This is a genomic window from Sphingomonas sp. GW821-FHT12D09 (genome assembly GCF_058807215.1).
In genome coordinates this window covers 662,558-720,228 of record NZ_JBXAQL010000002.1, presented here as the reverse complement: position 1 = coordinate 720,228, position 57,671 = coordinate 662,558, and the positions used below count along the sequence as shown (strand labels likewise).

The window sequence follows — 57,671 nt, the reverse complement described above, 5'->3', positions numbered from 1 at the left end:
GATCGTCATCGCGTGGTGGTCATTGCTGGCCTCGGTCGAGTTGAAGGCGAGCGTGCCGAGGCCGGAAGACTTGAAGCACAGGATCTTGGGAGTCTTGCACCCGGTCAGAGGAAGGGAGGCAAGCAGCAGCAATGACAGGGCGGCAACGCCCCGTCCCAGCCGACTCACGACGGCATGCCGCTGCGTCCTGCCCGTCCCCATACTTGCCCAAACCCCCGGGGGAAGCCCGATTTGGAACAACTTAGCTCTAAAGTCGGGGTTGGCAACGTATAAGATCGCGGATTTTCAGTTGACAGCAATGACATTAAGAAAAAGCACCGAAATGGTTTTAGTCATGCCTGGACGGTTGTCTGGCCCGGCGCAGTAAACTGAATCACCCCCGCATAGGCGCACGTCAATTTGCAGGTGTCATTGAGCGCGAGCACATTGCCGATCGTCGCCGTGGGCACACCCGGCGCCCAGGGCCCCGCCGGCACGGGCGTGCACGGCATCGGCGTAAGCGCGCCGAGCGCGGCGGCGGTGGCGGCTGCCACTGCGGGGTTTGCCAGGCTGTTGCACATGCCGAAGGGCGGGATGTTCAGCATCGGAATATTGTCGGCAATCGTCGCCGCCGGCATGTTGCCCGCAATCACGCAATTGGTCGGAAGGATATTGAGGCTGCTCGGCGCCACGCCGAAGCTGCACGTCATCATCGCGCCCGTGGTCATCAGCATCGGCATGTCGCGGCTCCGGAGCTCGCTGCAGAACGCCCATAGCTACGCCCAGCCGCAGCGTATCCGCAAGCACCGCGCGCGAAGAGGGTTCGGCACCATTTGTCGCTGCCCGAGCACGCCTCGGCCACACATACGCGATTGTACGGAATGCGGCCGCCACACCGACCCCTTACATCGGAAACGGATGGTTCCGGAGGGGATATGACCGACCGCAAGTATTTCGCCCAGCGCGCCGACGAGGAGCGTGACGCCGCACTGAAGGCGAAGGGCATGCCCAGCTTTCGCGCGCACATGGGGATGGCGCAGGAATATGAACGCCGCGCCCGCGGTTTCGACCCCCGGCACGCCGACAAGGTCGTGCTCGACTGAGGCCGCGACGCGCGGTGTCGCCGGGCAGCGATTTGGCTCCGGCGTCTCTTGACCGGGCCAGCCGATCCTAGCAGAGGCTCACACGGCCGCGGGTTCCGCGACTGTCTGGTGCGTGCCGGGTTAGCTCAGCTGGTAGAGCAGCGGTTTTGTAAACCGAAGGTCGCGGGTTCGATTCCTGCACTCGGCACCATTCACCCCATCAGACGATAGCCCACCCCAGGCTCGTTGCGGATCGCCGAGGGGACAGCCGGATCGTCCTCGATCTTGCGGCGCACCCCGCGCGCCGCCACGCGCAGATATTCGACGTCATGCTCGTGCCCCGGCCCCCAGACGGTGCGCAGCAGCTGGCTGTGCGTCACCACGCGGCCGGGATGCTTGGCCAGCTCGGCGAGGAACCCGAACTCCTTGGGCGTCAGGTGCACTTCTTCCCCAGCCTTGCGCACCAGCCGCGCGGTCAGGTCGATCTCGATCGCGCCGATCTTCACCACCGGTGCCTCGGCCTCGGCTGAGAGGCGGTGGCGCAATGCAGTGCGGATGCGGGCGAGCACCTCCTCGGTATCGAAAGGCTTGGTGACATAATCATCGGCACCCAGATCTAGCGCCGTCACCTTCTGATCGGTCGCATCGCGCGCCGACACCACCAGCACCGAGGCCCCCGCCGCCTTGAGCAGCGGGACCAGCTCCAGCCCGTCGCGATCGGGCAGCCCCAGGTCGAGCAGCACCGCCTCCGGCTTGTCGATCTGCATCGCGTTCATGGCGTCGCGGGCGTTGCCCGCCTCGACCACCCGGTAGCCCGCTCGCGCCAGCCCTGCACCGAGCAGTCTGCGGATCGCCGGCTCGTCGTCCACAACGAGGATCTTCGCCTGCTGGCTCATTCGCCCGCGCTACCTTTACGCAACAATGCCTCCGGAAAGCGTATCGTGAAGACCGCCCCGGCCGGGTCGCTGCGGTTCGCGGCCGACACGCTGAGCCCCATCGCCTCGGCAAAGCCCTTCACGATGGCGAGCCCCAGCCCGGTGCCGCCCTTGCGGTCCGAACCCTCGATCCGCGCAAACGTCTCGAATATCCGCGTCTCGTCCCCTGGCGGCAGCCCAGGCCCTTCGTCCATCACGCTCAGGGTCATGCTGCCTGGCTGGCGGCGCGCCTCGATCGTGATCGGCGAGCCCGGGTCGCCATATTTTCCGGCATTCTCGATCAGGTTAATCAGGCAGTGGTGGAAGAGCTGTGGGTCGAGCGAAGCAAAGGGCAGCTCCGGCGGCACGTCGAGCCGCACAGGATGATCTTCCAGCACGCGGCGCAGGTCATGCACTGCGGCAGCGACCGCCTCGGCCAGGTCGACCGGCTCGATCGACTGGTGCAGCGCCCCCGCCTCGATCCGCACCATGTCGAGCAGATTGGCGACGAAGCGGTTGAGCCGCCCGGCTTCGGCGCGGGCAGCGGCAAGCTGGTGCGCCTGCTCCTCCCCCACCGGCTGCATCTCGCCGAGCATGCCCAGGATAGTGGTGAGTGGCGTGCGCAGGTCATGGCTCACTGAGGAGAGCAAAGCCGCGCGCAGCCGGTCGCGTTCCTTCAACTGCGTCACCGTCGCCATCTCGCTCTCCAGCGCGATCCGCTCGAAGGCGAGCGCGGCCTGGTCGAGCAGGCTGAGCAGCAAGGGCAGCTGGTCGGAGCGCAGCGGGTTGCCCGCATCGCTGCGCGCTACGCCGAACACGCCGAGCGCGCGCCCGCCGGCGGCCAGCGGATGGAACAGCCATTCCGATGCGGTGAGCGTATCCGATCCGCGGCCCGCCGGGCTATTGTGGTCGAACGCCCATTGCGCCGCCGCCTGCTCGATCATCTCGAGCCGGTCCTCGGGCGGGAACGCCGAGCTCAGCGCCAGTTGGCCGCGCTCGGGCAGCAGGAGGACGGTGCTGACATCGAGCAGCCGCGCCACTTCCGCGCACAAGGTCTGGCCCAGTTCCTCCTGCGTGCTCATGCTGGTCAGCAGCCGCGCGAAGCCGGCAAGCGTGCTGTTCTGCGCAGCACTGCGCTGGGCCAGCCCCGCCTGCGCCCGCACACGCGCGGCGAGCTGGCTGGAGACCACCGCGACGCCCATCAGCACCAGCACGGTGATGATGTTCTGTGGGTCCTGGATCGTGAAGGTGTGGGTCGGCGGGATGAAGAAGAAGTTGTAGGCTAGCGACGAGATCAGCCCGGTCACCACGCCCGCGCGCACGCCGTAGCGCGTCGCCGCGAACATCACCGGCAGCAGGTAGAGCAGCCCGATATTGGTGATGCTGCCGAACGAGAACAGGCTCGCCCCCAGCAAGGTCACAGCCGCAACCAGCGCCAGCGAGATGGCATAGACGCCCGGCGAACCCCATTCCCCGCGCGGCCGCCGTACCGGCCCGCTCGGCGCCGGCGCTTCGAGCATCGGCAGCACATGCACGGCGATCCCGGGCGTCTCGCGCACCAGCCGATCGACCACCGATCCGTGGCGCAGCTCGAACCAGCGCGAGCGCGCCGACTTGCCGACGATCAGCTGCGTCGCGCGCGCCTCGGCTGTAAAGCGCTTGAGCCCGTCGAGCACCGATTCCCCCGGCACGCTGGCCACCTGCGCGCCCAGCTGGCTGGCGAGGTGCAGCGTCGCGGCGACCTGGGCATTCTCGGCGTCGCCGAAGCGGGCCGTGCGCGGCGTCTCGATATGGACTGCGGTCCACGGCGCGCGCAGGCCATCGGCGATGCGCTTGGCGGCACGGACCAGTTCGGCCGAGCCGGGCAGCTCGCTCACCGCCACCACCAGCCGCTCGCCCACGCCCCAGGTGCCGGCCAGCGCATGGGTGCGCAGATAGTCGAGCATCTGCGTGTCGACTGCCTGTGCCGCGCGGCGCAGCGCCAGTTCGCGCAGCGCGGTCAGGTTCGACTTGGAGAAGAAATGCCCGAGCGCACGCGTCGCTTCCTCGGGGACGTAGACCTTGCCCTCGCGCAGCCGCGCGATGAGCTCGTCGGGCGGCAGATCGACGATCTCGATATCGGCGAGCTCGAGCACGCGGTCCGGCACCGTCTCGCGCACCCGCACCTTGGTGAAACTCGCGACGACGTCGTTCAGGCTCTCGATATGCTGGATGTTGATCGTCGAATAGACGTCGATCCCCGCGGCCAGCAGTTCCTCGATATCCTGATAGCGCTTGTCGTGCCGGCTGCCGGGCGCGTTCGTATGGGCAAGCTCGTCGACCAGCACGAGCTGCGGCGCGCGGGCCAGGATCGCGTCCAGGTCCATCTCGGCGATGGTGCGGCCATGATATTCCACCGGGCGGCGCGGCACGATCTCCAGCCCCTGGACCAGCGCCTCGGTCTCGGCGCGGCCGTGCGTCTCGACCACGCCGATGACGATATCCACGCCCGCCTTGCGGTGCGCCGCCGCCTCGGTGAGCATCTCATAGGTCTTGCCCACCCCCGGCGCGGCGCCAAGGAACACCTTCAGACGGCCGATGCCCTCCTGCGCGGCGGCGCGCAGAAGGGCATCGGGATCGGGTCTCTGGTCCGCGTCGCTCACCGCGCGGCTTGTGCGCCTTGGCGGGCCTGCTTGTCGAGGTCGCGATTGAGCGCGAGCACATTGATGCGTGGCTCGCCGAGAAAGCCGAGCAATGGCTTCTCGACATGCGCCTGCACGATCGCCCGCACCTTGTCTGCGCTCAGCCCGCGCGCCTTGGCCACTCGGTCCACCTGGTAAAGAGCCGCCTCGGGGCTGATGTGAGGGTCGAGCCCCGAGGCGGAGGTGGTCACCAGATCGGCGGGAACCGAGTTTGCTGGTGGTGTGCGGGTGGCGGCGATGTCCTTGGTCACGCGATCGGACAGCGCCTGCGATGCCGGGCCGAGATTCGAGCCGGCCGAAGCGCTGGCGTCATAGCCATTGGCGCCGGCGACGGAGGGGCGGCCGTGGAAATAGCCCGGGCTGGCAAAGCCCTGGCCGAGCAGGTCGGAGCCACGGACCTGGCCGTCCTCGACGATCAGGCTGCCATTCGCCTGGTTCGGGAAGGCAAGCTGGCCGACGCCGGTGAGCGCCGCCGGATAGGCTATGCCCAGCAGCAGGGCGAACAGGACCGTCAGAACAATCGCCGGACGGAGCGCGGTGGTGAAGTCTTTCAACATCTGTCTATTCCTCAGGCGAGGTGAAGGCCGGACACGACCAGGTCGATCAGCTTGATCCCGACGAACGGCGCCAGCACCCCGCCCAGCCCATAAATCGCCAAGTTGCGGGCGAGCAGCGGCCCCGCGCCGATCGGGCGGTATTTCACACCCTTCAGCGCCAGCGGCACCAGGCAGGGGATGATCAGCGCGTTGAAGATGATCGCCGAGAGGATCGCGCTTTGCGGGCTTGCCAGCTGCATCACGTTGAGTACGCCGAGCGACGGGTAGAGCACGATGAACATCGCCGGGATGATCGCGAAATACTTGGCGATGTCGTTGGCCACCGAGAAGGTGGTCAGCGCGCCGCGCGTCATCAGCAGCTGCTTGCCCAGGCCGACGATCTCGATGAGCTTGGTCGGATCGCTGTCCAGGTCGACCATGTTGCCCGCCTCGCGCGCAGCCTGGGTGCCGGTATTCATCGCGACGCCGACGTCGGACTGGGCGAGCGCCGGCGCGTCGTTGGTGCCATCACCGCACATCGCGACCAGCTTGCCGCCCTGCTGCTCCTTGCGGATCAGCGCGAGCTTGTCCTCGGGCGTCGCCTCGGCGAGGAAATCGTCCACCCCGGCCTCGGCGGCGATCGCGGCGGCGGTAAGCGGGTTGTCGCCGGTGATCATCACCGTGCGGATGCCCATCCGGCGCAGCTCGCCGAACCGCTCGCGCACGCCGGCCTTCACCACGTCCTTCAATGCGATCACGCCGAGCAACCGGCCATCCTTGGCCACCGCCAGCGGAGTCTGTCCCTGGCGCGCAATCTCGTCGGCGATACGGCGCATGTCGGCGCCCACCGGCGTGTCGCCCACGCCTGGATGCGCGCGCACGATCGCATCGACCGCGCCCTTCTGGATCAAATTCTCACCCATGCGCACACCTGAGATGCGGGTCTGCGCAGTGAACGGGATGATCTCGGCGCCTTCGGGCAGCGCCTTGGTCGCAACCGCATACTTGCCTTGCGCCAGCGTCACCACCGAGCGGCCCTCGGGTGTCTCATCGGCCAGGCTGGCGAGCAGCGCGGCGCGCGCCAGCTCGTCCGTGCGCACTCCGCCCAGCGGACGGAAGTCGCTCGCCGCGCGGTCGCCGATCGTGATTGTGCCGGTCTTGTCGAGCAGCAGCACGTCGATGTCGCCCGCCGCCTCGACCGCGCGTCCCGACTTGGCGAGCACGTTGAAGCGCACCAGCCGGTCCATCCCCGCGATGCCGATCGCCGAGAGCAGCGCGGCAATGGTCGTCGGGATCAGCGTGATCAGCAGCGCCGCCAGGATCGCCACCGGCACCGCGCCACCGGCATAGGCCGCAAAGGCCGGAATGGTCGACACTGCGATCAGGAAGATGATCGTCAGCCCGACGAGCAGGATCGTCAGCGCGATCTCGTTCGGCGTCTTCTGGCGCTCGGCGCCTTCGACCAGCGCGATCATCCGGTCGAGGAACCCCTGGCCCGGCTCCTGCGTCACCCGCACCTTGATGCGGTCCGAGATCACCCGCGTACCCGCGGTCACCGCCGAGCGGTCGCCGCCCGCCTCGCGGATCACCGGCGCGCTTTCGCCGGTGATCGCACTTTCATTGACCGAGGCGACACCTTCGATGACTTCGCCGTCGGCCGGGATCAGGTCGCCGGTCGCGACCAGGACCACGTCGCCCTTGCGAAGCTGCGAGGCCGCCACCGTTTTCCCGTCGGGAAGCTTGGCGGTGAGCTCGGACTTGGTCGCCCGCAGCGAGGCGGCCTGGGCCCGCCCCCTGCCCTCGGCGAGCGCCTCGGCAAAGGTGCCGAACAGCACCGTGAGCCAGAGCCAGGCGATCAGCTGGACCTGGAAGCCGATCGACAGGCCGGTACCGCCGATGAACAGCAGGACCGTCAGCAGCAGCGCCACCACTGCGGTGGTGAACAGCACGGGGTTCTTCACCAGCTGGCTGGGGCTCAGCTTCTTGAACGCATCGCCGATGGCCGGGCCGATCAGGGCGGGCGTGAACATGGTTGTGGTCGTCATTTGATTGGACCTCAGAAGAGCTGGCCGTGGATCATCGCGAGATGATCGGCGATGGGACCGAGCGCGAGGCTGGGGAGGAAGGTGAGTCCGCCCAGCACCAGGATGATGCCGACGAGCAGGCCGATCCACAGCAGCCCGGTGGTCGGGAACGAGCCCGCGCTTTCGGGGTGGTGCCGCTTGGCGGCCAGGCTGCCGGCGATGGCGAGCACGGGCACGATGATGAAGAAGCGTCCCACCCACATCGCGACCCCGAGCAGCCCGTTGTAGAAGGGCGTGCCCGCGGTGAGGCCCGCGAAGGCCGAGCCGTTATTGGCCGTGGCGGAGGTGAAGGCGTAGAGGATCTCGGTGAAGCCGTGCGGCCCCTTGTTGAGCGGCCCCGCAAGGCCCGCCGGCAACACTGCGGCGAGCGCCGTGCCCCCCAGGATCATCAGCGGCAGCACTGCGATCGCCAACACCGCGAGCTTCACTTCGCGGCTCTCGATCTTCTTGCCGACATATTCGGGGGTGCGCCCCACCATCAGCCCGGCGACGAACACCGCGAGGATGGCGAACAGCAGGAAGCCGTAGATGCCTGCCCCGACGCCGCCGACCACGACTTCGCCCAGTTCCATGTTGAACAGAGGGACCAGTCCGCCGATCGCAGTGAAGCTGTCATGCATCGCATTGACCGCGCCGCACGAGGCCGCGGTGGTCACGGTGGCGAAGAGCGCGCTGGCGGCCACGCCGAAGCGGACTTCCTTGCCTTCGATGTTTGCGCCGGCCACCCCCAGATGATGCAGCACCGGGTTGCCCGCGGCTTCCTGCCAATAGGTCACGCCCGCGCCGATCAGGAACAGCGTGAGCATCGCCGCGAGGATCGCCCAGCCCTGGCGCGTGTTCCCCACGGCCTTGCCGAAGGTGTAGGTCAGGCCGACGCCGAGGACGAAGATCGAGAGCATCTGGATGAAGTTGGTCAGCGCGCTCGGATTCTCGAACGGATGCGCCGAATTGGCGTTGAAGAAGCCCCCGCCATTGGTGCCGAGCATCTTGATCGCTTCCTGCGAAGCGACCGGGCCCAGCGCGATCGACTGCTTGGCGCCCTCCAGCGTGGTCGCATCGACCAGCGCCGTGAAGGTCTGCGGCACCCCGCTTGCGATCAGATAGAGCGCGTAGACGACACAGATCGGCAGCAGGACATAGAGCGTCACCCGCGTCATGTCGGCCCAGAAATTGCCGATGCCCGAAGCCTGTTTCCGCGCGAACCCGCGGAACAGCGCGAAGGCGATGGCGATGCCTGTCGCCGCCGACAGGAAGTTATGGATCGTCAGTCCCAGCATCTGGCTGAGGTTGGAGAGCGCCGCCTCGCCCGAATACCATTGCCAGTTGGTATTGGTGGTGAAGCTGATCGCCGTGTTCATCGCGCCATCCGGCGAAAGGCCGGCGAGCCCGCGCGGGTTCATCGGCAGCACGTCCTGGAAGCGCAGCACCAGATAGGTGAACAGCAAAGTGGCGAGCTGGAAGGCCAGCATGTGCAGCGCATAGCGGCGCCAGCCCTGCTCGGCGTTCGGATCGACGCCGGCAAGCTTGTAGAAGCCGCGCTCGACTGGGCCGAGCACGGCATGGAGCGGCGTGCGCCGCCCCTCGTAAATGGCGAACAGCCACGTCCCCACCGGCTTGGCCAGCGCGACGAGGATCAGGACGAAAGCAAGGATCAGCATCCAGCCTTGGACGGTCATGGCGTTATCCGATCAGAAGCGCTCGGGCCGGACGAGCACGGCCACGAGGTAAAGGAGCAGGCCGAGCGCAGTGAGCCCGGCGAGGATGAGAGGCAGCGGCATGGATGGTCTCCTCAGGCCTGGTCGCACAGGCGGACACAGGCGAGCGTGAGCAGGAACAGTCCCGCGAGCACCCCCAGCCAGATCAGGTCGTTCATGATGGTCTTCTCCTGGTGGCGTCGTCGAAGCGGGCGTGCCGCGCTGGCACCTCGCAAAGCCGGAACAGGCTCGGGCCTTCGGCGAGCAGCGCCCAGCCGAGCGCCCAGGCGGCGACGGAAAACATGGCCTCGCCGAATTCGGCGGGGGCGACGGGATGGGGGGAAGGCCGGTTGACCGAGAGGCTCAGCGCCCACAGCGCGAGCGCGCATGCGCCCAGCAGCAGCACGCCGCCGAGCCGGAAGCCGAGCTCAATTCTCCAGCCGCATCCGCCCGTCTCCAGGCGGCGCAGGAACACCCGCATCGGGGAAACTCCTTCACATCGTCACGACGGCGATGTGGGGCGGGTGCGCGTTAAGGTTCCACGGGGAAGATCGGGCCGGGCATAAAGAAGGCGTAAAGCCGCACGGAACCCGGACACAAAACGGCCGGCGCACGGAGGCGTGACGCCGGCCAGTCCAAGGAAACGCATATTGGGGTTCAGGAAGGGAGCGGTGCCGCGTGGCACCGCCCCATCCCTCCCCCGAAAGGATCAGAAGTTCATGCGCAGGCCGGCGGTGATGATACGGCCGGTGCTGGCATAGGTCTGGCTCACCGGGTTCGCCGCATACATGGTGCGGTACTGCGGCGAGTTGGTCATGTTGCGGCCCTCGAGCGAGAGCTTGGCGAACTTGGTGAGGGCATAGGACATCGCGAAGTCGATGTTCAGCTGCTCCTCGTTATAGCCGAAGTCCGCGAACACCGGCGAGTTGCACGGGCCGCCCGCCACGGTGGTGGTGCCCACCGAACAGGTGCCACTCGCCAGCGGGAAGCGGTTCACGTAGCGCGCACGCCACGATCCCGAGACACGCGCCGAGAACTTGCTGTCCTCGTAATAGAGCGTCGCATTGAACGCGTCCGGCGAGGTGTTGAGGAACGGCCCCTCGGCATAGGTGTTCACCGCCGTGCCCGACGTCGTCGTGGTGGTGTTGAGCACCGTGCCCGTCAGATAGCTCAGGCTTGAATCGATGTGGGTGTAGTTCGCGATCACGCCGAAATGCTTCAGGAAGCCGGGCAGGAAGAAGAAGTCGCTCTGCAGATTGACTTCGACGCCCTTGATGTTGCCGCCTGGCGCATCCTGGAACTGGCGGATCGCCCAGGTGCCGCCGGCCACGGTGTAGGCGTTCAGTGCAGCGTTGGTGATCAGGCCCAGCACCTGCTGATAGACTGCCGGCTCGAACGCCGCCGAAAGCGGTGCCTCGAGCGCGACCTGCTGCGGGAAGCTGTCGATGTTCTTCTTGAACAGGTTCACCGCGATCAGGCCGTTATGCGCGAAATACTTCTCGACGCTCAGGTCGAGGTTGGTCGCGCGGAACGGGTTCAAATACGGGTTGCCCACGGTCAGCGACGGCGCCGCGCCGCTGGTGGCGAGGCTGGAGCTGAACGCAGTGGTGCCCGGCGTCAGGCTGGCCAGCTGCGGACGCGACATCACCTTCGAAGCGGCGAAGCGGACGAGCAGGTTGTCGGCAACCTCCCAGTTCGCGTTCATCGAGGGCAGCCAGTCCCAATATTCGTTCTTGGCGGTCACCGCGAGGCCGGCGACGCCATCGGCACCGCCGACATTGCCCGAACCGAACACGCGGGTGTTGGCCACGCGCAGGCCGGCATTGCCGCGGAACGGGCGGCCGAGCAGGTTCATGTTGTAATCGACCTGGAAATAGCCCGACACGTCCTGCTCGGTCACGCCACCCTTCTGGCGGCCATCGACCGAGGCACGGAAGTCACCCCATTTGTTCACGCAATTGCAGTTGATGCCGAACTGGTTGATGAACTTCTGGGTATCCGGCGCATAGTAGCTGGTCGGCGTTCCCGCAGAGACGTTCAGGCCCTGGCCGAAGCTGATGGTCCGGCCGAGATCGGTGATGTTCAGGTGCGATTCCGCCAGAGTCGGGTTGATCGCCTCGATCGACTGGGTGCGACGGCCCTGGTCGCCGACATAGGCGAATTCCTTCGCGGTGCCGCCGAACTTGATCGACATCTCGGGCAGCGCGTCGAAGGTGAAGTTGACGCGTGCCACCTTGAACTCATTGTCCACGGTGTTGGTGAAATAGCGGATCGTCGACAGGCCCTTCACCAGCGTCCAGCTGCTGGGGTTCGCCACGTCGAAGCCGGGGCTGAACACCGGCATCTTGCCGCCACCGCGATCGTCGAAGACATAATTATCCTGGTCGATCGCGTTGAATTCGGTGAGCGTGCCATAGGAACGGAACTCGGACTTGGACCAGCCGCCCGTGGCATCGGCATAGAAGTTCGGCGCGAACTCCTGGTGCACGTTCAGCGTCACCTGCTTGAAGTCGGTCCGGCCGAACTGCGTGTCGGAGAAGCTGCGCCAGTCGACATCGTCGAGCACCATGTAATCGGCCTGGCCGGCGCTGTTGACGTGCGCGGCGCGAATCTTGGTGTTCGTGCGGCCCAGCAGTTCATTGTAATAGCCGGTCTGGTTCGCCGTGGCGACATAGCCGGGCGAGGCCGGATTGTTGTAATAGTCATACGGATTGAGGTTGTTCGGGTTGAGGCTGTTGAAATAGCCGGCGATCGGGGTCTGGCCCACGCCGTTGCCCGCCTGTTCGCCATTGCAGTCGATCGTCGCGCTGGGCACGCAATTGGCATAGAGCGCGACGCGGTCGGCATAGCCATTGGCGGTGCCGATGGCGCGCAGTCCGGCGGTACCCACGCCGAGGACGCGGGCATTGGTGCCGTTGCGGTTCAGGCCGATCGGCGTGATGCCGGTGCTGTCGCTGTTCTGGTCATAGCGCGAGAAAACGCCGTCGAGCACGATCTCGGTGCCGGCGCTCGGCTTCCACTGCATGGTCGCGGTGGCGCCGATCCGCTCGTAATCCAGGAACTGGCGGCCGATCGAGGGCAGGCCGGGAATGATCGTGGTCGGCGTGATCGCCGCATAGGCTGCCGGATCCGAGCCGAAGGTCGCGCCGGTGCCCTGGTTGCTCGGGCGGGCAAAGCCGAAGACATTCGGCGTAACGCCGAGAATCTGGGAGTTGCGATAGGCATATTCGAACACGCCGATGTTGCGGCGGTAGGAGTCGATCTGCTGCTCCTGCTTCTGGTAGGCGCCCGAGACCAGGATACCGAAATTATCGGTCACATGCACCGAAGCCAGGCCGGTGAAGCGCGGGTTCCAGCTCTTGCCGTTCTCGCGATATTCGGCCTCGGCGCCCACCGCGAAGCGGTTCTTCTTATAGGAAAGCGGGCGGCCGGTGGTCAGGTCGATGATCGCGCCCAGCGAGCCTTCGTCATTCTCCGCCGCGGTCGACTTGGTCACCTTGATTCCGCCGAACAATTCCGAGGCGAAGGTGTTGAAGTCGAAGCCGCGCGAGCGGTTCGCGCCGGCGTCGGACTGGTTGCCGCCCGCGATGTTCTGCGCATCGGCGCCGTTCAGGCGCACCGACTGGAAGTCGCCGCCCAGGCCGCGCACGGTGATCGTGCGGCCCTCGCCATTGTCGCGGTCGATCGACACGCCCGGCAGGCGCTGGATCGATTCCGCCAGATTGGCGTCCGGGAAGTCGGCAATGTCCTCGGCGGTGATCGCGTCGACGATCTGGTTCGAGTTCTTCTTGATGTTGACCGAGTTGGCCAACGAAGCACGGAAACCGGTGACAACGATCGATTCACCCTCGGCCGGCGGCGTCTCCTGCGGTGCTTCCTGCGCGGTGGCCGTAGCAGGAGCATTCGCATCGGCGGTCTGCGCCCAGGCCGGCGCGGCCATCAGCAGCGCGATGCCGAGCGCGCCCAGCGCCGTGGTGCCGCGCAGCGCCGAACGGCGCACAGCCAGAGTATCAGCGGTAGAAAGCATCGATTCCTCCCCAAAGTCTTTTCATCGACAAGCACTGGTCGATGCGCCCATTGGAGCCCGGAATCAGGGTGCGACACAGCAACGCGGAGAACGACCTGAGCCGCTCCGCAAGATCCAGCCATGTCGCGACTTGCCCCCTCCCACGCCCCACATGCGAATCTTCATGTTCGTTTGGGCGCAAGCGTCTCAGTCACGCTTGTTCACCCTCTAAATCACGCGGGAACGCATTTATGTCAACCGGTGTCATTAACGGCCGTGTCACAAAAGGACGATTGCGGCATTTCGGCAACATCGGGGCAATATGGCCGTGCATCGCCTCCTGGCGGGCGCCCTACGCGTCGCGCGGCGGGGCGACGGAGGCGCGGTGGATCAGCGTGGAGGGGAAGAGCGAAGGCTCCTCCACTGCATTGCCGTCATCCCCGAAATAGTCCGCCAGCAGCTTGAGCGCGGCCGAGCGCGCCATCGAGATGATCGGCCAGTGCACCGTCGTCATCGGCGGCCAGATGTGCGAGGCGATGGCGGTATCGTCGAAGCCGATGATCGACAGGTCCTCGGGCACGCTCATGCCCCGGCGACGCGCTGCGTGGAGCGTGGCGGCGGCCATCTCGTCGTTCGAGCAGAAGATCGCGGTGGGCCTGGGCGACAGGTCGAGCAACCGGTCGGCCGCGGCGAGTCCGGTCTCGAACGTGTAGTTGCCGTCTGCGATCAGGCTGCGCGGCAGCTTGATCCCCGCCTCTTCCAGCGCGTTCTCAAAGCCTTTCCGCCGCTCGCGCGCCGAGCGGAAGCCGTGCGGCCCGGCGATCAGCCCGATGCGGCGATGTCCGAGCGAAATCAGGTGGTTGACGGCCTCGGTCACCACTTCGCTATCGTTCGAGGCGACCATGTGCTCGTTGGAATCCAGCGTCGCGGAACCCATGCGGACATAGCGGATGCCCAGCTCGCGGCAGAGTTCCGCGACCATCTCGTTCTCCGAGACCGGCGGCAGGAACATCACCCCGTAGAGCCGCTGGCGCTCGAGGAAGTTGCGGATGTCCTCGAGCATCGTCGAGCTGCCGCGGTCGATCGGGCGGACGATCAGCTCGAACTCGGTGTCGCGCATCGCCTCGAGCATGCCGGCCTGGACGTTCATCACCATCTGGGCGTTGGGATTGTCGTGGATCAGGCCGATCAGGAAGTTGCGGCGCAGCGCCAGCGCGCGCGCCTGGACATTGGGCACATAGCCCAGCTCGGCGATCACCTTCTCCACCTTGGCGCGGGTGTCGCCGTTGAGCAGCGGCGATCGGTTGATCACGCGGCTGACGGTTTTCTTCGACACGCCGGCAATGCGGGCGACGTCGTTGATCGTGGGCTTTCCGGTTCTCTCCATGCGGCGAAGGTAGCTTGTCCCAAAGGACAACGCCAGATGTCCCAAGGAGCCATCCCGCTCAGCCAATCACCGGAACCGGTCCCAGCAGTTAGGTAACCGGTATCATTGGAGAACGGACGCCTGCCCTGCGCGTTGTGCCGCGATGGCGCAACCGCTGCACACCCCTGATGGCCGCTACATCATCGTCGAGGAAACGCTCTGGCGCGCCAGTAATCCGGCGTTACCCGAGGAACAACGCCAGGCGCTGGTCGATGCGCTGATGACGGCCCGGCGTGGCGTGCATGCGGCGCGTGGCGACCCCGTCGCGCTGCGAAAGGCACGCGATGCGGTGCAGGCGGCCAAGGTCGGGCTAGGCGAACGCGGCCCGCCCTGGTGGAGCGACGGCGCCCCCGACTATAATCGCCGGCGCATCGTCAACACGCCCTATGCCAATTGGTGGCGCGCGCGCACCGAGGCGTGAAGCTCAGCTTCCCGGCTGGATGTACGGCACCCTGCCCCACAGCTCGCGTTCCCATTTGCGCGGATCGTTCACCACCCGGCTGTCCGCATCGAACACCATCGTCGCGCGGTTCGGCAGCGTATAGGGCGCCCAGGCCAGCCCGGGGGCCGCCGGCCGTCCGGTACGCGCCAGCGAGGCGAAGGCGCCCATCACCTGCCGGCTCAGCTTCTGCGCCGCCGGGCCGGTGCCGGTGAAGCTCCCCGGTGCGTCGAGCGTGCCGAAGGCAAGCGCGATGTCCATCGTGTGCGGCGCGCCGCGCTCGGGCTTGGTCGGCGACTGGAAATCGACCTGATAGACCCAGGTGGATTTCGCCCCGGCAGCCGCCCGTGCATCCGCTTCCAGCCACTGCCCCGGCCAGCTTCGCCCGGCGGTGGTCGCGCGGTAGAAGAGCTGCTCGGGCGTATCGCTGGGGAAATGCGCGCGATACTGGCCGACCACCCATTCGGGCAGCAGGTCCATGCGCAATTCCGGCGCCATGCGCGCGGCGACATTGTCCCAGGTCAGCCCCTTCACCTTCGCCGAAGCCGGGTCGATGAAGGCGCGTGTCTCGTCATGGGTATTGCCCAGGATCATCGGGATCGCGAGCGACTGCGGGTTGGCATCGGGCCAGAACGGGTGCCGGGTCAGCCACTTCATGTCGAGCACCGGCCCGAAATAGACGCCACCGCCCAGGATCGGGTCGGTCGCGTCCAGCGCATCGACCAGCTTCTCCACCGGCATGTCCAGCAGCGGCTGGAGATTGTCCTCCTTCACGCCCAGCTTAGCCAGATAGGCCTGAGTCCGCTTCGTGGCGTTGAGCGGCCCCGATGCGGTCACCTGCTGCCCGCTCATCGTCGCGGCTGAATGGAACAGGCCCTTCGCGGCCGGCATGCCCATCAGCGTCGCGATCTTGGCGCCGCCGCCCGACTGGCCGAACACGAAGACCCGCTTCGGATCGCCGCCGAACGCCGCGATATTGTCCCGCACCCATTGCAGCGCGAGGATCAGGTCGAGCTGTCCCAGATTGCCGCTGTCGGCAAAGCGCGGATCGAGCCGGGCGAGATAGAGATAGCCGAGCGCGTTCAGCCGGTGGTTGACCGTCACCACCACCACATCCTCGGCAGCCGCCAGCTTCGCGCCATCGTTGAGCGGCACGGTGACGCTGCCATTCGAATATGCGCCGCCATGGATGTAGAGCATTACCGGCTTCGTCGCCCGCGGGGTGGCGTCTTCCGGCGCCCAGATGTTGAGGAACAGGCAATCCTCGGACGCGGGCTGGTCGCCCTTCCCTTGCGGGCAGATCGGCCCGAACTTGTCCGCGCGGAAGCCGGTCACCCGCGGCGCGGGTCTTGGCGCACGGAAGCGCTCGGCCACGCCGTAGCGGATGCCCTTGAAAGACCAGACCTTCTGCGCCTCGTCGAAAGCGCCGGGACTGAACTCCCCTGCCGGGCATCGCACCAGCATTCCGCGCATGCTCTGCGCGAAGCCTGGTCGTGGCAGCATCGTCAACGCTGCCCCACCCGCCAGAACCGCACGCCTCGATACGCCACTCATTGGCTCGCCCCCGTCATGATATGTCCCGCCGCTTCCTCGATCCGGTGCAGCGCCTCGCGGGTCAGCACTGCCTGGCGTCCCGCTTCCTCGGCTTCGCTGGCCAGTCCGCCGATCCGGTCGCTGATCGTCGCGATCAGCACCGCGATCTCGCGCGAGGAGACCGCAGTCTCGTCGATCGAGGCGAGGATGCCAGATACGGTCGCCATCTGCTTTTCCATCTCGCCCGACACAGCCCGCACCCGCGCCAGCAGCTCGGTGACGATCGCGAGGATCGCGCGGTTGGTCCCGGCCATCGCCTCGCTCGCGGCCTGTGCCTCACGGATCGTCTGGGTGACGCCGCCGGTCGCCGCCGCGGCCTGGTCGGCCAGGCTGCGCACTTCCTGCGCGACGATCGCGAAGCCGCGCCCGCTCTCGCCCGCCCGCGCCGCTTCGATGCTGGCGTTCAGCGCGAGCAGCTTGGTCTGGTAGGCGATGTTGGAGATCAGCGTGACCACGCCCTCGATCCGCGCGGTGTTGGCAGAGAGGCTCTCGGCGCTCTCCGCACCCTTGTTGGCGATCGCATCGGCATTGCCGGCCACTTCCGCGGCGGCCTGGGCGTCTTCGCGCGCCCGTTCATAGGCGGAGATCAGCCCGGCGGCGTTGCGCGCGGACTCGCCCATCGCCACCGCCGCCTGGTCCGCCGCCGAGGCGACCTCAGCGGCGGGTTTCCGCAGGCCGAGCAGGTCCGCGGCGGTATGCTCGGTGAACTGGGCGATCTCGCGGCTCGCCATCACCGTGCTGGCGATCGACACGTTGAGTTCGGCGCGGACTTCGCTCAGCTCCTGCCGACGGATCGCCTGGGCACGCAGCCGCGCGATCTGGCGCAGGCGGCTGGCGATGACTTCGAACTCGATCACCGCGAGCCGCTGGGTGGCGCGGGTCAGCCGCTCGAGCTGGGCGGGATCCTGCGAAAGCTCGAAGAACAGCGCATGGATGTGCATCTGCGCGACCAGCATCGAGGCGGCGACGGTGGAGAATTCCATCCCATCCTCGGCGATGCGATCGGCTTCCGTCACGATCCGGTCGATCCAGAGCTGATCTATCGGGTGCGAGAGCTTCAGCCGGGCATAGTCCACTCGGCTCTCGACCAGCGCATCGGGCACCGCATGCCCGGCGCGCCGCTCCAGCAGCTCGCGTGCCACGCCCCCGATATGCGGTTCGATGAACCGCCACGCCTCGGCCAGTTCGGCCTCCAGTGCGCTGTCTATCGCGTAGGCCTGGCGCAGCTGCGCGACATCGCGCCCGTCCAGTCCCGGCTCGGCTTCAATTGCGAAGGTCTCTCCCATCGGACATCCCCACCCTGTCCGGGGCGACATTTCGCCTCCGGTTCGTCATCGACGGACGTCGAGCCCGCCTTCGTCGAATGCTGCCAGATCGGCGCGCGTGAACAGGCTCGCATCCCCTGGTAGCGAATGTTTTAACGCGGTCAGCGCCAGGCCGGCATGGGCCGCGGCCTTCGCGTCGCCCTTGCTCTCGATCAGACCATGGAGCACGCCCGCGGCGAAGGCATCGCCCGCCCCGATACGATCCACGATGCCGGCGATAAGAACTTCGTCGGTCTGGTAGCCGCCGGCACGCGTATCGACCCGCGCCGAGATGCGGTGGCTGTCGGCATCCTCGACGTGGCGCGCGGTGTTGGCGATCGTCTGGAGCTTCGGGAACGCCGCGAACGCCGCCTCCGCCGCCTCGCGCCGGCGATCGGCGCCGTCGCCCGAGAATTCGCGCCCCAACAGCAGTGAGATGTCGCGGTGGTTGCCGAACAGCAGGTCGGCATGGCCGATCAGCTGGGTCAGCACGGCCTTGGGATCGCTGTCCCAGCTTTCCCACAGCTTCGCGCGGTAATTGCCGTCGAACGAGACCGGGATGCCGCGCGCGCCCGCCGCCTCGGCCGCCGTGATGGCAGCAGCGGCAGTGTTGTGGCCGAGTGCAGGCGTGATGCCCGACAGATGCAGCCGCGTGGCGCCTTCGAGCAGCGCGTCCCAGTCCCAGCTATCGGCCGGACGCTGGGCGAATACCGACCAGGCCCGGTCATAGACGACTTCGGAGGCGCGCAGCCCCGCGCCGGGCGTCAGGAAATACAGGCCGAGCCGGCCAGCCTCGGAAACCACCGTCGAGGTATCGACGCCGCGCCGGCGCAGCTCGCCGATCACCGCGCCGCCCAGCGGATTGTCCGACACCGCGGAGATCATGCGGACCTTGTGGCCCAGGCATGCCAGGCCGGTGGCGACATTCGCCTCGGCCCCGCCGACATTCACTTCGAGCTTCGGCGTCTGCAGCAGCAGTTCGCGCCCCGGGGGCGAGAGCCGCAGCATCAGCTCACCGAAAAAGGCGATGGTCATTCCTCCCCTCCCGCTTGCGGGAGGGGTCGGGGGAGGGATCGACGTGGGTTGGAGCGTGACGGCCCCTCCCCTAGCCCCTCCCGCAAGCGGAAGGGGGACAGAAGAAGTGCGGTCATCGTGCCAGCCACCCGCCATCGACTGCGAGGATATGGCCCTGGACATAGTCCGAAGCCGAGGAGGCGAGGAACACCGCCGCGCCACCCATGTCCGCCGGATCGCCCCAGCGGCCCGCCGGGATGCGCTCCATGATCGAGCGGTTGCGGTTCTCGTCGGCCTGCAGTGCCGCCGTGTTGTTGGTGGCGATGTAACCGGGCGCGATCGCGTTGACGTTGATGCCCTTGGCCGCCCATTCGTTCGCGAGCAGCTTGGTGAGCCCGCCAATGCCCGACTTGGAGGCGGTGTAGCTCGGCACGCGGATGCCGCCCTGGAAGGTCAGCATCGAGGCGATGTTGATGATCTTGCCACGGCCCTGCTTCACCATGTGGCGGCCGGCGGCCTGGCAGAGGAAGAACACCGACTTGAGGTTGGTGTCGACCACCGCGTCCCAATCCTCTTCGGTGAAGTCGAGGCTGTCGTTGCGGCGGATGATGCCGGCATTGTTGACCAGGATGTCGAGCCTACCCAACTTATCCACAGCTTCGTCCACAACTCTGTCCACAGGCTCGATGGTCGCGAGATCGGCGGAAATGATCTCGGCCTTGCGGCCCAGTGCACGGACCTTCTCGACCGTCTCCTGCGCCGGCGTTCGGCCCACGGCGGCGATGTCCGCACCGGCGGCGGCGAGTGCCAGCGCGATGCCCTGGCCGATGCCGGTATTGGCGCCGGTCACCACGGCAACCTTGCCGGAAAGATCGAAGGGATTGGTCATTCTAAACTCCCGCCCCTCGCCACTTGCGCTCCCCTTCCGCTTGCGGGAGGGGTCGGGGGAGGGCCTGAAATAACGAGAGGGCGTCGCATGGCGGCCACGCCCTCCCCCAGCCCCTCCCGCGAGCGGGAGGGGAGTTGAAGCTTACACCAGCTGGCAGATGTCCAGCACGTTCATGTCGGTATAGTCCTGGTTCTCGCCGGCCATCGCCCAGATGAACGCGTACGCCTTCGTGCCTGAGCCCATATGGACCGACCAGGGCGGGCTGATCACCGCTTCCTCGTTCTGCACCACGATGTGCCGCAGCGCATCTTCCTGGCCCATATAGTGGAAGACGCGGTCCTTCTCGAGATCGTCGAGCTCGAAATAGAGATAGATCTCGCTGCGGCGCTCATGAATGTGCGGAGGCATGGTGTTCCACACCGAGCCCGGCTTGAGCACGGTCAGACCCATCACCAGCTGCGCGCTGTCGCACACGCCGGGGATGACGAGCTGGAAGATCGAGCGCTCGTTCGACTCTTCCAGCGTGCCGCGATCGAGCCGGTTGGCGTCGGCGATGCCGAGCTTGCGGGTCTGGAAGCCCTTATGTGCCGGGCACGAGACCAGATAGAAGCGCGCGCCGTCGCCCGAGAACTGCACGTCCTTGGCGCCCATCGTCACGTACAGGCAGTCCTTGTTGCCCAGCGTGAAGCGCTCGCCGTCCACGGTCACGGTGCCTTCGACGCCGCTGATGTTCACCACCGCCAGCTCGCGGCGCTCGAGGAACGGGTGACCCGCCGCCGAAGCCGGCTCGACCTGGTCGGGCAGCTTCACCGAACCGGTGTCGACCGCGACGCCGCCGATCACCATGCGGTCGGCATGGGTGTAGTTGAGCACGCACTCGCCGGCACGGAACAGGTCCGTGATCAGATAGCGGTCGCGCAGTTCCTCGTTCGAGACGCACTCCATCATGTCAGGGTGCGTGGCGTAATAGGTACGATCGAACATTGGCTGCTCCGTTGGTTTCAGGCTGCGGCGGCGACGGGCGCCGGCGCGGGTTGGTCGAGCTTGTACGCCTTGCGCACCAGCCCGTTGGTAAGTTCGTGGGCGAGTTCCGCCGCCTCCCAGTCGAGCAGCCGCCCCTCGGCGACCAGCTTCGCCAGGAAGCCGCAATCGATCCGCCGGGCGACATCGTGCCGCGCCGGGATCGAGAGGAAGGCACGGGTGTCGTCGTTGAAGCCGACCGTGTTGTAGAAGCCGGCGGTCTCGGTCACCTGCTCGCGGAAGCGGCGCATGCCCTCGGGCGAGTCATGGAACCACCAGCTGGGGCCGAGCTTCAGGCACGGATAATGACCGGCCAGCGGAGCCAGCTCGCGGGCATAGACCGTCTCGTCGAGCGTGAAGAGGATGATTGACAGCTCGGTGCTCGTGCCGAACCGGTCGAGCAACGGCTTCAGCGCGTGGACATAGTCGGTGCGCATCGGGATGTCCGCGCCCTTGTCGCGGCCATGGCTCTCGAACAGCCCGCCATTGTGGTTGCGGAAAGATCCCGGGTGGATCTGCATGACCATCCCGTCCTCGACGCTCATCGCCGCCATCTCGGTCAGCATCTGCGCGCGGAACAGCTCGGCGTCGTCCGGGGTCCAGCTGTCGGAGAGGATCGTGCGGAACAGCCGCTCGGCCTCGTCCTTGCCTAGATTCGCAGTCGCCGCGGTCGGATGGCCGTGATCGGTCGCGGTAGCCCCGGCCGCGCGGAAATCGGCGCGGCGCTTGCGGTGGGCGGCGAGATAGCCGTCCCACGAATAGACGTCCTCGCCGGTCTTCTCGGCGAAGATCTTCATCGCACCGGCAAACTGCTCATGCTCGACATCGATCACGGCATCGGGGCGATAGGTGGTGACCACTCGCCCGTTCCAGCCGCTATTGTGGATCGCATGGTGCGGCGAGAGGTCGTCCTGCGGCCCCTCGGTGGTGGCGAGGAAGCCGATGTTGAACCGGTCGAACAGCGCCCGCGGCTTGAACGCGTCGGTCGCGAGCTTGGCGTTGATCGTGTCGTAATAATGATCGGCGGTTGAGGCATCGAGCGCCACGTCGAAGCCGAACACCTCGCCGAACACATGCCCCAGCCACATCGCCGAAGGCGTACCGCGGAACAGGTACCTATGCTCCGCGAACGTGCGCCACGCCGCACGCGGGTCGGTCGCCGGCATGCCTGCCTTGCTCGGCACGCACAGCGCATCGAGCGACACGCCCTGCGAATAGAGCATGCGGTAGATATAATGGTCCGGCGACAGCAGCAGCTCGGTGGCGTTCGACCAATTGGCATTGGTCGAGAACCAGGTCGGGTCGGTATGCCCGTGCGGGCTGATGATCGGCAGCCCGGCCACTTCGGCATAGAGCGCGCGGGCAATACCCCGGGTGCGCTCCTCTGCGGGAAGCAGCCGGTCCGGATCGAGCTTCAACGGGCGTGACATCGGGTCCTCTTACGCCTTTTTGCGCGTCATGGCGTTGACGATGATCGCCAGGATCGTGATCGCCGCGCAGACGCCCAGGATCGCATGATAGGTGTTCGGCACGAAGCACGGGCTCGCCGGGCCCATCCACACCGGCACGCAGCCTGCCACCGTCGCCTTGCCCGAGGCGAGGAAGAACACCACGCCCACCAGGCCCGCCACTGCCGCGGCGATCACCGCCCAGGGCGTCGAGGCCTGGAACCGCTCCACCCGCTCCAGCCGCGGCGAGAGCAGGTGCACCGCGAGCACCGCCAGGAAATAGGCGGCACCTGCCGAGATGAACATCGGCGCATAGCTGCCGACCCGGTCGAGGATGTCGCCCGAATATTTGGAGAAAAGCGCACCACCGATCGCACCCACCGTGCCGCCGATGCCGATCACCGCACCCACGGCGAAGCGCGGGAAGGTGTCCGAAGGCAAGGTGTAGAGATTGGCCGAGAAGCCTTGGTGCGCCGCCGCCGCGATGCCGATCAGCGCGACGCTGACCCAGAGGTTGTCGACCGACGTGGCGAACACCACCGGCAGCACGAAGAAGGCGCAGATCAGCATGGTCAGCTTGCGCGCCTTGTTGACGCTCATGCCCGACTTCATGAACCGGCCCGACAGCCAGCCGCCGAAGATGCTGCCCACGTCGGAGATCAGGTAGATCGCGCCCAGCGCCAGCGCCGCGGTGGGCGTCGACCAGGTCTTGAGATCGAGGCCATATTGCGCGCCCAGGAAGCCCGGCAGCCAGAACAAGTAGAACCACCAGATCGGGTCGATGAAGAACTTGCCCAGCGCGAACGCCCAGGTCTCGCGCGTGGCGAGCAGCCGCAGCCACAGGCCCGGGGTCTTCACATCGGGATCGGCCGGGTCCTGGGTGATGTACGCCAGCTCGGGCTCGCCTACCTTGGGATGCGCGGCGGGATCGTCGCGGTAGAAGGACAGCCAGGCGATCAGCCACAGCACGCCGAAGATGCCGGTGGCGATGAACACAGTCCGCCAGCTCATGTGCAGATGGGAGATCATCACATAGACGATCAGCGGGGTGAGGATCGCGCCCACATTCGAGCCTGCGTTGAACAGGCCGATCGCATAGGCGCGTTCCTTTTGCGGGAACCACTGCGCGACCGACTTCACGCCGGCAGGGAAGTTGCCCGATTCGCCGATGCCCAGGCTGAACCGGGCCAGCGCGAACTGGGTGACGCTATAGGCACCGCCATGCGCGACATGGGCGATCGTCCAGATCACCACCGCGACGGCATAGCCCAGCCGGGCACCGATCGCGTCGACCACCTTGCCGAAGCCGAGATAGCCGATCGCATAGGCGATCTGGAACCACACGACGATGTCGGCATAGGTCCGCTCGTCCATGTGGAGGGCAGGATCTTCCATCATGATCGGCTTGAGCAGCCCGATCATCTGACGGTCGATATAGTTGATCGCCGTCGCCGCGAAGAGCAACCCCACGATCACCCAGCGATAGCGGCCGATGCGCGAAGCCGCGCCGGCGACCACCGCCTCCCCAGAACTCGCCATCACTCTCTCCCTATTATTTTTTCCCGCGGCCGCCGAATCAGGCGTCGTGAATGCCGACGATACGGCACTTCACGCTGTAGTCATTCGCGAACCGCGCCTCCACCAGCTCGCCGACGCGGACGGGATGGACGCCGGTGACCGCGCCGGTGGAGATCCACTGGCCCGGCGCGAGCGGCAGCTGCCGATTGGCCGCAAGCTCGAACAGGAAGCGCACCGCACCGAACGGACCATCGAGCATCGTGCTCGCCGTCGCCTCGCCGGCCACTTCGCCTTCGATGGTAAGCGCCACCGGCCATTCGATAAAGTCGGTGTCGCGCGGGATCGCCGCGCCGATCACCAGGCCGTTGTTGTTGCCGAAGTCCGAAACGGTGACTGCCGGGCCGTGCGCGTTGATCCCCGGGAAGGGCGAGCTCGCCACTTCGATGCCGACATGGATGGCATCGACATATTCGGCGACTTCCGCGTTGGTCCAGGCACGGTCGAAATCCTCGGGCAGATTGCCCAGGCGCAACAGATATTCCGCCTCGCCCGCGGCAAAGCCCTGCTCGAACACCGGCATCTCGGGCACGTCACCCTCGGCGGCGGTCACCACCGAATCGGCGAAGATCGGGCCGGCGAGCCGGTTGGTGCCGAAGGTCGCGTCGAGCGGCGCGGGGATCTTCCCCACCTTCCACCCGGCGACTCGGTCGCCGAACAGTTCGATCGCACGCTCCTGGATGACATATGCTTCGTCGAGCGTGCCGGGCAGTTCGCCCGGATAGTCGATCAGGGCATTGCCGGTGTGGCGGGCCGAAACAAATGCTTGGGCGATGGCCTCGGCCGGTTCCCGTCCTTCAATCAACGCAAATTCCCCATGTTGCAGGTCGCGGATGAGCACTCGCCATGTGCGGTGCGCACAAACGCAGCCGCGTCCGACATCGCCGCCCCGCCCCGCTTCGCCCCGCTCACAAACCGCTCGCCTCCCGCGGTATCTGAGCTCTGGAGAATACAGGCCGGAACCGGTGCCGGACCATGTCGAGTAACTTGCGCGCGATCTCCTCTCCGAATGGCCACGGCCCGGCTTTGTGCGGGTCCGCTCGTATCTTACCAATGCTACCGGTGTCAGGCTGGCGCGTCAACGCACCTCAGGCGAGATGATCGACCAGCGCGCCGTTCACCCGCACATTTTCCAGCCTGAGCCCCTCGGTGTGCCTGACGATGCTGGACTGGGTGACGCCTTCGAAGCTGCAATCCCGGAAGGTGATCCCGGTCACCGGCGCGCCCGGCAGGCCTTGGCTGTCGAGCACGCGCACGGCGTTCTTCACCCGCAGCCCCTCGACCACGACGTTGCGCAGGCGCGGCACAAACGGTCCGTTGGCGCCTTCCTCATAGTTGAAGTCGCAGGTCACCGCGGCCCGGCCGACCTGCCCGACATCCAGGTTCCGATAATGGAAATTCTCGAGCAACCCGCCGCGCAGTGCGTTGTTCTTGAAGCGGATCGCGTACCAGAGGTCGGGCGAGTCCATCACGCAGTCCTCGGCGAAGATCCAGCGCGCCCCGCCCGAGATCTGCGAACCGACGACCACGCCGCCATGTCCCGCCTTCATCCGGCAGTTGCGGATCAGGATGTTCTGCGACGGTGCCGCCAGCCGCCGGCCATCGGCATTGCGTCCCGAATTGACCGCGATGCAATCGTCACCGGTGTCGAAGGTGCAATGCTCGATCAGCGCACCGTCCACCGATTCCGGGTCGCAGCCGTCATTGTTCGGCCCATGCCCCAATATGTCGAGCCCGCGCACGGTCAGGTTGCGGCACAGCACCGGATGGACCTGCCAGAACGGCGCGCCGCGCAGGCGCACGCCCTCGATCAGCACATTCTCGCATTCATAGGGTTGGACGAAAGCCGGGCGCAGATAGTCGCCGTCCCCGAACACCCGCTTCTCGACCGGCATATTATCCTCGGCCATCTGGAACAGCCGCGCCCGCGCCTTGCGCTGGTCGGGCATGCCCTCGCGCCAGCCATGGTCGGCCGTGCCGCCCCAGGGGCCCTTCCACGCCCACCAATGCTGCGCGCTGCCCTGCCCGTCGAGCGTGCCTTCGCCGGTCAGCGCGATGTTCTTCTGCCGCCGCGCATAGACGAGCGGCGAATAGTTCATCAGCTCCATCCCCTCCCAGCGCGTGAAGACGATCGGGTAGTGCGCGGGATCGGTGCTGAAGAGCAGAGTCGCCTCGCGGGTGATGTGCAGATTGACGCCCGACTTGAGATGCACCGCGCCGGTCAGGAAGCGCCCGGCCGGCACCACCACCCTGCCCCCGCCCGCTGCCGCGCAGGCCGCAATCGCCGCCGCGATCGCCTGGGTGCTCAGCGTCGTCCCATCGCCCTTCGCGCCGAACTGCGTGATGTCGAAGTCGCGCGCCGGAAACACCGGCGCCTTCACGCTCCGCGCGATCTCCGCCGCGCGCGCCCAGGGATCGGCCTCGGCGGCAAGCGCGAGTCGCGGCGCCAGCCCCAGGGCGGCACCCGCGCCGGCATGGCGCAACAGGTCGCGGCGCGAAGCCATCGGCAATCCCTCCTCATTCCGATTTGACACCGGTTGCCACGAAGCTGTCGCGTCATCGCACCCCAGTCAAGCCGACATGCCTCGGAAACGAGAAAGTTATTGTCACCGGTGTCACTCGTCGCCATGCTTGACAGCGGAGACGGCAGAGACCGTCCTGACCGTTAGAGAGGCACGCCATGATCCGCACGTCCACCAGCATCGCCCTGGCCTGGGCACTCGCGCTCGCCGCGAGCCCAGCCGCCGCGCAAGACAAGGACGATGGCCTGCTCTTCCGCGCCTCGGGCGACAGGAATGCCACCGCCGAAACGGCGCACGGCGATGCCGTCCCCAATTTCCAGACCAAGGTGAATATCGTGCCGAACGGCGCGATCGGCGGCGCCTTTCGCTGGGCCGATGACGGCTATCTCGCCTGGAACGCGCCGGGCAATATCGAGGCGCAGCGCGGCACTCTCTCCTTCTTCTGGCGCGCCCGCGATCCCGTCGGCGAAGCGCCCTTCGTCATCTTCCGCGCCGGTTTCGCCGATCACACCAGCTGGGACATGGCGTTCCTGCGCATCGACTGGAACGGCCACGGCTTCGACGCCTTCGTGACCGACGCCAACCTGTCGCGCGTCCGCGTCTCTTTCAAGCTGCCCGAAAACCCCGCCCCCGATGCCTGGCACCACATCGCCTTCGCCTGGGACGAGAGCGTCGGCGTCCGCCTGTTCGTCGATGGCAAGCAAGTCGCGGCGAAGGACCAGAAGGCCGATCTCGACGCCGCGCTCGACCAGTTCGGCCTGGCCGGCCGGATCATGGCCCCGCACCAGGTGCAGAGCCGCTATAATTTCATGCGAGGCAGCGATCTCGACGAGATCCGCGTCTATGACCGCATGCTCGATCCCGCCGGCGTGGCCGCGCTCGCCGCCAATGCCGAGCCAGCTGCCCGGCCCGCGCCGGCGGACAAGCGCGCTGCCTGGCTCCACCGCTTCGGCTGGGATACCGCCTCGCCGCCCGTGCTGGACGACAAGGTCACCAGCGTCCGCAAGGTCGAGTTCGCCGATGCGAAGGACCTGAAGGAATGGATGTGGAAGGGCGTGGACGGCATCGCCGAGACCACCTGGCCCGGCGTCTACAACCGCTCGAAACTCCCCGGCCGCGACGATTATTTCGAGCTGCCCGACTGGAACGTCTATGTCGAGGGCGGCAAGACCTACACGCTGACCGTCCCCAAGGACGAGAAGTTCAACCGCGTCGAGATCCGCGGCGCGGCCTATGGCGCGCTCGATTACGGCGCCGATGGCACCGGCTTCCGCAACCTGGCCAAGCGCCCCAAGGGCATCGTCCGCAGCGTCACTGCGCTCGGCGAAGCCCAGGGCGGCATTCTCCGTTTCACCAACACGATGCAGGAGCAGCCGATCCAGGAAATCTGGGCCTATGATGTCGGCAGTGCCAGGGAGCCCGAAGGCAGCTTCAAGCTCAACTACACGGTAGACGCCAAGGTCTCGGCCGATCTCGCCGCGCTCGAAGGCCTGAACCGCTACATCCGCACGCGCTATCCCGCCGACGAGCGCAACACCGTGCTCGCGCTTCCCCCCGGTGCCGGCTCGGCCGCCGCAGGTGCGGGCAGCGCCGCCTCGACCGGCGCCGCCGCGCATATCGAAGGCGCGATGCCGATTGTCCATGTCCTGATCCCCTCGGGCTTCGGCGACGCCTTTGCCGGCCGCGCGCTCGCCCGTGCCTGGAACTATGGCTGGGAGAACAGCCGCGACGGCCTGGACGGCATCGCGCTCGACATTCCCGCGCTCAAGGCGACGCCCGGCAAGGACGGGCTGATCCCGCTCAACATCAAGGTGAAGGACCCGATCTGGCCGGGCCGCGACATGATCGACTTGTCGGTCTCGGTCCGCCCCGGCGAGGCGCGCACGCTCTGGCTCGACCTGCGCGACCGTATCCTGACCAATGACAGCCTCTATCTGAGCGTCGCCGCCGCCGCGCCGGACTTCGGCCCGGCATCGCTCGACGGCATGAACATCCGCCTGATCTTCAAGGACCGCGCCGCCGCCCTGCCCGAGCACGTCGCCGACCGGTTCAACCAGGTGAAGGACAATTGGGGCTTCCTGGTCGAGGAGCACACCGCCTCCAAGCGCGCCGGGCTGTATCGCCGCGTGTTCGCCGATGTCAGCGACCTGCTCCGCGTCGATCCCGATCATGTCGAGGGCCGCCGCTATTGGGCGGACATCAGCTATGGTGTGCAGAACCTGCCCGAGTTCAAGCAACCCGAGGCGCCCGCCGGCGTGCCGCTCTGGGCCTTCCGCCAGCTCGAGGACCTCAGGATCACGCGCCAGTTCGTCAACTGGTGGATCGACAATCGCCAGGTCCCCTACGGCGATTTCGGCGGCGGCATTTCGGACGATACCGACTTGACCCAGCAATGGCCGGGGCTGGCGCTGATGGGCGTCGATCCGGACAAGATCAACGCGTCGCTGCGCGCGCTGTCGGATGCGGTCTACACCAACGGCATGATGATGAACGGCCTGGGCCACCTCACAACCGACGAGCTCCACGCCTATGAGGAGGGCATGAACTCGGACGCCGAGCGGCTTTATCTCAACTGGGGCGAGCCGCGTGCGGTCGAGCGGCTGATGGCGACGACCAGGGCGCTCAAGTCGATCATCCTCCCCAACGCCGCCGGCCATATGCACTTCGCCAGCAACTGGTACGGCGCGCAGAAGGTGTACCGCGAAGGGCCGTTCGAGTGGCAGAAACCCTATAGCTGGGTCGTGCTCCACGCCCCCGTGCTGATCGGCGTCTATAACGGCAACCCCGATGCCAGGGGCCTGATCACCGGCACCGTCGATGGGCTGCTGGCGCATGGCAAGCAGGACGCCAAGGGCAACTGGTCCTGGCCCAACGAGATCAACTGGCGCAGCGACGCAGAGCGCGCCGGCGACGGCGGCGGCGCCGCCACCCCGCTCCAGGCTGCCTGGGCGTCCTACCGCTTCACCGGCGACGCCAAGTATCTCAACCCGATCCTCGCCCGCGCCGCCAAGAGCGGCCCCGCCTCGGTCGCGGACATCAACGAGAACGTCATCGCCCTGCTCGGCACGGGCAAGGACTGGTCCAAGGCGCTCACCGAAAAGGCCAGGAAGGGCGGTGCCTTCGAGCAATGGGCCGCCTGGGACGCAACCGGCGACGTGAAGTACCTGGAGTCGCTCCACGCCGCCGCGATCGAGGACAAGTCGCAGCGCCAGTATATGTACACGGAAGGGCATTGGTGGTCCGACCGGGTCGACCAGCCCAACGAGATCCTCCAGCGCGAGCGCCTGGGCGGCATCGCGCTGCGCCGTAACCAGACCTGGCCGGGCAATGCGGTGAGCTGGCGTTTCGACGATCCCGAAGGCGCGCTCAAGACCGCGATCCTCGTGCCCGGCGCCACGCCCGATCACTTCAAGGTGATCGCCTACAACACCGGCGACACGCCGCAATCGGCCGAGATGACGACTTGGAACGTCGCATCTGGCGAATGGGAGATGGTGACGAACGGCAGCACCGTCCCGCTCAATCTCGAGCGCAGCGCCGCCACCCGCCTCACCTTCGCCCCCCACGCCACCACCGAGATCGAGTTCACCCTCAAGACGCGGCGCGAGGACGTTTCCACGCGCCCCGATCTCGGCATCGGCAGCGACGATGTCGCAGTGAAGGGCGGCAAGCTCTCCGTGACGGTGCACAGCCTCGGCGCCGTCGCCACCACCGGCGGCACGCTGACGGTCGAGGATTCCTCGGGCAAGGCACTGACCACCGCGGCGATCCCCGCGCTCGCCGCCCCGCTCGACCTCACGCCCAAGGCTGCGACGGTGCGGCTAACCCTGCCCAAGGGCGCCGCCCGCATCCGCGTCGCGCTGCCGAACAACGCGGCGGAAGTCACCCAGCGCAACAATGTGGTGACGCTCACCCGCTGAACCGGAGGACCGCGATGCACCGCCGCCAGTTCCTCGCCGCCGCCAGTGTCGCCGCGCTCCCCCGCGTCGCGCTGGCCGCGGCCAATCGCGACGCCGATCTGCGCGCCGCGCTCGACGGGCTTTCGAAGATCGAGGCACCGTCGGCAAAGCTCGCCAGCCTGGCCGGCTTCGACCTACACTCCCTGTCCCCCTCACCGCGCATCGACCTGGAGACGGTCCGCGCCGGGCTGGCAGTAGATATCAAGCTCGCCGCCGGCTTCCCCATCGGCCGTCCCGGCCGCTCGCCCTATGCCATCGCGCCCAATGCCGGCGCCTGGCGCGAAAAGAACCCCATAGCGAGCCGCATCGAAGCAGAAACCGAGCAGCTCCGCATCGACGCCCGCCGCGGCGCGATCCTCCCCGCCCCGCTGCTCGAAAAGACCCGCGCCGGCATACTCGAAGCCGCCGGCAAGTCATCCGGCCCCGCCGCCGCGGGACTGCGCACCCAGGCCGCCCTGCTCGCCGAACTCGCCCCCCGGGCTCCGAAGGAGCCCGGCACCAGCCGCTTCCCCGGCGGCGAGCGCTATTTCGCCCTGCTGATCGAGCGCCACTACGGCGCGGCGATTTCCCCCGCCGAAGCGCATCGGAAAATGCTTGCCGCGTTCGAAAGGATCACCGCCCGCGCCGACACCGTCCTCAAGCGGCTTGGCTACACCAGGGGCAGCGTCGGCGCCCGGATCAGCGCGGCGTTCAAGGACCCCCGCTTCCTCTACAGCGACGACGATGCCGGCCGGGCCCGCGCCGTCGCCGACATGAACGCCACGCTCGCCGGCGTTCGTCCAAAGCTGCCCGCGCTGTTCGGCCCGCTCCCGCCCGAATGCCTGAACGTCGCCGCGGTGCCGATGACGCGCCAGGAGGAAGCCGAGGGCAAGCAGGGCTACCGCACGATCCCCACGCCGACCACGCCCGGCGCCTATTATCCCGACCTCCAGCGCATCCGCGACCGCCCGTCCTGGACGCTTCCCGCGGTCGTCCATCACGAGTTGCTCCCCGGGCACATGATCCAGCTGCCGATCGAGGCCGCAGCCAATCCGCATCCGCTGCGACTCGACTATGCCCCCGCCTTCGCGGAGGGCTGGGCGATCTACACCGAGCAGCTGATGGCCGCGCATGGCGCCTTTGCCGGAAATGATCGCGCGCTTCTCGGACATTTGCACTGGCTGCTGTTCCGGATCTGCCGCGGACTGGTTGACACCGGTGTCCATATCGGACAAGAAACCCTTGCACAGACGAGCGCCAAGCTCGCGAAACAGCAGGGAGAGCCAGCCTATTTCGCCCCTTGGGCGCAGGATATCGAGCGAATTTGCCTGGAGCCCGCCATGCGTGCCGCAGAGGCGCTCACCTGGCTGGGGATGGCCCGTATCGGCGCCACCGCACAGCGTAGCGGCCCGGAATCGCTCAGGAAATTCCATCGCAGGCTATTGGCCAACGGGCGCAAGCGCTTCGCGATGATCGCATAACTGCCGGAAGACATCGGCAGCGAATTGCACAGAGAGCCGGCATCAGCCGGCCGAAAAGCCAGGCGAGCCGCACAAGCGGCCGGCCTGGAAACACTGACCATGGGAGAACAAGGATGCGTAAAGGGACTTTGAGCCGCAACATGTGGTTTGCCGGTGCTTCGTTGGCGGTGATGGCGGGCGCGAGCATCGCGACCCCGGCACTGGCGCAGGATACGGCGCAGACGCCGCCCGCCGCCGACGCCAGCACGCCTGAGCAGACCAGCGAAGGCGCGATCGTGGTTACCGGTTTCCGCCAGTCGCTTGACAAGGCGCTCAACGTGAAGAAGGAGTCGGTCTCCTCGGTCGACGCGATCGTCGCCGAGGATATCGCCAAGTTCCCCGATCAGAACCTCGCCGAATCGCTCCAGCGCATCCCGGGCATCTCGATCCAGCGTGACGCCGGCGAAGGCCGTGCGATCACCGTGCGCGGCCTCGGCGCGCAGTTCACCCGCGTCCGCGTCAACGGCCTCGAGACCGTCGCCACCTCGACCGACGGCGCCTCTGCCAACCGCGACCGCGCCTTCGACTTCAACGTCTTCGCCTCCGAGCTGTTCAGCTCGCTGGTCGTCCACAAGACGGCCGAGGCCTCGCTCGACGAAGGCTCGCTCGGCGCCGTGGTCGATCTCAACACCGGCAATCCGCTCAGCGGCAAATACGGCTTCACCTTCGTCGGCTCGGCCCAGGCGAGCTATAACGACCTCTCCAAGAACTGGGGCCCGCGCTTCGCCGGCCTGCTATCCTGGAAGTCGCCGGACGGCACCTTCGGCGTCGCCGTCTCGGGCGCCTATTCGAAGACCGACAATGTCGAGCTCGGCAACAACTCGGTCCGCTGGGCCCAGGCCACGTTCGACCAGGTGAGCGGCACCAATTGCTGGACCACGGCGAACTCGGGCGGCACCTATATCCCCAGCGCCGTCTGCTCGCAGGCCGCGCTCGCCTTCCACCCGCGTATCCCGCGCTACGGCATCGTCCGTCACGATCGCGAGCGCCTGGGCCTCACCGGCAGCGTCCAATGGGCGCCGAGCGACGCGACCAAGATCTCGATCGACGGCCTCTATTCGCGGTTCAAGGAAACCCGCGAGGAGAAGTGGCTGGAAGTGCTGCTCCGCTCGAACGAGCGCTCGATCAACGTCGCCAACCCGGTCTATGACGGCAATGGCAACATGATCTCGGCGACGCTCAACGACGCTTGGGTCCGCACCGAGCATTACCTGCGCAAGTCGGATACCGAGTTCTACCAGATCGGCGGCAGCTGGGATCAGGAGCTGGGCGACAGCTTCCGCTTCACGCTGATGGGCGGCCTGTCCAAGTCGAACGCCGACATCCCCGTCGAGACCACGCTCATCCTCGATGACCGCGACGCGCAGGGCTACAAGTACGACTATACCAACATGCAGAGCCCGGTGCTGAGCTTCGGCACCAGCGTGACCGATCCGGCGAACTTCCAGCTCGCCGAGATCCGCGATCGCCCGTCGAACGTCACCAACAAGTTCAAGACCGCGCAGCTGCGCACCGAATGGGACGTTGCCGAGGGCTTCCAGATCAAGGCCGGCGGCGTCTATCGCCGTTTCGACTATGACGTGGTCGCCTATCAGCGCGATACCGCGGTTTGCGGCAATGGCGGCACCGACCTGGTGCTCAAGACGATCACCTGCTCGACCACCGCGACCTTCGGCCCGACCGCGGTCTATGGCTACCAGGCCACGCCGGCGCTGACCGAGCTGGTCAATCTCGGCAATGCCGGCCAGCCGGCGGGCACCACCACCAGCTGGGTGGTCGCCAATATTGACGCGGCCGCCGCCTATACCGGCCTGTACAGCCGCCCGCTCCTGCTCGACGTCGGCAACAACCGCAGCGTCACGGAAGAAGTGAAGGGCGGCTATCTCCAGTTCGATGCCAAGGGCGAGCTGCTCGGCCTGCGCTACGCACTCAACGCCGGCATGCGCTATGCCAAGACCAACCAGAGTTCGACCGGCATCAACGGCACGCTGCCGGTGACTGTGAAGCGCGATTACGAGGATTGGCTGCCCTCGATCAACGTCGCGCTGTTCCCGACGGAGAACATCATCCTGCGCGGCGCCATCTCCGACGTGATGACGCGTCCGACCCTGGGCAGCCTGACGCCGGGCGGCTCGGCCGACGGCTTCAACTACCGGGTGAGCTTCGGCAACCCGAACCTCGATCCGTTCCGCGCCACGGCCTATGACCTTGCCGCCGAATGGTATTTCGCGCCGCAGTCGATCTTCTCGGTCGCGCTGTTCAAGAAGGACATTCAAAGCTTCCCGGTCAGCGCCACGCTGACGGGGCAGACCTTCACATCGACTGGCCTTCCCGCCTCGGTGCTCGCCGCATCGTCGCCGGCCTTCCTCAACCCCGCCCAGCAGGCCCAGCCGATCTGGACGGTGGTGACCACGGTCAACGGCACCGGCGCCTCGCTAAAGGGCGTCGAGATCGCGATCCAGGCGCCGTTCCGCTTCCTGCCGGGCTTCCTCAAGAATTTCGGCGGCATCGCGAACGCGACCTTCATCGATTCGACCGCGAACTACAGCCAGTCGGCGCCGGCCACCGCGGTCAACGCCAATGGCTCGCTGACGCTGCCGAACCGGGTCTTCTCGTCGACGCTGTACGGCGTGTCGAAAAAGGCCTTCAACGCGACGCTCTACTATGAGGACAGCCGCTTCAGCGCCCGCGCCTCGGTCGCCTATCGCGGTCCCTATGTCGATGCGGGTTCGGGCACGGGCAACGTGTTCGAAGGCTATAATTCGATCACCACCGTCGATGCCTCGGTCCGCTACAAGCTCACCGACTGGATCGAGCTCTCGGTCGAGGGCACCAACCTCACCGACGCGTATCGCGATCGCTACACCGACACCGCGGCGAACCGGAACTACGAGTATAATCATTTCGGCCGCACCTTCCTGGTCGGCGCGCGCATGAAGCTCTGATCCGGCGATCCTTCACGACCTCCGTCCTGCAGGCGCGGTACCCTCGGGTGCCGCGCCGCTTTTTTATGCGCCGGGATCCAGCGCTGCATCGCGCGGGCGTGGGCTCGGCCGGCTGAGGATGAAGGCGGCACACGCGCCCATCCCCAGCGCCACGACCAGGTCGACCCACAAGGAAGGCCGCGCCCCCCACCAGAAGATCGCATAGCCGATCGCGATGCCGCCACAGGCGAACGCCTTGGCCCGCGCCGGGATCGCCCCTTCCTCGCGCCAGGCGACCAGCGTCGGTCCAAAGCGCTTGTGGGTGAGCAGCCAGGTCTCCAGCCGCGGCGAGGATCGCGCGAAGCAGCCGGCGGCGAGGATCAGGAAGATCGTCGTCGGCATCAGCGGCAGCAGCGCGCCGATCACGCCCAGCGCTACGAAGAACAGCCCGAGCGCGATCCATAGCGGCCGCGTCAGCCGGTTGCCCGGCCTGCCCTCAGGCTCATCCATGCGGCGATTGCTTCATTCGACGGGCCTCGAGCTGCGAATGATTAGCAATATGCGAGCGGCAGCGCGGGCGCAATCACCGGGCACTGCCTGGTACGGACCACATGGTACGGCCCAATGGTACGGGTGGTCGGACTCGAACCGACATGTTGTTGCCAACGGCGGATTTTGAATCCGCTGCGTCTACCATTCCGCCACACCCGCATGCCGTTCCGGCACGGGGCCGACATCGACGAAGGCATCCCTATAAGTAGGGCTTTGCGAGATTTCCAGCGGGTTTGATGGCCATGCCGGCGCTGCCGGTCAGGCAATGTCAGAGGTGGGGTGGTTAGCTGCCATTGCTAGGCAATGCGGGCACGGCGCCGAGGCGATCAAATCAGCGCCCCGCCGGCTGCCCGACGCCGAGCACGCTGGTTGCGGTGAATGCCGGGGCCAGAATGGCGATGTCGTAGCCCAGTGCGAGTTCACGCCATTCCTGCGGTGCGGACGCAAGGCCTTCGCTCCTGAGCGCTCGTAGATCCACCAGCATCCACGATCCCGCCGCGGCGCCGGCCGGCCGCGCAAGCGTGACATCCTCGCGCCAGTCCGGGTCTTCGTCCTTCATGTCGAACGTGCGCACGGCGGCGGGCCGCCCGACGCCGGCATAGCTGGCCTCCGAGCCCTTGGCCCCCAGCACCACGATGTGCAGAGCGGAGACGCCTTCGCCGTCGGCACGCTCGGCTACATAAGCGCCAAGGTCGCGCTGGTTGAGCGGATTGATCGACTTGTAGGCATGATTGGCGCCGAACTTCATCAGGAGCCTCGCGCCGGGATGTGCGGCGAGCTGGGCGGCGAGCGTCCGCTTCATCAGCCGCGCGCGGCGTCCGTTGGGATCGCCTTTGCGCGCCTGCGACGCTTGATAGATGGCGCGGGTTTCCGTCAGCAGGCCGAACAGATAGCGGACGCGCTTCCCGCCATCCTGGGTGACCGCGGCGGCGGCCCGATCAAGATCGTGCTGGTTGGCCGAGAGCAGGAAGAGGTCGTAGGGCGAGCCCGATGCGAGCGCAGCGGCAGTCGCTTTCCGATCCTGCTCCGCCAGACCGGCCAGGGCGACCTGGGCGAGCGGACCTGGCCTGGATGCCAGCATTTCCTGAAGCAGATGGCCGCTGGATCCGAGGAACTCCTGGTCCAGTCCCCAGACCTGGAACTTCGGTCCGGCGGCAGCAGCGCAATCGCCTGCCATCCGGACTTCATCCCGTCCGTTGAAGAAGGCGATGCCGTTCGGATGCGCGCGCAGGAATTTGTCGATCCGGGCTTCGCGATCTTCCGATCGCATGGCGACATCGACAATACGGGCCGCTTCCGGACCGATCTCGACGACCATGGCGGTCAGGCCGGTGGGCGCCATCATGCGGCAGATCTGGGTCGTGAACGCCGGAATCTCGCGCGTCATGTGGCTTTCGCCGATCAGGACATAGCGGCTGGCGGTGACGGCCTCGGACAGGATGCGCGCGCCTGCCCCCGAGAAGCCGTCTGGATTGACGTCCAGAGGCGCGATCACTTGGGCGAGGCGGGAAGGGAAAGGCGTCGCCTCCTGGGCAGATGCGCCGGTCGCAAAGGCGCCGACGCCGGCCAGAACAGCGGCCGACAGGCCCCGATGAATTTTCCGCAAGCGCCCCTCCGAATACGATCAGATGGAGGGCCGTCTAGCGAGGCCGGAAGGGGATAGCCAATGAACTCGTGTCTATGTCCAGACGGTATTTGTCGATTGGGCGCCGGCGGTCGTTCGAGCGATTTCGCTTGGTTACGGCAGCTATCTGGAATTCCGTTCCCCTAACTCCGCGGCGCCTGCCGCCGATAGCTCAGCGCCTCGGCGACATGGATCCGCCCCACCCCTTCCGCGCCCGCCAGGTCCGCGATCGTCCGCGCCACGCGCAGCACCCGGGTATAGCCTCGCGCCGACAGCCGCATCGTCTCCGCCGCCTGGGCGAGCAGCTTGCGCCCCGATTCGTCCGGGGTGGAATGGTCGGTGAGCAAGGTCCCGTCCGCCTCGGCATTGGTCCGCGCCGGCACGCCCTGGTAGCGCGCCGCCTGCACCGCCCGCGCCGCCGCCACCCGCGCGGCGACCTCCGCCGATCCCTCCGCCGGACGGTCGAGGACCAGGTCCGCCGCCATCACCGGCTGCACGTCGACATGCAGGTCGATCCGGTCGAGCAGCGGCCCCGAGACCTTGGCCTGGTAATCCGCCGCGCATCTCGGCGCCCGCGCACAGGCAAGTGCCGGGTCGCCGAGATGCCCGCAGCGGCACGGGTTCATCGCCGCGACCAGCTGGACGCGCGCCGGGAAGGTCACATGCGCATTGGCCCGCGCTACGCTCACCACGCCTGCCTCGATCGGCTGGCGCAGCGAATCGAGCACCGCGCGCTGGAATTCGGGCAACTCGTCGAGGAACAGCACGCCGAGATGCGCCAGGCTCACTTCGCCCGGCTTCACCCTGAGCCCGCCTCCGGTAAGCGCCGCCATCGAGGCCGAGTGGTGCGGCGAGCGGAACGGCCGCGCCCGGGTAAGCCGCCCGCCATTCAAGGTCCCCGCCACCGAAGCGACCATCGACACTTCCAAAGCCTCCGCGGCATCAAGCGGCGGCAAGATGCCGGGCAGGCAGGAGGCGAGCAGCGACTTGCCCGCCCCGGGCGGCCCGCACATCAACACGTACAGGACGTGGAGACCCGCAATTATCGCCCACCTGTAGGTGAGGAAGCTCCTCACCGTTGCTGAGGATTCCCCATGTACGCTTCGAACCTGCAACCTCTGATAGACCAGCCGCGCCACCCTTCCGTACCCGGCAAAGTCTACAGCTACACGCGCTTCTCGACGCCTGAGCAGGCCAAAGGAGATAGCTATCGCCGACAATCGGACGCGGCGGAGCGTTGGGCCGCTGCCCGAGGCCTCACCATAGACGACCAACTTTCCATGGCTGATGAGGGCGTATCTGCGTATCGGGGATCGAACGCCACTGAAGGCGCCTTGGGGACCTTCCTACAACTCTGCCAGCGTGGCCTAATCGAGCCCGGCTCCTTCCTTGTCGTCGAGAGTCTCGACCGGATTAGCCGCATGGAGCCGCTCTACGCTCAACAGGTATTCTCCAACATCGTGATGAGCGGGGTGACCATCGTCACTTTAAGCGACGGACAGGAATACTCGATCGAGAGCTTGCGACGAAACTCGATGGGCCTGATGCTGGCCCTGATGGTCTCCTCCCGCGCCTATGAGGAGAGTGCGACGAAGGGACGGCGGGTCGCTGCTGCATGGGCGGAAAAGCGCCGCAAGGTATCCGCTGGAGAGACTCAGCGCCTGACGAAGCGCGGCCCGTCTTGGCTGAAACCCGAGGGTGACGGATGGCGCGAGGACCCGGAGAAGGCGGAGACAGTGCGGCGCATCTTCCGCTTGACCCTTCAGGGCATGGGCGAACACAGCATCGCGAAGCTGTTCGTCACGGAAGGGCTTCCGGTATTAGGGCGGGGAAAGCACTGGCACCGCTCGACGATCAGCAAGGTCCTGCGCAATCCGGCTGTCATCGGGACGTTGACCCCAGGGCATACGGAGTACGTAAAGGGTCGCCGAACACGGCAGCTTGAACAGCCTGTGCACAATGCCTTCCCTGCAGTTGTCTCAGAGGCGGACTGGCTGGCAGTACGCACCTTGAAAGGCGGCGCGGTCGCGGCAGTTCGTGGGCGCCATGCTGCAAACGGCGTCGCCCACCTTCTCGCAGGCCTAGCGAGGTGCCCCAGCTGCGCCTCGAGCATGCTGCGCGTAAATAAGGGGTCTCCCAAGAAAGCTGGGCGGCCAAAGCTGGTCTGCAGTAAAGCAAAGGTGGGAGCGGGCTGTTCCTATGTGTCCGTTCCTGTCGATGCGACAGAGGCGGCGCTTCTCGGCAACTGGGGCTTGCTCTTGGCCGACGTTCCAGCTGGCGACGGCGACATCAGCTTGGACCGCGAACACGCTTCCGCACTTGCCAATATCGCAGGTATCGAAGACCTGATTGTCGATCTTGCTGAGGCGCTGGCTATCGCACCCTCCGCTGCTGGAGCCGCCCGGCTTGCGCGGCTGGAGAGCGAGGCACGCCAAATGCGTTCAGAGCTGGACGAGTTGGATGAGCGCCGGTGTATGGCGGATAAAGGGTTGATCCGCTCCCGTTTGAGCGACTGCGCCAGCTTGTTTGAAACTGCCAAGGAGTCCGGAGAAAAAATCGACACCGCTGCCACCAACGCGGCGTTGAAGGTCTTGTTCTCTGCGGTAACCATCGACCACCTTCAGGGGACCCTTCGCTTTCAATGGCGCCAAGGGGGTGAGACCTCCATCCGCTATGCTTGGGTTGATGTAGCTTAGGTTCCGGAGGCGGGCCTTGGAGTGCTGAAGCGGAGGGCGGTGCGGCAACGTACACCCTCCGCCCTTATCCGCCGACTAGGCTCATTTCTGAGGGCCTAAGCGGCCCATCGAATTATCACCCATCCTCGGGGTGGGGCATATTTAAGGGTGGGTAAGAAGGGCGCCGCCGCACTCTTGGCAATGTAGCGAACCCCTTGAGTTAAGCGTTCGCGATCAGCCAGTCTGCGCGTATCGCACCGCCAATATCGCCATCATGGCCTATGATCATGCCCAGCAAGGCACCTTCAATGTGCAACGGTCCCCCAGAGTGCCCCTTTGGAACAGGCGGGAAGAAGCGCACCATGACCTCATCCATTCCAGTTATTGTGACTTCTTGCACGTTGGCTGGAAAGTCGGGCCAAGGGTCCGCGTGTGGGTAACCCGTGGCTTGCACAACCATCCCGATTTTTGGGGAGATCACATCGCCGGGAGCGAACGCAGAATACGCGAACTGCGTCCGAGCCGCGGACTGTAGCGGCATTAGAAGATAGTCTGCCATTCCCGTTTGATCGGAAAAGAAAGCGAATCTGGGTGCCCGCGCGCCGGTACTTTCGTCGAACAGGCCGATGGGAATTGTGCTGTCTTCTTTAGCATAGATGCAGGCGTCGCTCGGCCATTCCGCCCACCGAGTGTGGGGGTGAATGCCCAAAGGTACGTGAGCCGCTGTTACGACAGTAAGGCCCCGCCCTTCGATCAGGAGCGCGGACCCCCGACCGGACTTTGGCGCATCTTTAGAACCGTACAACGGCATCGCGTAAGGGTGTGACATTCAATCGGCCTCCTCGACCTTTAAACGCTCTTGCAGGGCCTGGAACGCTCCATGCTGGAAGTGAAGCCGGAGCTAAGAGATGATACCCCTTAAACGGGGCGGCCTCCTTGCGCTCCCCGCCGTGGGCTCCCCTCGGAAATAACACCCACCCTTGGAGAGAGAAACCGCAGCGGCTGTCTCTCCTGTCATCCAAGCCCCCAACATGCCTCCCGTCGCGTCCCGAACTCGCGGCGGTCGCAGGCATGCGGCGCTCTTGGTCGGCGGCAGCTCGGACCAAGAGCGCCGCACCAGTTCTCCGCGAAATCCCTCCGGTCCCCGGAGCGACCGCCGCTGTCTCGACAGCACCTTGGGCACTGCCGCCCTCAACCAACGAAAGACCTCTATGACTGACACTACTGCTCCTGCCTCGAACGCCCTCTCGACAGATACCGAAGGCAGCAACTTCGAGCTGAAATCGTTCGAAATCGCGCCCGAAGATCGCGACATGGCAGCGCAGATCGCGTCGTTCGACGTCGTGGATGACGTCGCAAGTCCCATCACGATGTCAGGTCACCTGAATGTTCCCGAACGGCTGACGGCGAACGCTCTCCCTGAGCATCTGCGGATGCCAATCGAGCAGCAACTGGCCCAGTTACCCGTTGGCGCTCGGCGCGAGCAGCGGGAGCATGAGCTGACCGTAGCAGCCCTGCGACAGAACTCTCATGACCTCCGCATCCGGCTTGGCGGCGGAGAGGGCACCAACCGATACCAAGCGGAAAAACTGAATCTCGAACGGGATTGCGTCAAGCTGGAGCGGGAGGCGGCCGAAGTGATGAACTCCCTGAACGAGGTAGTTCGCTTGGACGTAGTTGGCGTTGATCCCCACACTGGCGAGCAGAAGACGAAAACGGTCTACCGCGCCGAAGGCGAGACCCGCCGTCAGCTCACGCTGCGGCATGCCGAGATCATGCGCCACATCGATGCCCTGGAGGGTATTGAAGGTCAGCGCCGCTTGCAGAAGGCGATGTTTGAGGCGGTCGAGAGCGAGAAAGCAATCGCTACCCAGCTAGATCGGTTCGCGAAGGCGAAAGTCAAAGCTGCCGAGTTGCTTGAGCAGGAGGAGATTGACCAGCTCGCTCGGGGGCTCGCTGCCAACCGCCGTAACCACCTCGGATAGTGAGTCTCTACTCCCGCACTCGCGGTTGGTTAAGCCGTTCACGCCCCCGGGCCGATGTACGGACTGACCCACACGATCCCTCCTCGCCTCGGTTCCTAGAGCGCCAGCGTCAGCATGCGACCGATCTAGGTGGTGGGCTGGTCCGCATCGATCACGGCGAGCCGCCGCTCCGACTACCCTGCGAGGCGCCCGCAGTAGCTCTCAAAGACTCCGTGGACACCCAACCGCCACCTCCGCCAGCCCCCCTGCCGTCCGAACCGGACCCACCTCGTCCAGCTCGCGCCCGTGAGTGGCGTGAAGGGTTCGGACTCAATCGCGATGGGCTGTGACCCTTCCAGAATAGGAATACCAAGTCATGTGTGACCCCGTCACCGCAGCGATTGTCGTCGGCGTGACGGCGGTCGCCTCCCAGGGCGCCGCCATCGTCGGCCAAGTGAAATCTGCCAATGCGCAGACTAAGGCAATCAACGACCAGCGCGCAGTGGTCCGAGAGGAAACCCGACAGGAAGCTACCGGCGACCTCTTCGACCAGATGCGTGCCGCACGCCGCGAGCAGGCCCAGATTAGGACCGCAGCCGGGGAGGCAGGTCTCGGGCTCAACTCAGGCTCGATTGAGAGCCTGTTGCTGGACAGCGCGATGCAGTCCGAGCTGCAAGGCAACCGGACGATAGCGAATATGGAGAGTAAACACCGCGCTGATGAGGCCGAAGCGAACTCCATGCTGTCGCGCGTCCAAAAGCCCACGGCTCTAGGGGCTGGCATCCAGCTGGCGGCGGCTGGGGCATCTGCTTGGACAGGCGTACGCGCCGCCAAGATCGAGACTGATCGAGCTAAGGCCAAGTAGCTCCGACGAAACTTCACAAGCAACGCGCCCGCCCTCCGTCTCCCGGTCCTGACCGGCGGACCTTTGGCGGGTCCTCTTTACGAGAACGCCTCAATGCGAACCCGAAAGGTGCCCCCGGTCCCCGTGCCGGTTGGTCGCAAATACTGCTTCAAGTGCAACGTCTGCCGCCCCCTCTCCTCCTTCGCCAAAGATGCGAAGCAGTGGGACCGCAAGAAGCTCGACTGTCGCTACTGCGACAATGCAGCGCGGCGGGTTCGATACGACTTCCAGACCCACCACCAGTTCGCCTGAGGTCCCCTCGGCGCAGCTAACTAACTCCCGCTCCGCTGAGGCCAATTCGCCCAGCTGCGCCAACCCAGGACATCTATGAACACCAATCCTAGGGCCTCCCTGAGACCCGCCATCGACGCGAAGTGCAAAGAGTGCGTCTACGACCCCCTCGCTCGCGGAACGTGGCGCGAACAAGTCGCCGATTGCGGCGGAGTCACCTGCCCGCTGTATGAGGTCCGTGCTGTCCCAAAGGACTGCGTGTCCTCCGGCGTCATCGATCGTATTCGAGTGGCAGAGATCAGCACCAAGATTGCCCGCGCGGGTCTAGTCACCGCCTAATCGGCAACCAAGGCCCCAGCAGTAACTCTTGGGGCTCGCGAGCGAGAACCCATTGCCACGAAAACCCATCCCCGCCCCGGTCTCCGCCGGGGAGAAGTGGTGCCATATCTGCAGCCAGTCGAAACCTCTGCAGTCTTTTTACAAGGACCGAAGAGCCGAGGATGGACGGAGGCATTGCTGCCGCCGCTGCTCCCGCCGACAAAGCTCCATCGCGCGAGCCTCGGCGGACCTGCGGGCCGGTCTTTGGTGACCTTAGGTGCCAGAACTCGCCTCTCACAACTCAACGAGGAAGCTCATGAATAACTATCCATTTGCCGCCGTCGCTCGCTCCATTGACGACCCCAGGTTGCTTCATCGGTTCGCTCAGGTTGCCCACAAGGCGGTCATGGGGAACCCTGAGGCTATCTTGCGTCGGCTGACGACGTCCGCGCGCCTCCAGGGCCGTTAGTTTTGCTGCGAAATTCCGAAGCGGGATAACGCAGAGCGCAAGTTGGCGGCTCCCCCATAGGGGGAGTCCGCCGCGCCTCCGCCTCGGTGGTTACCGACGTTCGCGAACGGTCTAGGCCGTGCCTCGCGTGCCGATGGCTCAATGCCGGTGGCAATCGGGCGGCACCAATTAGTTCCGTTGACCCGATTGTCCGCCTAATGGATGTTTATTTTCAGTGACTTAGCTGTATTCCTCCGCCAGGGGAGTGCGAGAGCGAGGGAGCTGACATTGCAACGAGACGCTGAAGCGATGCGCAGAGGTGCGCAGCTACCTTCTCAAATGGGTATACCCTCTCGGCGAAGCGGCGGACAGGCCCCGTCTTTCCACGACGCTTTCTCAATAGGGTTGACTTAGGAATTTTGATAAGTATTCTCGCTGGTGTCTTTAACCCAAAGGAGAATATGACAATGGAGATTGGAACCTTGGCTCGCGCTGCTCACGACCGCATTGACGTTCTGCTGCTCGGGCGGGCAGCTGCAGCCCGACATCGGGTTGCCCGTCTGCTCGATCCGGCAGCTGACGCCAGTACGAAGGCGCGAACTCTCGGCAGCACGGAGCCCGCTTCCAACGTCGCCAGAGACGCCCAAGAGGGCCCTGTCGGCCCCGGTAAGGCGACGCAGGCGAAACTGGTGGCGTGGCTTGGCCTCGCCGCTGACAGCGCCAATTCCGCAGCCTAAGCGATCCACCGAGGGGGAGAGATCATGCTAGTAGGGTATGCCCGTGTTAGTTCGGCGGGCCAGAGCCTCGAAGTTCAGCTGGAGCAGCTGCAAGAGGCTGGATGTGAGAAGATATTTGCGGAGAAGAAGAGCGGGCGGAAGGCTGACAATCGGCCCGAGCTGCAGACGGCTCTCGACTTTGCGCGTGAGGGGGACGTGTTGGTGGTGACGCGCCTCGACCGTTTGGCTCGGTCGGTGATCGACCTACACAAGATTGTCGGAGACCTGAACGCGAAGGGGGTCGGCTTCCGCTGCCTCCAGCAAGGGACGCTCGACACCACCAAAGCGGAGGGGCGGCTGCTCCTGACATTCCTCGCGGGCTTCGCGGAGTTCGAAGCGGACATCCGCAGGGACCGTCAACTAGAGGGGATCGCGAAGGCCCGCGCCGAGCATCCCGAGCGGTACCAAGGGCGCCCCCCGAAGATCGACAAGGATGCCATCAGGGCCCTTCAGGATGACGGGCTAAAGCCGCCACAGATCGCCGAGAAGCTGGGGATCGGCCTCGCCAGCGTGTACCGGGCCCTGCCACCCCGAAAGGGCCCTCAGGAGCCTGCAACGGAGTCCTAAGGCCCAGAGGCCGGGAGACCGGGCGCAGGGATTGATGAGTTTGCGCTCGGGCCTCCGATGCCCTGCTTTTTTCTTTGTCCGTTCAGATCACCGCCTTACAGCTGCTCTCGGGCCCTTAAGGCTCGGGCAGGTTCGCTCAGATGGCTGTCTGGCAGTTCGTTTTCGACCTCATCCCGTCTTCAGCCGCTACGATAAATGGCGCGGTTGCGGCGCGCATGAGCCGCGATCAACTCGATGCAATCGAACTGCGCCTATCTGGCCCGATCACAGCGGCGATTCTGCGGCGTATCGGCTTGCTCCTCCCTGAGAAGCAGTCTTGGGCTCCTGACCTCCGTATCTGGGGAGATGAGAAGACCGACGACGTGCAAGTCTGGTTCTCAGGGGCGGCGATTGAGAGTGTGCAATTTCGCCTAAACGTACGCGATCTTTCCTTGGCGCTTGTGAGTGGCGTTTGCGCGCTCGCTCGGGATTTCGACTGCGTCTTGGCGGATAGGAGCGGGGCCATAATTCGTCCCTACAGCGAGGCAGTAGTTCGAACGATCACACATTCCGGCGCTGCGCGGTTTGTGAGCGACCCGGAACGCTACTTGCGCGAGGCGGCGCAGCGCGATCCGGAGCCATATTAGCGTCCTTGCGTCTCCTTTGAGGCTTCCCGGCTCGGCCCCTTCGCGTTACCTCTTGGGCGCTGCGGGCGACTTTGGCTACCCTCGCTGAAGCGGGGGTGAGGGGCACGGCTAAACGTCCCCTGGGGCCCGCAGCACCTCTGGGCTCCTTCTGCGCCACTCTCTAGGCCACGCGAGCTATAGGAGAGGCACCCATCGCGACATTTCGTCGCCAGGGTCGCCACTCAGCATCATTCGAGCGGATTCGATCGAGCCGAAGTAGTCGACGGGATCGACTGAGAACCGCAGCATCGACGCGTGACTGATCTTGGCCACTTTTAGCGCCGCCTGAACGTGGTCCAGTTGTCGGTGGCATTTAGCCCGGAGTGAATCCAACGCGACCGGCAATTGGCGTTTCAGCGCAGCGAGCATATCGAAACTGAATCCAATGCTCGTAGAGGCGCTTGCTATGCCCCAGGTGCCCTTCGATGCCTCTTGGCGAACAAGTAGTCAGCGTGCCAGAGATCGCCCGCTATGGTTGCGCCCGCTTCGACGTGACCGATGGCTCCGTTTCTGATGCGAATGAGCGTCTTGTGGTCGTCACGCTGCTGGGGGGTGAGCTTCTTCAGGTCTAGCTGAATGGAGCCCCTCTCTGTTCTCGAGCCGCCGGTTGATGTCGCCCGAGCATAGAGAAGTATCCCTAGGGTCAGGAGCGCGCTCTTTACCTGCGTTAAACCGCCAGCTCCCATTGCGCCTGGAGGAAGTTGATCGAGGACTTCAACTGCTTCTAGCGCCTGCCTTAAGTCAGCGACACAAGACTGAGCCCGCCACGCTGCCCGAAGGGCCTCCAACAGGTCCCGCTTCCCTCCTCGAGATTCCAAGTCGCGGGCCATTGCCAGAAGATCGACAGTCACTGGTAGGGACACTCGCCCGTCCTCTCTTCGCGGTGCGGGCGCGGGCCGGTCATGACGAATTTGCCCCCGTTTCGCTCCCGCTTTTTACGCCAACTAGGCGAGATCCGCACTTGGCAAATCGAACGCCAAAACTGTCATGGTAAGCTGCCGCGCCGTGTCATCAGGCCTTCGCATTGTGTAGCGAAACTCGCTAGCGCCCCGCTTCGCGCTTGCCGACACAAAAGCGGAATGAGCCCGCACGGTCTGGTCGATCTGATCGAGAACCGCGGTGAAGTTCTTATTACGGTTGAACACAATCAAAGCGGCTTTGGTATCGCGCCAACTAAGATAGCCTAGAAGCTGATCTATGGCGGCAGACAGCGCCTTAGCGCCCGACCATATTTTCAGTTCCGCTATGAAGATGTTCCGTCCCTTATGGGTGATGAGAATATCGGTCTTGCCCCCGTAATTGAACGCTTCTCCTCGGGCTTCCCCCTCAAACTTGGCGTTCAGCGGCACCAAGAACTGAAATCGCAAGGTCTCTTCGTCCATCGTGGCGAAAGCGTGGGGGCTCCGCTCCATCACCTCCGACATCTGCTGGAGTGTATCCAAAATCTCACGGTACGCTTCTTCACTCAGCACAGGCTCGGGCGTGACGCCCTTCGCCGCTACCGGCAGAACAGGCGCGATCCTCTTAGGGCTGACAGGCGCGCTATAGGTGGCGGCGGCATCCGAGCGTCCCTTCAGCGTGAATTTCAGGCCCGCAGCGGCAGCGCTGGCTTTTTCAGCCCGTGCCCTCCTCTGACCCACGTGCGAGTCTACGACCGCCGGAATACTCCTGTTCCATTCATCAACGGTAGGCTTCAAGTATCCCAGCCATTGGTCCAAGTCCTTCAGAAATCGCTCAAAATCTTGATTGAGCTTGTCGGCGTTCGGTTCACGCAGTGTCACAGAAGTTGAGACTATCCGTGGAGTTACCTTCCCCTGAGGCGGCGCGGAACTCCACGTGTTCCCTCGGCACCAAAAGAGAGTTTCGTCACCCGTGTAGGGCACTTCGAGGGTGTACTCTTCAGCATCGACCGAGACCCCTTCCCCGCGCCCGCCGTAGCCCCAGTCTTCTCCGTACCGGCCCACACTCATTTTTGTCCGCCGTTGGTCGACCGTCGGCTCACCAAGATGGGGAAGCTCGATGCAGTATTTCTCAACTGCGTACTTCTCCAAATCAGATGCTGTGGTGTTCAAAAGCTGCTGATCGGACATCCTGTCCAGCTCATCAATCAACCGTTTGCGCTGATTGCCGATTACCGCTGACAAATCGTACTTGAAGAAGAGAGTGTCGGCCACGGGGCCTCCCGAATTGCTGCTTTGCTAACAGTTGATGGGTCAAAGCGTAGCGCACGAACATAAACAGAACAAGCAGGGCTTGTGTCGGACTTGGGCCGGGTCAATACGCCCCAATTATCCGAACGACCTTCCTGCACTGCGCTCGAAGTTGGGTCGGGTCTGGCCCGGATGTGCCGCGATGATGTTCGGGTCGAGAGAACTCGTTGATTTCGCGTAGCGCGACACGCTCGGGGTATAAGGGGTCGTCGGGACTAGCATCGATTTCGTCAATCATTGCCCCCAGCAAAGTGCGAGGCGCGAACCTGCCTGGAAAGCGAAGGTCTAGGTATTCTTCAACGAACACTCGAACGTCGGCAGCCAACTGCGTTGCGGTGCAACCAGCTAAGTGCTGTCCCGTGCCTGCGTACCCCCGGATACACTCAGCGCGCCGGGCGTAGTTACTGCGCAATTCGACTTCAGAGGACCAAGCGCACACTTTCCCGCGCCAATCTGCCTCCATGCCGATCTGATGCTCGCTGCACTCCAGCGGCGCAGCGTCCTTCTGTATCAGGTGCAAGAACCGCGCGTCGTGGGACAGAACGACAGCCTGCTTGGCTAGAGATGCCAGCTCTCTGATGCGCGCAGACGTCTCGAACTGTCGTCCAGCGTCCTGGCTGTTAAATGGGTCATCGAACACCAGGATCAGGTCTGCGAGGTCAGTTCGCTGTTTCACCTGTGTGATGAAGAGCGCGAGCGCCAAGCTCATCTTGTCGCCGGAACTCAAGACCGTGCGAAAGCTGGGCTTCGTCCCGTCTCCCGATTCCCCGACCGAGAGCGCGTGGCCGTTGATGTCGATGCAGTATTGGACGTTGGCACCGCCAACATAATTGGCCTTCGCTTGGCAAAATCGGAAGTTTGCCCCAAAGGCCTCAAGGAGTGCGTTGATGCCGCTCTCATAAGCCGCAGCCGTGGATTCGGTGTGCTGACGAAGCGCAGCCTGCTTTGCGGTACGCTCGGCTGCAATTTGGGTGCGCCTCGCCTGCTGCACTGACCACTCGGCACAGAGGCCCTGAAGGTCCCCACCCGTTTCTCGGAGCTTAATCGCCTGAAACTTAGTAAGGGTGGCTCGGGAACGCTCGACGTCGATGGGCGGTGGACCGGCGTTTTCCTGCTTCAGCGCCGCAATGGCTCCGCTGGCCTCCGCTACAGCCTCATTGTAATTGTCGAGCATCTCAACCAGCCTGCGCCAACCAAGGGCTCGCTCCACGGGCACCTCGACTACCGCTCCAGGATTAGCTGCCTTCACCTTCAAGGCTGCCGTCATCCATGACAGCCCATCTAGGGCCGCCCGCCAATCCTCCTCGGTGAAACTCGGCAGTGATCTGATTTCAACTACGTGGGCCCAAAATTCGAAGTTCGCTTCGTTCTGGGCCAAGACCGACGTCAGCGCCGTCTGCCCCTCGGACGCGGCAGCCACAAGTTTGTCTGCAAGGTCTAGGCGAGCCGCGAGAGCTTTGTATTCGTCTCCGAAGAGAAGCCTAATGGACTCCACGGACGGTGACGAACCGAGGTCTTGATCGCAAAACGGACAATCGGCGCCGTGAGCATGATCGACGCCGTAGCTCAACCACCGGCGCCCGTTGTCGCCCAGTTCATGCTTCTCGAGATGCTCTGATACGGCCTCGCTCGCTTCGTTGAGACGACCGCCTAACCCTTCCCCGAGCAGGCCGAGGTAGGCACCCGGATCAGTGCCCACGGATAACTCTAATAGCGCCGGTCTCCGGACTATCTCACTCAGTCTTTCCGCCTGCTTCACGATACGGGCGGCGGCGGCAATCTTGTCGTCCAAGGCCTCAGGGACCGCCGCTGCAACGAACCCCGCCACATCCTCCACCGCCGGGACGACCCTGCGAATTGAACGTTCCACTTCCTGAATGGCGGTGTTTACTCGCCTATTCTCGTGCTCAAGCTCGGCAAGTTGCACAGCCAAAGAGACGCCGGTCGCGCCGATGATCACCTGCAAAAGCTGGCGCTTGTTATCCCGCGTGACTTCCTCGCCAACATGGATGTTAGCCTTCACGTAGTCCTGATCGAATAGCAGGATCGGCGGAGGTGTTCGATTCCAGGCACCGTTGTTAAACGCGACCGTTCCCTCGGGATCAAACTGCAAGGTGGCCGACGGCGTCCCCGGCGGGCCAAGGTGCTGCCGCTCCGCGACTAGCCGGGAATCCTGGCTCGCAGCGGATCGCAGCACGGCGCAAATCGTACTCTTTCCGAAGCCGTTTCGTGCGAAGATCAACGCGAGGCGCTTGAACGCCTCTGCGCGATGTTGAAGCACCTGAAACCGCCCAATATTGGCGAGCCTATCAACCTTCGTGAGCATCTTTCCCCCGCCTCAGACTATCTCTGTCCCGAGGTAACTCAAGCACTTCTGCGGCCAGAATGGCCCACATTGGGGCTGGCGAGAAAAGAGACGTCTGCGGCGGCGAAGAGCGGGTTTTGAAGACCTGCACATCAACAGGTACGGGCGCTCCAACATCTCACTCGCTACGCCCGTTCTTCCGCATTAGTCCGCATTAGGAAGATTCGAACGGATCAGCAGCCATGCTGCGATGGTGCTAACACGATTCCGCCATCGTCGCCGCCGCGCGCAGAAAACGCCATTTGGCGCGCAGGTGGGCGCGCTGGCCTTGTTCACCGGGCTCGTAGTTTATACTGCCGCGCCGAGCCTTCAGACCTGGTTGACGGGATCGACCGAGATGAGTGACCGCATCCGCACTACCGAGCAATCGCGATACTTTCGCAACTGCAATGCGGCTCGTGCCGCTGGCGTCGCGCCGATCAATGCGGGATCGCCGGGCTATCGAAGCGAACTAGACGGCGACGGCGATGGCGTCGCCTGCGAGCCGATCCGCTTCTAGTTTCTGGCTCCCTGACGACGGCAGGGGAACACCTTGAGCAGCGGGGCTCTCACGAGGAAAACAGGGTGCCAGTCCCAATTCTCGGGATGATCATTGATGAAGCGCCGGACAATGGTGATGGTCTGTAACGTCGCGGCATCTGACTGAGGGCGACAGGTTTTCCCCTCAAGCTGCAACGTGTCGGCTACGCCTAGAATGTAGCTCACGCACATATCGGTTTGGAGGCCTTGGCTCTTGGCGCACTGAGCGGCGAACATCCCGCCAGTCAGTGTCGATAGGCTGACAATCTCCTGCGATTGCGTCTGTGCCGCCAGCGCCAAAAGCAACCCCAGCATATCGCTTTACCTCCAAACCCAAAGCCGAAGCTATCAGTGACGGATCAGGCTGACGAGCGTCATGATGGGCTTCGCGCTCTCGGGGAACATCGCAAGCATACCAAAGGCCGCCGCAGTCATCAGCGCCCATTTCACGGTGGGCACGAGCTTGACCGCGAACGCAAGCCACGGATGGCCAGCCCTCAAGAACGCTTTGATCTGATCGGTTTCGCCGTTCGGCTGTCGTCGCAACACGGATTCCTCCACGCAGAAAAATTCAAAATCATGCGTGGTAGGAAAGGTGTGATCCCTTCGGGTGTGGGAGCACGAATCGGGGGGTGGGTCAACCCTTGCTACCTGTGGACAAAGCTCAACGGCCGCAAAGTGACTTCACCTCAACAACTTACCTCCGGATTGTTCGTCGAATTAGTCTGAGACCATCTCGTTCGTCGTCGATCTGGGCCAAGCGACCACCGTCTTGCTGGGTCTTGTTCAGGAAACTGGTCGGTGTCACCTTCCGAGGGCGAGACGCAGATGTTCCCTTTCACCTATTCCATCTGACCCGTCGTCATTATCACAAGCTCACAGAATGGGCGGAGGGGATATGACAGACGAAGCACCCGTGCGGTTTCTACTTTACATCGACATCCTCGGATTTTCGGAGATGACGCGGCGCGATCCTCGCAAGGTCGCGCGGACCTATGCCATCCTCAATAAGCTGAATGCGCACAAGGATGAGGCATTCCGCACCATCGTGTTTTCCGACACGGTGCTCGTCTACAACCCGAGGGAGGCGAGAACGGACGAGGAGAGGAACTGGTTCGTCTGGTATCTCACCGAGTTCGCAGAAGACCTCTATTCCAAGCTGGTCGGGCAGGACATCTGGTTTCGAGCCGTCCTCGTGGCGGGCGATTTCCACCACTATCAGCTTGAGAACGTCGAGTGCTTTTATGGGATGGCGCTGATCACCGCCTATCTGGCGGAGAAGCGCCTACCGATGATGGGTCTCGCGCTGCACTCGTCGTGCCTGCCTTACAACCGCTACTTCCGGTTTGAACCGTTCAACGACGAATACTCCTTCGTATATCTGAGCAGACCTCTGGAATATCTCCACCTAGCGACCGGCGACCACTACCCCTTCTCATCGTCAATCGTGTCGGACAGTTCCCCGCTCCTTCCCGAAGGCGTCCGCTACCTGTCGGATGTCCACAAGCTGATGAGAACGCACCCTGATCCTTCGGTTCGAGCCAAGGCGCTAACGACCTGGGATTTCCACGCACGCCGGTATCCCGGAATGGTGGCGGCGCTCACTGCGAACAATTTCAGCTTAGACGCTCTGGCACCTCCCGGAACATGGGAAGAGGAAAGCCGAGCACTCGAAGAGGGAATCAAATTCTATAAGCGGGCAGGCGCTGGCACCGATATGTCCAAGGCCATCAGCAATCGCGGAAAGCGGTCTAGTTCTCGATGATTGCGACGAGCGTCCCGGTCCTCCAAGAACGCTTCTCACGACGCTGCGGGCATTGCTGACACCGCCGACCGGGACCGTTCTTTTACTCCTTCACCAGTAGCGGGACAAATCTTGTTCCTACCGATGTGGCTGAAACGAGTTATCCTGCTACGATCTCGGCGGGAGGCAAAAACACGGCAATGGCATGCGAGTTACTGGACGCAGCGAAGGAGCTTGTCCTCGACGCAAATGAGATGGCGACAATCGAACTCATGCTCCAAATGGGACAGGGTTACGTTCTCGATTTCAATGATAGGGCTTTCAACGATTTCGTCCGAAGGCACTGGGCCATCGACGTAACCGCACCTCTCTACACCGAACTCGGAACCTCGAAGGCTAATCGATTGCGTGGTCTTTTGACTGCGTTCAACGATGGTGCCCGCGCCGAGGTGCTTCAGAAGTTTCTCGAATATCGTAATCACCCATCTCGCATAGAAAGCTTCGAGCCGGTCAGCGATGGCGTAAAGAAGGCATATCTCGACATCATTCGGCGCTTAGAGGGCGCACCGCCGCTGGTCGACCCAGCAGGCTGGACCGGAAGGCCGTCGATTCAGTCCCGCGTTGCAGCCGTCAAAGTCATTGCTCCGCTCGTGCGCGAGGAACTTGCGGCCTTAATCGCGCAGATCGAGAACGAGCGTCTCAACGATCCCGAAACGGCGGAAGCGCTCGAAAGCCTCCGAAAACTGCATCGCGCTGTCGGCGAGCTAATCGCCGCAATTGAACAGCAAAAACCTCTCGTGGGGATTTTTGCCGCCATCGACCGTCACAGGGGCAAACTCGTTGATGCCGGAAAGCGGGGGGCAAAAATCTTCGCCATCGCTCCCGCTATGACGGTGGGGGTAGCGAGCATGCTCGCCATGCTAACCGGCACCACCATGGATTCGACGATGGTGAGCGCAGTTTACGCGGCTCTCATTGGCGCGGAGGCTCTCAGCGGGATGGGCAAAGGCGAACGCGGTGGCCGAGAGTAGGGGCAGGGCACAGGTTCGCACGTTCACTCTCACCACGGCGAGCGCTGCGACCGTCGCATTCGACGCCTCCGGATTCTTCCCGCCGTCGATTTTTCGCTTGCTATATGTTCGAAATTCGTCGTCGTGGGGTCGTTCGACACGGCCCGTGGCGAGAGCCGCGAGCGCGTCCGCCTCTCGCCGAGATGGGGTCTTGAAGATCCGCACATCAAGAGGTTATGCCCGCCGGCCGCCGCGATCTCGAGCGCGCGCCGCGCCGTCTCCTGCCCCTTGACCTGGGCGAGGTCGGGGCCGCCCACCGGCGCGTCGACTTCGCCCTGCGCCGGTGCCGGGAGCAGCTGGTTGCCCTTGAAGTGATTGAGCAGCGCGATCAGGTCGGGCGCGGCGACGACTTCCACCTGCCCCGCCCAGGCCGCCTCCGGGCCCTGCGCGGCGGGGCAGACCAGCCCCTTGCCCATCTCGGCGGCGTGGAGCGCGGCAAGCAGCACGCCCGGGCTCGGCGCGATCCGCCCGTCCAACCCCAGTTCGCCGACCACGACATAGCCGGCCAGCGTCTCGGCATCGACCACGCCCATTGCGCCGAGCAGCGCCAGCGCGACCGCGAGGTCGAAATGCGATCCCTCCTTGGGCAGGTCGGCGGGCGACAAGTTGAGGATGATGTGCTTGGGCGGCAGCGCCAGGCCGATCGCCGCCATCGCGGCACGCACCCGCTCGCGGCTCTCCGCCACGGCCTTGTCGGGCAGGCCCACGAGGACGAACTTGGGCAGCCCGGCGACGAGGTTGCACTGCACCTCTACCGCGCGCGCCTCCAGCCCCAGATAGGCAACCGTCGAAACGCTCGCGACCAAGCCCCGCCTCCCCCTCAGCGCGAGGCAGGATAGCGGGATTTATCCGAAGCGGCGGGGAAGTGCCGCCGTTATGGATCAAAGGCCGGTCAGGGCGCGGTCGGCTTGAACTCCGTCTTGACGGCGCTCAGCAGCGGGCTCGTCCCGTTCGGCAGGTAATCGTAATTGATCGCCCACAGGATCGTGCCGCCTAGCCCCGCCTCGCGCACCCAGGCCGCCTTCGCCGCGATCGAGGCCTCGTCCTCATAGGAGAGGAAGCCCGCCTTGTTGCGGCCCGATCCCGCGGGCGTGTAGCCGCCGCCGGCATAGCTGCGGTAGCCGACCTTGGCGATATCGTCCCACTGATAGGCGCCGTTGGTCAGATATCCCATGCGGACCAGCTCGGAATAGCGCAGCGCCACGTCGTCGACTTCGAAGATGCGGTTGGCCTCGGTATCTTGGCGCGGGCCGGTGACGCCGGGGCCGAAATAGATGCCGTAGAAGCCGATGCCGATGCCCAGCTTGCTGCGCGGCACGCCGGTCTTCACATAGGCATCGACGCTGGAGGCCAGGTCGCGCGGCGTCTTGCCGGTCGCGCCGAAGATCGGGCTGCTGAACCAGGAGAGCCAGCCATTGCCGCTCCACGTCGTGCCGATTCCATAGCTCATCATGTTGTACTGATCGACGGCGTTGGCGAGGTCGGCCTGCCATTGCGGCACCTTGCCGCCGGGCTCGAGATCGTTGATCGACACGGTATAGCCGGGCAGCGTGAGCAGCGCCGCCTTGCCCGCCGCCTGGTAGCGCGGGCGCTTGGCGAACTCGGTGCGCAGGTCGGCGATCAGCGCGAACAGCCGGCGCTTGGCTTCGTCGCCGCTCACCTTGGGCGTGATCGTGTCGCTGCCCTCGAACTTGTCCTCCCAGTCGAGGTCGAGCCCGTCATAGTCGTGCGCGACCATGTAATCGACGATGTTCCTGACGAAGGCCGGGCGGACCGCGTCGGTGGTCGAGCGCAGGAAGCCGTCGCCGTCCGCCGCCCCGCCCAGCATCAGCAGCGCCTTGCGATTCGCGTCGTGCGTGCGCTTGACCAGATAGTCCTCGACGCTGCGCACCCCGTCGGGCGACAGCTTCGCCTCGTGCGCGGTGCCGGCACCTTGCATCACCGCGCCGGGAGTGCCGTTGAGCGTGCCGCCGCCCGGCGCCACCCGGCCGAACACGAAATGGGTGAGCGCGGCCATGTCGACCTTCTCGGGCGGGTACATGATGTCCCAGAAATAGCCGAGATAATAGCCGGTGACCCAGGGCTTGGCGGCGGTGGCCGCAGTGACCGTCACGGTGGCGCTGGCGGTCCTGGTCGGATCCGCAAGGCTCTTGGCGACCACATGATAGGTCCCGGCGGTCGCCGGCGCGACATAGAGTCCGGCGATCGATACCGTGCCGCCGGCCGCTTCCTGCACGCTCCAGCTGCAGCGCGTATCGATGTCGCCCGTCACCGCGCAGGCGAATTGCTGGCTGGCATTGGCCGTGAGCTGGGCCGTGGCGGGGGTGACGGCGATCGTCACTTGCGAGGTGGCGGTGGGCGTCGGCGTGGGCGACGGAGTCACGACACCTCCGCCTTCGCTGCCGCCACCGCCTCCGCTACAGGCGGCGAGGAACAGCATCGGGGCGAACAGAATGGCGGTGCGAGTCATGCCCCGCCCCTGCCCGCGCGGCCCGTTCCCGTGCGATACCGGCGCGACCGGGAACGCCTCTCCGGCGACGAAACAAGCCTAAGCCACGATGAACCATTGCGGCGTGTCTTGCGGCAACAACACACGCTCCCCATTTCCAAGCCATGGCAGGCGCACGCAGCCCGATTGTCCGCACCGCCCTGTTCGTCACGGGCGCGCTCCTCATCGCCGTCTCACCGCTGGTCGGGATCATCCCCGGCCCGGGCGGGATCTTCGTCTTCGCCGCCGGACTGGTGCTCGTCCTCCAGAACTCGCACTGGGCGCAGAAAGTCTTCGCGCGCACCAAGCGCCGCTGGCCGCGATTCGGTCATTACGCCGACAAGGCCCTGCGCCGCAGCAGCGCGCGCCGCCGCCGCCTGCGCGAACAGGAGGCGAAAATCGCCCGTGCCGAGGCCGAAGTCCTGGGTTTTGGGGACAGAGCACGTTGACTCGGCCGGAACGTCCCACTATGGGCACCCGACCAGCGGCCGCCCCTGTGGTGGCCCTTTTACGTTCTAGATACTTGAGGATGAGCGATGAAGCGGACCTTTCAGCCGAGCAACCTGGTGCGTGCGCGCCGGCACGGCTTCCGCAGCCGCATGGCGACCCCGGGCGGCCGCAACGTGATTCGCGCCCGCCGCGCCCGCGGCCGCAACAAGCTGTCGGCCTAATTCCGACCGCCGTTGCGCGGCTTACGCAGCGCAAGGACTATCTCGCAGCAAATGCAGGCAAGCGGGCTCCCATGCCCGGCTTCGTCCTGATCGTGCGTGCGCGAGACGATGCCGATCCGTTGATGCGGGTCGGCATTACCGTATCCAGGAAAGTCGGCAACGCGGTGATCCGCAACCGGATGAAGCGCCGGTTCCGCGCGCTCGTCCGCGAAGTGCTGCCCGAAGCCGGCCTCCCCGGCGCCGATCACGTGCTGATCGGCCGCAACAGCGGCATCGAGCGCCCCTATGACGATCTCAAGGCCGAGCTGGTCAAGGCGCTGGCGAAGGTGAAGCGGTGATCTGCCGTTCCCCCTTCGTCATGCTGAACTTGTTTCAGCATCCAACGCGCGGCACCGGAAACGCTCTCGCCTCTTGCCCTTCGTTCGCGGCGAGTTGGACCCTGAAACAAGTTCAGGGTGACGGATACGGAAGCCGCGCCGGATGATGGCCAGGCTCCTCATCCTGCTCGCCCGCGCCTGGCAGATCGGCCCGTCCGCCATCCTGCCGCCCAGCTGCCGCTACGCGCCCAGCTGTTCGGCCTATGCAATCGAGGCGCTTCGCCGCTATGGGGCTGTCAAAGGCAGCTGGCTCGCCATCCGGCGGATCGCCCGCTGCCACCCATGGGGCGGCCACGGCTACGACCCAGTGCCATAAGTTTTTCCGGGGAACGGTTGAGTGAAGGAAGACCAGAAGAATTTCGTGCTGTTCGCGGTGATCGCGGGGCTGTTGCTGTTCGCATGGCCCTACGCCACCCACTGGCTCTTCCCGCAGCAGCCCGCCGCCACCCAGACGGTCAACGGCAAGCCGGTCAAGGTGACCCCGGGCGCCACGCCCCCCACCGAGACCCCCGCCGCGGTGCGGGACAGCGCCGTGGTGCTGGCCGAGACGCCGCGCGTCGCGATCGACACGCCGTCGCTCAAGGGCTCGATCAACCTCAAGGGCGCCCGGCTCGACGACCTCGTGCTCGTCGAATACGCCCAGACGACTGCCAAGAAGTCGCCGCCGATCCGCCTGCTCAGCCCGAGCGGCACGCAGGGCGCCTATTTCGCCGAGTTCGGCTGGTCGGGCGCGGGCGTCCAGGCACCGGGCGCCAACACCGTCTGGCAGGCGACCGGCAGCAAGCTCACCCCCACCAGCCCGGTGACCCTCACCACCAGGACCACCACCGGCCAACTCTTCCGCATCGACCTTTCGGTCGACAAGGACTTCATGTTCACGATCCGCCAGACGGTCGCGAATGTCGGCCAGGCGCC

At 65.2% G+C, this 57,671-nt stretch carries 45 protein-coding genes, 2 tRNA genes and 3 pseudogenes (2 of these 50 running past the window's edge); 20 read left to right on the top strand and 30 right to left on the bottom strand.

From position 1 onward, the window contains the following. Both AC1RPL_RS13395 and AC1RPL_RS13390 read right to left on the bottom strand, forming a co-directional pair. Positions 1-132, bottom strand: the beginning of a protein-coding gene (locus AC1RPL_RS13395) for a hypothetical protein (protein WP_493069782.1). 309 nt of this gene lie to the left of the window's left edge; only the first 132 of its 441 coding nucleotides appear in the window; the start codon lies at positions 130-132; its stop codon lies beyond the left edge, outside the window. A gap of 200 nt (positions 133-332) precedes the next feature. Continuing rightward, entirely contained in the window at positions 333-719 is a 387-nt protein-coding gene (locus AC1RPL_RS13390; RefSeq protein WP_493069781.1) for a DUF4280 domain-containing protein, read from the bottom strand. A 195-nt stretch (positions 720-914) separates the two neighbouring features. Between AC1RPL_RS13390 and AC1RPL_RS13385 the strand changes: the two genes are divergently transcribed. Together AC1RPL_RS13385 and AC1RPL_RS13380 are read left to right on the top strand one after the other, a co-directional pair. Next, on the top strand, positions 915-1,082 hold the full coding sequence (locus AC1RPL_RS13385) for a hypothetical protein (RefSeq protein ID WP_493069780.1): 168 nt from the start codon (positions 915-917) through the stop codon (positions 1,080-1,082). 114 nt (positions 1,083-1,196) lie between these two features. Continuing rightward, a tRNA-Thr gene (locus AC1RPL_RS13380) sits at positions 1,197-1,272 on the top strand. 1 nt (position 1,273) lies between these two features. Here AC1RPL_RS13380 and AC1RPL_RS13375 read toward each other — a convergent pair. The 9 genes from AC1RPL_RS13375 to AC1RPL_RS13335 form a co-directional block, all read right to left on the bottom strand. Next, positions 1,274-1,957, bottom strand: a complete 684-nt coding sequence (locus AC1RPL_RS13375) for a response regulator (protein WP_493069779.1) — start codon at positions 1,955-1,957, stop codon at positions 1,274-1,276. Next, a complete protein-coding gene (locus tag AC1RPL_RS13370) occupies positions 1,954-4,617 on the bottom strand; it encodes a DUF4118 domain-containing protein (RefSeq protein WP_493069778.1) in 2,664 nt (887 codons plus the stop codon). Before AC1RPL_RS13370 ends, AC1RPL_RS13375 begins: the two co-directional genes overlap by 4 nt. Then, entirely contained in the window at positions 4,614-5,213 is a 600-nt protein-coding gene (gene kdpC, locus AC1RPL_RS13365) for a potassium-transporting ATPase subunit KdpC (RefSeq protein WP_493069777.1), read from the bottom strand. The genes AC1RPL_RS13370 and kdpC overlap by 4 nt, the downstream gene beginning before the upstream one ends. Positions 5,214-5,224: 11 nt before the next feature. Beyond that, positions 5,225-7,237 carry a potassium-transporting ATPase subunit KdpB gene (gene kdpB / locus AC1RPL_RS13360; protein WP_493069776.1) on the bottom strand — a complete coding sequence of 671 codons (2,013 nt, stop codon included), beginning with the start codon at positions 7,235-7,237 and terminating at the stop codon, positions 5,225-5,227. Between the two features lie 11 nt (positions 7,238-7,248). Next, the gene (gene kdpA / locus AC1RPL_RS13355; RefSeq protein ID WP_493069775.1) at positions 7,249-8,952 is read right to left on the bottom strand and encodes a potassium-transporting ATPase subunit KdpA; all 1,704 of its coding nucleotides are present in this window, start codon (positions 8,950-8,952) and stop codon (positions 7,249-7,251) included. 12 nt (positions 8,953-8,964) lie between these two features. Beyond that, positions 8,965-9,054 carry a potassium-transporting ATPase subunit F gene (locus tag AC1RPL_RS13350; RefSeq protein WP_183994309.1) on the bottom strand — a complete coding sequence of 30 codons (90 nt, stop codon included), beginning with the start codon at positions 9,052-9,054 and terminating at the stop codon, positions 8,965-8,967. Positions 9,055-9,145: 91 nt separating this feature from the next. Continuing rightward, positions 9,146-9,451, bottom strand: a complete 306-nt coding sequence (locus AC1RPL_RS13345) for a hypothetical protein (RefSeq protein ID WP_493069774.1) — start codon at positions 9,449-9,451, stop codon at positions 9,146-9,148. A gap of 228 nt (positions 9,452-9,679) precedes the next feature. Further along, entirely contained in the window at positions 9,680-12,997 is a 3,318-nt protein-coding gene (locus AC1RPL_RS13340; protein WP_493069773.1) for a TonB-dependent receptor domain-containing protein, read from the bottom strand. 331 nt (positions 12,998-13,328) lie between these two features. Beyond that, positions 13,329-14,363 carry a LacI family DNA-binding transcriptional regulator gene (locus AC1RPL_RS13335; RefSeq protein ID WP_493069772.1) on the bottom strand — a complete coding sequence of 345 codons (1,035 nt, stop codon included), beginning with the start codon at positions 14,361-14,363 and terminating at the stop codon, positions 13,329-13,331. Between the two features lie 142 nt (positions 14,364-14,505). On the opposite strand from AC1RPL_RS13335, the gene AC1RPL_RS13330 reads away from it, so the two are divergent. After that, the gene (locus AC1RPL_RS13330; RefSeq protein ID WP_493069771.1) at positions 14,506-14,823 is read left to right on the top strand and encodes a hypothetical protein; all 318 of its coding nucleotides are present in this window, start codon (positions 14,506-14,508) and stop codon (positions 14,821-14,823) included. Between the two features lie 3 nt (positions 14,824-14,826). On the opposite strand, the gene AC1RPL_RS13325 is transcribed toward AC1RPL_RS13330, so the two are convergent. The 9 genes and pseudogenes from AC1RPL_RS13325 to AC1RPL_RS13285 form a co-directional block, all read right to left on the bottom strand. Beyond that, a complete protein-coding gene (locus AC1RPL_RS13325; protein ID WP_493069770.1) occupies positions 14,827-16,395 on the bottom strand; it encodes a carboxylesterase/lipase family protein in 1,569 nt (522 codons plus the stop codon). Beyond that, entirely contained in the window at positions 16,392-17,720 is a 1,329-nt protein-coding gene (locus tag AC1RPL_RS13320; RefSeq protein ID WP_493069769.1) for a methyl-accepting chemotaxis protein, read from the bottom strand. Before AC1RPL_RS13320 ends, AC1RPL_RS13325 begins: the two co-directional genes overlap by 4 nt. Positions 17,721-17,765: 45 nt before the next feature. Further along, a complete protein-coding gene (locus tag AC1RPL_RS13315; protein WP_493069768.1) occupies positions 17,766-18,773 on the bottom strand; it encodes a PfkB family carbohydrate kinase in 1,008 nt (335 codons plus the stop codon). A 112-nt stretch (positions 18,774-18,885) separates the two neighbouring features. Then, positions 18,886-19,641 carry a 2-dehydro-3-deoxy-D-gluconate 5-dehydrogenase KduD gene (kduD, locus tag AC1RPL_RS13310; RefSeq protein ID WP_493069767.1) on the bottom strand — a complete coding sequence of 252 codons (756 nt, stop codon included), beginning with the start codon at positions 19,639-19,641 and terminating at the stop codon, positions 18,886-18,888. Positions 19,642-19,782: 141 nt separating this feature from the next. Continuing rightward, positions 19,783-20,625 (bottom strand): 5-dehydro-4-deoxy-D-glucuronate isomerase, encoded by an 843-nt coding sequence (gene kduI / locus AC1RPL_RS13305; protein ID WP_493069766.1) that lies wholly within the window; start codon positions 20,623-20,625, stop codon positions 19,783-19,785. A gap of 17 nt (positions 20,626-20,642) precedes the next feature. Then, on the bottom strand, positions 20,643-22,091 hold the full coding sequence (gene uxaC, locus AC1RPL_RS13300; RefSeq protein WP_493069765.1) for a glucuronate isomerase: 1,449 nt from the start codon (positions 22,089-22,091) through the stop codon (positions 20,643-20,645). Between the two features lie 243 nt (positions 22,092-22,334). Continuing rightward, positions 22,335-23,648 (bottom strand): annotated as a pseudogene (locus tag AC1RPL_RS13295) (MFS transporter); the annotation flags it as partial. Between the two features lie 37 nt (positions 23,649-23,685). After that, positions 23,686-24,489, bottom strand: a complete 804-nt coding sequence (locus tag AC1RPL_RS13290) for a 2-keto-4-pentenoate hydratase (protein WP_493069764.1) — start codon at positions 24,487-24,489, stop codon at positions 23,686-23,688. Positions 24,490-24,772: 283 nt separating this feature from the next. After that, entirely contained in the window at positions 24,773-26,188 is a 1,416-nt protein-coding gene (locus AC1RPL_RS13285) for a glycoside hydrolase family 28 protein (RefSeq protein WP_493069763.1), read from the bottom strand. Between the two features lie 176 nt (positions 26,189-26,364). Here AC1RPL_RS13285 and AC1RPL_RS13280 point away from each other — a divergent pair, with 176 nt between their 5' ends. The 3 genes from AC1RPL_RS13280 (at position 26,365) to AC1RPL_RS13270 (ending at position 34,609) form a co-directional block, all read left to right on the top strand. Further along, on the top strand, positions 26,365-30,126 hold the full coding sequence (locus tag AC1RPL_RS13280; protein ID WP_493069762.1) for a LamG-like jellyroll fold domain-containing protein: 3,762 nt from the start codon (positions 26,365-26,367) through the stop codon (positions 30,124-30,126). A 14-nt stretch (positions 30,127-30,140) separates the two neighbouring features. Continuing rightward, positions 30,141-31,625, top strand: coding sequence for a DUF885 family protein (locus AC1RPL_RS13275; RefSeq protein ID WP_493069761.1), 1,485 nt, complete (start codon positions 30,141-30,143; stop codon positions 31,623-31,625). A 113-nt stretch (positions 31,626-31,738) separates the two neighbouring features. After that, positions 31,739-34,609, top strand: coding sequence for a TonB-dependent receptor (locus AC1RPL_RS13270; RefSeq protein WP_493069760.1), 2,871 nt, complete (start codon positions 31,739-31,741; stop codon positions 34,607-34,609). A gap of 63 nt (positions 34,610-34,672) precedes the next feature. On the opposite strand, the gene AC1RPL_RS13265 is transcribed toward AC1RPL_RS13270, so the two are convergent. The 4 genes and pseudogenes from AC1RPL_RS13265 to AC1RPL_RS13250 form a co-directional block, all read right to left on the bottom strand. Continuing rightward, on the bottom strand, positions 34,673-35,098 hold the full coding sequence (locus tag AC1RPL_RS13265; RefSeq protein ID WP_493069759.1) for a YbaN family protein: 426 nt from the start codon (positions 35,096-35,098) through the stop codon (positions 34,673-34,675). Positions 35,099-35,213: 115 nt separating this feature from the next. Then, positions 35,214-35,299: transfer RNA gene (locus AC1RPL_RS13260), tRNA-Leu, on the bottom strand. A gap of 172 nt (positions 35,300-35,471) precedes the next feature. After that, entirely contained in the window at positions 35,472-36,746 is a 1,275-nt protein-coding gene (locus AC1RPL_RS13255; RefSeq protein ID WP_493069758.1) for a hypothetical protein, read from the bottom strand. Positions 36,747-36,907: 161 nt separating this feature from the next. Beyond that, positions 36,908-37,804, bottom strand: a pseudogene (locus AC1RPL_RS13250) (YifB family Mg chelatase-like AAA ATPase); the annotation flags it as partial. A gap of 54 nt (positions 37,805-37,858) precedes the next feature. Here AC1RPL_RS13250 and AC1RPL_RS13245 point away from each other — a divergent pair. The 6 genes from AC1RPL_RS13245 to AC1RPL_RS13220 all read left to right on the top strand — a co-directional run bounded on the left by AC1RPL_RS13245 (position 37,859) and on the right by AC1RPL_RS13220 (position 45,884). After that, positions 37,859-39,460, top strand: coding sequence for a recombinase family protein (locus AC1RPL_RS13245; protein WP_493069757.1), 1,602 nt, complete (start codon positions 37,859-37,861; stop codon positions 39,458-39,460). A 1,190-nt stretch (positions 39,461-40,650) separates the two neighbouring features. After that, on the top strand, positions 40,651-41,424 hold the full coding sequence (locus tag AC1RPL_RS13240) for a hypothetical protein (protein WP_493069756.1): 774 nt from the start codon (positions 40,651-40,653) through the stop codon (positions 41,422-41,424). 355 nt (positions 41,425-41,779) lie between these two features. Next, positions 41,780-42,268 (top strand): virion core protein, T7 gp14 family, encoded by a 489-nt coding sequence (locus tag AC1RPL_RS13235; protein WP_493069755.1) that lies wholly within the window; start codon positions 41,780-41,782, stop codon positions 42,266-42,268. Between the two features lie 1,797 nt (positions 42,269-44,065). After that, positions 44,066-44,647 carry a recombinase family protein gene (locus tag AC1RPL_RS13230; RefSeq protein WP_493069754.1) on the top strand — a complete coding sequence of 194 codons (582 nt, stop codon included), beginning with the start codon at positions 44,066-44,068 and terminating at the stop codon, positions 44,645-44,647. Between the two features lie 140 nt (positions 44,648-44,787). Further along, entirely contained in the window at positions 44,788-45,273 is a 486-nt protein-coding gene (locus AC1RPL_RS13225; RefSeq protein ID WP_493069753.1) for a hypothetical protein, read from the top strand. Positions 45,274-45,737: 464 nt separating this feature from the next. Beyond that, positions 45,738-45,884 (top strand): hypothetical protein, encoded by a 147-nt coding sequence (locus AC1RPL_RS13220; protein ID WP_493069752.1) that lies wholly within the window; start codon positions 45,738-45,740, stop codon positions 45,882-45,884. A 372-nt stretch (positions 45,885-46,256) separates the two neighbouring features. Here AC1RPL_RS13220 and AC1RPL_RS13215 read toward each other — a convergent pair whose 3' ends face one another. Continuing rightward, positions 46,257-47,486, bottom strand: a complete 1,230-nt coding sequence (locus AC1RPL_RS13215) for a hypothetical protein (protein ID WP_493069751.1) — start codon at positions 47,484-47,486, stop codon at positions 46,257-46,259. A gap of 100 nt (positions 47,487-47,586) precedes the next feature. After that, positions 47,587-49,848: an AAA family ATPase gene (locus AC1RPL_RS13210; RefSeq protein ID WP_493069750.1), complete on the bottom strand. Its 2,262-nt coding sequence runs from the start codon at positions 49,846-49,848 to the stop codon at positions 47,587-47,589. 376 nt (positions 49,849-50,224) lie between these two features. On the opposite strand from AC1RPL_RS13210, the gene AC1RPL_RS13205 reads away from it, so the two are divergent. After that, positions 50,225-50,386, top strand: a complete 162-nt coding sequence (locus tag AC1RPL_RS13205) for an excalibur calcium-binding domain-containing protein (protein WP_493069749.1) — start codon at positions 50,225-50,227, stop codon at positions 50,384-50,386. Here the strand turns inward: AC1RPL_RS13205 and AC1RPL_RS13200 are convergent. Next, positions 50,383-50,721 carry a Rap1a/Tai family immunity protein gene (locus AC1RPL_RS13200; protein ID WP_493069748.1) on the bottom strand — a complete coding sequence of 113 codons (339 nt, stop codon included), beginning with the start codon at positions 50,719-50,721 and terminating at the stop codon, positions 50,383-50,385. The two genes, AC1RPL_RS13205 and AC1RPL_RS13200, sit on opposite strands and share 4 nt — an antisense overlap. 33 nt (positions 50,722-50,754) lie before the next feature. Further along, a complete protein-coding gene (locus tag AC1RPL_RS13195; RefSeq protein ID WP_493069747.1) occupies positions 50,755-50,955 on the bottom strand; it encodes a hypothetical protein in 201 nt (66 codons plus the stop codon). Between the two features lie 349 nt (positions 50,956-51,304). Between AC1RPL_RS13195 and AC1RPL_RS13190 the strand changes: the two genes are divergently transcribed. Together AC1RPL_RS13190 and AC1RPL_RS13185 are read left to right on the top strand one after the other, a co-directional pair. Continuing rightward, positions 51,305-52,171, top strand: a complete 867-nt coding sequence (locus AC1RPL_RS13190) for a hypothetical protein (protein ID WP_493069746.1) — start codon at positions 51,305-51,307, stop codon at positions 52,169-52,171. A 125-nt stretch (positions 52,172-52,296) separates the two neighbouring features. Beyond that, positions 52,297-53,181 carry a hypothetical protein gene (locus AC1RPL_RS13185; protein WP_493069745.1) on the top strand — a complete coding sequence of 295 codons (885 nt, stop codon included), beginning with the start codon at positions 52,297-52,299 and terminating at the stop codon, positions 53,179-53,181. A 197-nt stretch (positions 53,182-53,378) separates the two neighbouring features. On the opposite strand, the pseudogene AC1RPL_RS13180 reads toward AC1RPL_RS13185, so the two are convergent. Further along, positions 53,379-54,026: pseudogene (locus AC1RPL_RS13180) on the bottom strand (magnesium chelatase domain-containing protein); the annotation flags it as partial. Between the two features lie 86 nt (positions 54,027-54,112). Beyond that, positions 54,113-55,690, bottom strand: coding sequence for a glycoside hydrolase family 18 protein (locus tag AC1RPL_RS13175; protein ID WP_493069744.1), 1,578 nt, complete (start codon positions 55,688-55,690; stop codon positions 54,113-54,115). A 143-nt stretch (positions 55,691-55,833) separates the two neighbouring features. Here AC1RPL_RS13175 and AC1RPL_RS13170 point away from each other — a divergent pair, with 143 nt between their 5' ends. The 5 genes from AC1RPL_RS13170 to yidC form a co-directional block, all read left to right on the top strand. Then, a complete protein-coding gene (locus tag AC1RPL_RS13170) occupies positions 55,834-56,157 on the top strand; it encodes a hypothetical protein (protein WP_493069743.1) in 324 nt (107 codons plus the stop codon). 87 nt (positions 56,158-56,244) lie between these two features. Next, positions 56,245-56,379 carry a 50S ribosomal protein L34 gene (gene rpmH, locus AC1RPL_RS13165; RefSeq protein ID WP_086128886.1) on the top strand — a complete coding sequence of 45 codons (135 nt, stop codon included), beginning with the start codon at positions 56,245-56,247 and terminating at the stop codon, positions 56,377-56,379. Further along, positions 56,379-56,717, top strand: coding sequence for a ribonuclease P protein component (gene rnpA, locus AC1RPL_RS13160; protein ID WP_493069853.1), 339 nt, complete (start codon positions 56,379-56,381; stop codon positions 56,715-56,717). The genes rpmH and rnpA overlap by 1 nt, the downstream gene beginning before the upstream one ends. Positions 56,718-56,859: 142 nt before the next feature. Further along, positions 56,860-57,072, top strand: coding sequence for a membrane protein insertion efficiency factor YidD (yidD, locus tag AC1RPL_RS13155; RefSeq protein WP_493069742.1), 213 nt, complete (start codon positions 56,860-56,862; stop codon positions 57,070-57,072). 21 nt (positions 57,073-57,093) lie between these two features. Further along, positions 57,094-57,671: the 5' portion of a membrane protein insertase YidC gene (yidC, locus tag AC1RPL_RS13150; RefSeq protein ID WP_493069741.1), read on the top strand. Its footprint extends 1,135 nt past the window's final position; the window shows 578 of its 1,713 coding nt (coding positions 1-578); the start codon lies at positions 57,094-57,096; the stop codon falls past the right edge of the window.

Bases quoted from the DNA above. Each gene is read 5' to 3' on its own strand.
- AC1RPL_RS13390 (WP_493069781.1), bottom strand. From the start codon at position 719: ATGCCGATGCTGATGACCACGGGCGCGATGATGACGTGCAGCTTCGGC.
- AC1RPL_RS13385 (WP_493069780.1), top strand. From the start codon at position 915: ATGACCGACCGCAAGTATTTCGCCCAGCGCGCCGACGAGGAGCGTGAC.
- AC1RPL_RS13375 (WP_493069779.1), bottom strand. From the start codon at position 1,957: ATGAGCCAGCAGGCGAAGATCCTCGTTGTGGACGACGAGCCGGCGATC.
- kdpC (WP_493069777.1), bottom strand. From the start codon at position 5,213: ATGTTGAAAGACTTCACCACCGCGCTCCGTCCGGCGATTGTTCTGACG.
- kdpB (WP_493069776.1), bottom strand. From the start codon at position 7,237: ATGACGACCACAACCATGTTCACGCCCGCCCTGATCGGCCCGGCCATC.
- kdpA (WP_493069775.1), bottom strand. From the start codon at position 8,952: ATGACCGTCCAAGGCTGGATGCTGATCCTTGCTTTCGTCCTGATCCTC.
- AC1RPL_RS13350 (WP_183994309.1), bottom strand. From the start codon at position 9,054: ATGCCGCTGCCTCTCATCCTCGCCGGGCTCACTGCGCTCGGCCTGCTC.
- AC1RPL_RS13345 (WP_493069774.1), bottom strand. From the start codon at position 9,451: ATGCGGGTGTTCCTGCGCCGCCTGGAGACGGGCGGATGCGGCTGGAGA.
- AC1RPL_RS13340 (WP_493069773.1), bottom strand. From the start codon at position 12,997: ATGCTTTCTACCGCTGATACTCTGGCTGTGCGCCGTTCGGCGCTGCGC.
- AC1RPL_RS13335 (WP_493069772.1), bottom strand. From the start codon at position 14,363: ATGGAGAGAACCGGAAAGCCCACGATCAACGACGTCGCCCGCATTGCC.
- AC1RPL_RS13330 (WP_493069771.1), top strand. From the start codon at position 14,506: ATGGCGCAACCGCTGCACACCCCTGATGGCCGCTACATCATCGTCGAG.
- AC1RPL_RS13325 (WP_493069770.1), bottom strand. From the start codon at position 16,395: ATGAGTGGCGTATCGAGGCGTGCGGTTCTGGCGGGTGGGGCAGCGTTG.
- AC1RPL_RS13320 (WP_493069769.1), bottom strand. From the start codon at position 17,720: ATGGGAGAGACCTTCGCAATTGAAGCCGAGCCGGGACTGGACGGGCGC.
- AC1RPL_RS13315 (WP_493069768.1), bottom strand. From the start codon at position 18,773: ATGACCATCGCCTTTTTCGGTGAGCTGATGCTGCGGCTCTCGCCCCCG.
- kduD (WP_493069767.1), bottom strand. From the start codon at position 19,641: ATGACCAATCCCTTCGATCTTTCCGGCAAGGTTGCCGTGGTGACCGGC.
- kduI (WP_493069766.1), bottom strand. From the start codon at position 20,625: ATGTTCGATCGTACCTATTACGCCACGCACCCTGACATGATGGAGTGC.
- uxaC (WP_493069765.1), bottom strand. From the start codon at position 22,091: ATGTCACGCCCGTTGAAGCTCGATCCGGACCGGCTGCTTCCCGCAGAG.
- AC1RPL_RS13285 (WP_493069763.1), bottom strand. From the start codon at position 26,188: ATGGCTTCGCGCCGCGACCTGTTGCGCCATGCCGGCGCGGGTGCCGCC.
- AC1RPL_RS13280 (WP_493069762.1), top strand. From the start codon at position 26,365: ATGATCCGCACGTCCACCAGCATCGCCCTGGCCTGGGCACTCGCGCTC.
- AC1RPL_RS13275 (WP_493069761.1), top strand. From the start codon at position 30,141: ATGCACCGCCGCCAGTTCCTCGCCGCCGCCAGTGTCGCCGCGCTCCCC.
- AC1RPL_RS13270 (WP_493069760.1), top strand. From the start codon at position 31,739: ATGCGTAAAGGGACTTTGAGCCGCAACATGTGGTTTGCCGGTGCTTCG.
- AC1RPL_RS13265 (WP_493069759.1), bottom strand. From the start codon at position 35,098: ATGGATGAGCCTGAGGGCAGGCCGGGCAACCGGCTGACGCGGCCGCTA.
- AC1RPL_RS13245 (WP_493069757.1), top strand. From the start codon at position 37,859: ATGTACGCTTCGAACCTGCAACCTCTGATAGACCAGCCGCGCCACCCT.
- AC1RPL_RS13240 (WP_493069756.1), top strand. From the start codon at position 40,651: ATGACTGACACTACTGCTCCTGCCTCGAACGCCCTCTCGACAGATACC.
- AC1RPL_RS13235 (WP_493069755.1), top strand. From the start codon at position 41,780: ATGTGTGACCCCGTCACCGCAGCGATTGTCGTCGGCGTGACGGCGGTC.
- AC1RPL_RS13230 (WP_493069754.1), top strand. From the start codon at position 44,066: ATGCTAGTAGGGTATGCCCGTGTTAGTTCGGCGGGCCAGAGCCTCGAA.
- AC1RPL_RS13225 (WP_493069753.1), top strand. From the start codon at position 44,788: ATGGCTGTCTGGCAGTTCGTTTTCGACCTCATCCCGTCTTCAGCCGCT.
- AC1RPL_RS13220 (WP_493069752.1), top strand. From the start codon at position 45,738: ATGCCTCTTGGCGAACAAGTAGTCAGCGTGCCAGAGATCGCCCGCTAT.
- AC1RPL_RS13210 (WP_493069750.1), bottom strand. From the start codon at position 49,848: ATGCTCACGAAGGTTGATAGGCTCGCCAATATTGGGCGGTTTCAGGTG.
- AC1RPL_RS13205 (WP_493069749.1), top strand. From the start codon at position 50,225: ATGAGTGACCGCATCCGCACTACCGAGCAATCGCGATACTTTCGCAAC.
- AC1RPL_RS13200 (WP_493069748.1), bottom strand. From the start codon at position 50,721: ATGCTGGGGTTGCTTTTGGCGCTGGCGGCACAGACGCAATCGCAGGAG.
- AC1RPL_RS13190 (WP_493069746.1), top strand. From the start codon at position 51,305: ATGACAGACGAAGCACCCGTGCGGTTTCTACTTTACATCGACATCCTC.
- AC1RPL_RS13175 (WP_493069744.1), bottom strand. From the start codon at position 55,690: ATGACTCGCACCGCCATTCTGTTCGCCCCGATGCTGTTCCTCGCCGCC.
- AC1RPL_RS13170 (WP_493069743.1), top strand. From the start codon at position 55,834: ATGGCAGGCGCACGCAGCCCGATTGTCCGCACCGCCCTGTTCGTCACG.
- rpmH (WP_086128886.1), top strand. From the start codon at position 56,245: ATGAAGCGGACCTTTCAGCCGAGCAACCTGGTGCGTGCGCGCCGGCAC.
- yidD (WP_493069742.1), top strand. From the start codon at position 56,860: ATGATGGCCAGGCTCCTCATCCTGCTCGCCCGCGCCTGGCAGATCGGC.